Origin of the sequence: Stenotrophomonas sp. JAG2 (genome assembly GCF_041080745.1) — a bacterium.
Taxonomy (GTDB): Bacteria; Pseudomonadota; Gammaproteobacteria; order Xanthomonadales; family Xanthomonadaceae; genus Stenotrophomonas; species Stenotrophomonas maltophilia_AA.
On record NZ_JBEUMH010000020.1, the window covers coordinates 1 to 52188 of the forward strand.

Consider the following 52188-nt stretch of genomic DNA (forward strand, 5'->3'; position numbering starts at 1 on the left):
CCATGGAGGCTCATGTCGCGCCATCCATGGCGCTCATGGTCCCGCCAACCCACCCACACCAGCCCTTCGACAGTGCGTCGGTGTGTCAGTAGCAGCAATGGCAACAGCGACAGCAAGGCCAACAGCCGCTGCCCCGATCACGCATCACCAGCGCCGAGCAGTTGAAGCAGCCATCAACTCTCCCCGTTCTTCCTCGCACTCCGCTGCCGGTCGATGCGGAAGATGTAGCGCTGGATCGCGCTGTCGCCGCCGCGCGGGAGGTCGTCGAAGCGCATGCCGATGCGTTTCATTTCGACCCCGTTGGGCAGCTTGACCGCCAACTGGTTGCAGACGATCAGCGAGACATGCAGCGGGCTGCCATCGGGCAGGTCCAGCTGGGCCGCGTAGCGTTTCTGCAGGGAGAACACGTTGCAGTCCACCGGCACCGTGACGGCCAGGCCGCCGCCGCTGATGTCCACCACGCGCAGCTGCAGGATCTCGCTGCGGTCTTCGTTGACCGGGAACTGCAGGTGCGGTGAATCGGTGATCGGCGTTTCCAGCCGATACAGCTCGCGGCGCTGCAGGTGCACCAGCTCCTCGGGGAAGGGCACGCGGAAGGCGACGTGGCCTTCATTGCGCACGCGCTCCAGGCCGTCCAGGCGGAAGCGCACCATCACCCGGTCCAGCTGCGCGAAGCAGAGCAGATGGCCGGCCTCTTCGGCAGCGCGGTTGGAGGTCTCGGAGGGGCTGCCGTCCAGCAGCAGCGAATCCTCGTCGTCGTCCAGTTCCAGCACCGCGGTGGGGAAGGACTGGTCGCGGCCGCCCAGGTGGGCGTTGATCAACGAACGCTGGTCGATCAGCGCCTGCAGCAACTGCCGGATCTGGCGGGGGTTGCGGACCAGGTACCGGTCATCCGTGCCATCGTCGTGGGTGGCATGGGGTCGGTCGTGTGCGTCGTGGCTGCCTTCGGACATGGAATCTGCTGGGTTGGGCGGGTGCCGGCACGCGTAGATACCGGGGCTCTGTCCGTTTATCGGCAGTAGTTCACATTTATGTAGGGGGAATTGTGTCGCCCCGCGAAGAAGACGGGCCGGTGAAACGACGACACCCCGCCGGGGCGGGGTGTCGTCAGGGTCAGTTGATCATGCGACGCGCGCGATCAGAACTCCTGCCACTCGGCGTCGTTGGCCAGTGCCGGTTCCCGGGTCATTGCCCGGCGCGGAGCGGCGACAACACTGCGCGGCTTGGCCGGGGCGGCGGCTCGCGCTGCGGCAGGCGAACGCACCACGGCGGCCGGTGCGGCCGTCGGGGCAGCGTAGGCCTGCCCGTCCAGCTTGAACAGCGAGACGGCGTCGGTCAGGTGGCCGGCCTGCTCTTCCATGGCGCGGGCGGCGGCAGTGGCTTCTTCCACCAGCGCGGCATTCTGCTGGGTGGTTTCGTCCATCTGCACCACGGTGGTGTTGACCTGCTCGATGCCGGCCGACTGTTCCTGCGATGCGGCGGAAATCTCGGCCATGATGTCGGTCACGCGCTGCACCGAGGCGACGATCTCGCCCATCGTGGCACCGGCCTGGTTGACCAGCTGCGAGCCCTCGGCGACCTTGCCGACGGACTCATCGATGAGCCCCTTGATCTCCTTGGCGGCGCCCGCCGAGCGCTGGGCCAGGGTGCGCACTTCGGAGGCCACGACCGCAAAGCCGCGCCCCTGTTCGCCAGCACGTGCCGCCTCGACCGCGGCGTTCAGTGCCAGGATGTTGGTCTGGAAGGCGATGCCGTCGATGACGGTGATGATGTCGGCGATGCGACGCGAGGAGGCGTCGATTTCGTGCATGGTGCTGACCACGCGGCCGACCACTTCGCCGCCCTGCGAGGCCACCGAGTGCGCGCCGATGGCGAGCTGGTTGGCCTGGCGGGCATGCTCGGCGTTCTGGCGCACGGTGGAGGTCAGTTCCTCCATCGAGGCGGCGGTTTCTTCCAGGTTGGCGGCCTGCTGCTCGGTGCGGCGCGACAGGTCGTTGTTGCCCGAGGCGATCTCGCCCGCCGCGGTGCTGATGCTGGAGGAGGCCTGCTGGATGCGGCCGACGATCTGGGTCAGCTGGGCGACGGTGGTGTTGGCATCGTCGCGCATCGCGGCGAACACGCCGTGGAACTCGCCCTGCATGCGCGCGGTCAGGTCGCCGGCGGCGATCGACTGCAGCAGGTGCGAGAGCTGGGACAGGTTGCCGTCGGCGACCTGCATCATGGTGTTGAGGTTCTCGATCATGACCCGGAAGTCGTGCTCGAACCGCAGCGCATCGCCGCGCTGGGTGAAGTCACCGGCCGCCGCCGCCTGGGCCAGCGACTGGATCTGGGTGTTGATCGCCAGCAGGCTGGCCTTGGCCGCATCCATCGATTCGTGCAGGATCGCGCGGGTGCCGGGCAGGCGGCGGGCGTTCGGCGAGAGGTCGCCGGCGGCGTACTGGTTCAGGACGTTGATCGCGTCCTTGATCGAATCCAGGTGCTCGAAGATCACCGTATTGACGCCGACGGCCAGCTGGCCGTACACGCCCGGGAAATCTTCCGGGATGCGGTGGCTGATGTCCGGACCGGCATGCATCTCGACCATCTGCTGGGTCTGCTCGGAGAAGCGACGCAGCATCACCGTCATGTCGCGGGTGGCGGCCAGCATCTTGCCGGCTTCATCCTTGCTGGTGGCCTGGATGTTGACCGACAGATCGCCACGCGCCACCGACTGGATGGCGTGCACGGCCTGGCCCAGCGGGCGGGTGATGGCGCGCGAGATCACCACGCCCATCACCGCGGCCAGCAGCGAGAGCAGCACGATGCAGCCGATGATCGCGTAGATGCTGTTGCGGTGGGTGGCGTTGGCGCTTTCGATGCGGCTGGCGACGACGCCATTGCTGAACTCGCCCAGCTCCTTGAGTGCGGCGAACAGCGCGCGGCGTGCCGGGCGCGACTGCTCATCGGAGATCTGCTGGGCGGTGACGCCGTCGCCGGCGGCGATCGCGGCCTTGATCAGGCCGTTGGCCTTGAAGTAGTCGGCGGTACGGGCGGCGACCACCTCGTAGAGCTGGCGCTCCTTGTCGCCGGCCGGCAGCGCGGCGTAGGCGGCCAGCTCTGCATTCACGATCTTGCCGGTGTCGGCCATGCGCTTGTCGTAGTCGGCAACCGACTCCGGCGTGTCGAGCACCGTCAGCTGCGCCATCTCGTAGGTACGGAATTCGCCGAGCTGCGCGCGCACCTCGCCCAGGTGCTGGACCGAGGGAATGTCGTTGGTGCTCATCGCACGCAACTGGTCATTGGCTTCGCCAAGACGGACCAGGACGAAGACGCCCAGGGCCAGCGTCATCAACGTGGTGAGGGTGAAGCCTACCGCCAGCTTGCGGGCGATGGGCAGGTCGTGGAACCACTTCATGATTGGAACTCCGGGCAGGGCAGTGGCGCACAGCCGTGGGGTGCTGGGCGGAATCAGCGGGATGGGGAGACGCGGGAGCGGAGGAGCGCGCGACGGTTGCCGTGGTCGCTACTTCGGATAGCGGCGTTGATCGGCCCCAACTTGATAGTGCGGCGTCACATTTTTTTCACGGCCGTGGCCAACGTTCAGCGGGCCGGGATGGTTGATGTTGCAAGGGTTTGCCGGGCGTTGACCGTACGCAGGCGGAGGGTGGGGGCCGATGCTTTGCACGGTGGCCCTCGATGAAGTTCACAGTTCGGCGTGTGTCGCCTGCCGTCGTCCACCCACGAACGAACGCCGCCGCTCCCGGGGGAGCGGCGGCGTCGGGGACAGCGAGAGGGCGGCGGTGTTACGCGGCCTGCGGCACCTTGAGCGAGCGCACCAGACCGCCGATGTCGACGATCAGCGCGACCCGGCCATCGCCGAGGATGGTGGCGCCGGAGACACCGCTGATGCGGCGGTAGTTGTTCTCGATGTTCTTGACCACGACCTGCTGCTGGCCGACCAGTTCGTCCACTTCCAGCGCGATCTTCTGACCATCGCCTTCAACGACCACCACCAGCGGATCATCCAGCGCACGCCCACCGTAGCCGTAGTACTCGCTGAGCGAAAGGATCGGCAGGTACTCGCCACGCACCCGCAGCACGCGGCCTTCGCCGGCCATGGTGCGAACGTCGTCGGCCTGCGGCTGCAGCGCCTCCAACACGTAGGCCAGCGGCAGGATCAGGGTTTCGCCGGCGACCGAGACGGTCATGCCGTCCAGGATCGCCAGGGTCAGCGGCAGGCGGATCAGCACGCGGGTGCCGTTGCCGGCCTGGCTCTCCAGCTGGACTTCGCCACCCAGTGCCTGGATGTTGCGGCGGACCACGTCCATGCCGACGCCACGCCCCGACAGATCCGTGACGGCATCGGCGGTGGAGAAGCCCGGCTGGAAGATCAGGTCCCACACCTGCGAATCGGTGGGGTTGTCCGGCACGCTCAGGCCACGCTCGAGCGCCTTGGACAGGATCTTGTCGCGGTTCAGGCCGCGGCCGTCGTCGCTGACTTCGATCACGATGTGGCCGCCCTGATGCGAGGCGGCGAGCGTGATCGTGCCGGTTTCGTCCTTGCCCGCCTCGCGACGCACGTCCGGCATTTCCAGGCCGTGGTCGATCGAATTGCGGACCAGGTGCACGAGCGGATCGGCGATCTTCTCGATCAGGCCCTTGTCCAGCTCGGTACCTTCGCCGATGGTGCGCAGGCGCACGTGCTTGCCCAGGCGCGAGGACAGATCGCGGACCAGGCGCGGGAAGCGGCGGAACACGGCGTCCACCGGCAGCATGCGCACGCCGATGACCGCTTCCTGCAGATCGCGGGTGTTGCGTTCCAGCAGGTCCAGGCCGGTCAGCAGCTGCTCGGCCTGCGCCGGGTCCAGTGCGTGCGAGACCTGCTTGAGCATGGCCTGGGTGATGACCAGTTCGCCGACCAGGTTGATCAGTGCGTCGACCTTGTCGACGCTGACGCGGATCGAGGTCTCGGCTTCATGTGCAGCGGCGGCCGGTGCGGCAGCGGCCGGTGCAGCGGCGACGGCGGCGGCCGGCTTGGCCTCGACCGGCGTGCTGGTGGCCAGGCTCGGCGGTGCGGCCGGACGGATGTCCAGTTCGCAGTCGTCCACGACCCAGGCGAAGGTGTCTTCGATCTTGCTGCGCGGCACCTTGCCGACCAGGCCAAGATCCCACGCCAGGTGGGCCTCGAGCGGATCGAGCTGATCGAAGCCGGGCAGGCGGTCCAGGCGCGCGGCGACCTGCAGCGAACCCAGGTGCTCGAGCTCGCGGATGATGCGCAGCGGGTCGTTGCCGCTCATGAACAGCGACGGTGCCGGCACGAAGCCGATCTGCCACGCCTCGGGGGTGTCATCGACCTTGGCGGCGACGACCGGCGCCGCGGCGGCGGCCTGGCCGGACAGTACCGCTTCCAGCCGCGCCTTGACCTCGGCGACCGCCTGCGGATCGGCCGCCTGACCGTGTTCGGCTTCACGCAGCAGGGCACGCAGCACGTCCACCGACGCCAGCATCGCGTCGACCGCGGCCGGCTCCAGCGCCCGCTTGCCGGCGCGCAGTTCGTCCAGCAGCGTTTCCAGGACGTGGGTCAGGGCGGCGATCGCGTCGAAGCCGAACGTGCCGGCGCCGCCCTTGATCGAGTGCGCGGCGCGGAACACCGAGTTGATGATTTCCGGGTCCTGCTGGCCCGATTCGAGCGCCAGCAGGCCAGCTTCCATCGCATCCAGCCCCTCGCGGCTTTCTTCGAAGAAGGTGGCGTGGAAACGTTGCAGATCCATGCTCATGGTGCGGGGTGTCCAGTTGCGAGGGGAGGGAAGGGTGAAGCGGGATCAGCCCAGGACTTTCTGGACGGTGGCGACCAGCTGTTCCGGATTGAACGGCTTGACCAGCCAGCCGGTCGCACCGGCGGCCTTGCCTTCGGACTTCTTGTCGGCGGCCGATTCGGTGGTCAGCATCAGCATCGGCGTGAACTTGTAGTCCGGCAGCTGGCGCAGCTCACGGATCAGCGCGATGCCATCCATGTTGGGCATGTTGACGTCGGTGACCACCGCGTTGAAGCGTTGGCCCTTGGCACGACCGAGGGCGACCGCGCCGTCTTCGGCTTCCTCGACGGAAAAGCCGGCCGAGGTGAGGGCGAAAGAGACCATCTGGCGCATCGACGCCGAATCGTCCACCACCAAGATACGTGCGCTCATGCAGCGTTCTCCACAGATTTCAGGTTGTCATGGGGTGCATCCAGGCCGAGGGCCTGGGTGACGCCGAGCAGGCGCGCGGCATCACGGAAGGTTGCGGTGCAACCGTGGAATCCGGTGGGATGCCCGGCCTTGCGGCGGGCCTCGACGAATGCGCACAGCACCTGCACCGAGGCGGTATGGATACGGCCGATCTGGCTGGCATCCAGCGTCAGATCGCCGGCCTGATCCACCAGGGGGGCCAAACGGGTTTTCAGCTCGGTGCTGGTCTCGATTCCGAGATCATCACCCAAGGCCACAGTGCTCATCATTGCTCCGGACAAACGGTTCCGAGGTCTATAACGGCCCAAACCATCAAAGCTTTAGCGGAAGGGGGTGGATCGTCAGCGTTCCATCCAACGATCCGGTAGAGCCACCCCATGGGTGGCTGCGGTGTCCCGCGCCGGTGCAGATCGCGCATCCACGCATGGCGGCAAGGGTCTCCGCCACTACGTCAGTTCAGCAGCTGGGTCGCGTCCAGCAGGATCATCGGTTGCGCGCCGCCACGGGCCACGCCGCGGAACAGATCATTGGAGATCTGGCAGATCCGGGCGGTGTCCGGCGGCTCGATCTGGGAGTCGGTGAGGTTGGCGACATCTTCCACCGCCGACACGCGCAGGCCCATGGTCTCGCCATTCTCTTCCAGCACCACGATGCGGGTATTGGCATCGTTGCCGGCCGCGCTGCTGCCCAGGTGGATGCCGAGGTCCATCACCGGCACTACCTGGCCACGCAGGTTCATGATGCCCAGCATCGCCGGCGAGGTGCCGCGCAGCGGCAGCAGCGGTACCGGCAGGACCACTTCCTGGACCTTGAGCAGCTCCAGCGCGTAGGCCTGGGCGCCACACCGCAGGCGCAGCCAGCGCGAGGTCCGTTCGGCGGCGCGGCGGTTCTCGCGTGGGCTCGAGGCCGGGTCGCGTGCCTGCCGCTGCAGCTCCTCCCAGCTGCCGGGGCGGCTCTGTGCCAGTGAGGGTGCGTTGGCACGGGCACTGGTAGCAGCCAGCATGGGCGCCATGGCCGGCATCGAGCGGGCTGCCGGTGCACGTGCGGCGGGCGCGACGGGGACGGCTGCTGGGGCTGGGGCAGGTGCTGGAGCAGGTGGGGGCGCGACGACCGGTGCGGGGGCCGCAACGGGTGGGGCGATGGCAGCCACGGGGCCGGTTTCGTGGACGACCTCGGGTGGCAGGTCGTCCCAGCTCGGTCGGGCCTCGTCCGCGGGCGCGGGCATGGCGCCGCTGAGGAGCGGGTCGTTGCGGAGTTCGTCGAGCAGGTCGTTGAAGCCAGGGGTCGGGCCCGCCGTCTCCGCGGGCAGCGTCATTGATCCGCTGAGGAGGGGGTCATTGCGCAGTTCGTCGAGCAGATCATCGAAGCCAGGCGCTGCGACGGGTATCGCCGCGATCGCAGCATCCGTTTCAGCCGCCGCCTCGACCACCGCAGGAGCGGCGGGCAGGGTCATCGCACCGCTCAGCAGCGGATCGTTGCGCAGTTCGTCCAGCAGATCATCGAAGCCCGGGGCGATGACCTCTTCAGCCGCGGGGACCGCTGCAGTGACGGTGACTTCGACGGGGTCGGCCGCTGCAACGGGCAGCGGCGCCTGCGCCTCCACCTCCGCCGGCGACGGCATTGCGTCGCCCAGCAGCTGTTCCAGGTAGTCGTCGAGTACGCCGGCGGTGTTCATGCCGCGCGCTCCATCTGCTGCGCGTCGTCGGCCAGGATCCATTCCAGTGCGCGACGATAGGCGGCCAGGCCGCGGCCGGGGTAATCCCCGGACTGCGCCGGCACGGTCAGGCTGGCGGCGTTGCAGATGCGGGTATCGACCGGGATCGCATCTTCCCAGACGCGGTGGCCGTGCTTGTCCTGCATCTGCTTGACGGTTTCGTTGCCGGCGCGCGTGCGGCGGTCGAACAAGGTGGGCAGGATCGACATCGGCAGGGGGCGGCGGCGCGAGCGCTCCACCATCTCGCCGGTACGGACCATGCCGTCCAGTCCGTGCAGTGCCAGCGGCTCGGCCTGGGTCGGGATGATAAGGCGGTCGGCCGCGGCCAGTGCGTTGATCATCAACAGGCCCAGGGTCGGCGCGCAGTCGAGCAGGATGTAGTCATGCTGGCCCTGGTGGCGACCGAGCGCATTCTGCAGGGCCAGGCCGAGGCCCGGCTGGTTGGCGCTGCGGCGTTCCAGGGTGGCCAGGGCCGCCTGTGCGCACACGTAGTCCAGGCCCGGAATGTCGCTGGGGTGGGCGAGGGTGGAGAGCTCGGCCGGCGGCGCGCCGAACAGTTCCAGCACGCCCTGCGGCGGCGGATCCAGCGCGACGCCGAAAGCGCGGGTCAGCGACGAATGCGGATCCAGATCGATCAGCAGCACGCGGTGGCCCTGCGCGGCCAGGCCGCGGCCGAGCGCGAGCGTCGTGGTGGTCTTGCCCACGCCGCCTTTCTGATTGGCAACAGCCCAGATACGCATGCGGTTCACTCCTTCATTGCGGGCGGAACGGCGGCGCCAACGCGGCTGCCGGCCGGCACCGGTGGCAACTGCACCGGTGCGATGGGGGTAACAGGGGCGCCAGCGGCAGGTGCCTTGGCGGCATCGGCGGCGTCGGCATCGGCACTAAGCCGGTCGGTGATCGGGTCGATGCCCTGCGCGGTATCGGCCAGGATGATCACCATCACCCGCCGGTTGCGGTTGCGGCCTTCGGCGCTGGCGTTGTCTTCGCGGGGGCGGAACTGGCCATAGCCGACCATCGCCAGCCGTGCCGGCTGCAGGCCCTGGTCGGCGAACAGATGCACCACGCTGGCCGCGCGCCCGGCCGAGAGTTCCCAGTTGGACGGGAACAGCGAGGTGGCGATCGGGATGTTGTCGGTGTGGCCTTCCACGCGCACGCCATTGGGCGCATCGCGCAGCACGTCGGCCAGTTTGGAGAGGGTGTCGCGTGCATGCACGTCCAGCGTGGCCGAACCGGTCGGGAACAGGATGTCGCTGTTGATCTCGACCTCGATCCACAGCTCGGTGCGGCGCACGGTGATCATCCCGCGTTCGATCAGCGGGGCCAGCGTGGCGGTGAGCTTGTCGGCGATGCCGTTGAGCTGGCGCTCGGCACGCTTCAGCTGCTCCTGGTTGCGGATCGAGACCGGCATGCGCATCTGCGAGGCCATCGCCGGCAACAGGGTCGGGTCGTTGGTCGGCGCCGGTGCGGAGGGGCCGATCTTGGTGCCGGCCCTGATCACCGAGGGGCTGTCCCAGCCGCCGCCCTGGACCTGCTGGTTGCCGACCTGGACCGGATTGATCGTGCGCGGCGCGCCGCCGAACGCGGTGGTCAGCGCATCGGCCATGATCCGGTACTTGCCTTCGTTGAGCGAGGAGATGGCGTACATCACCACGAAGAAGGCGAGCAGCAGCGTCATGAGGTCGGCATAGGGGATCGCCCAGGCCTCATGGTTGGCATGTTCTTCGTGGTGCTTGCGACGGGCCATGTCAGTGCAGGAACCCGGACAGGTTGGTTTCGATGTTGCGCGGGTTTTCACCCTGGGCGATCGAGATCAGGCCTTCGATGATCATTTCGCGGTCGCGGCTGTTGTGGTGGATCACGCTCTTGAGCTTGGCCGACACCGGCAGGAACAGCAGGTTGGCCGAGGCGATGCCGTAGATGGTGGCGGTGAAGGCCGCGGCGATGCCGTGGCCGAGCTTGCTCGGGTCGGCGAGGTTCTTCATCACCGCGATCAGGCCGAGCACGGCGCCGATGATGCCCAGCGTCGGCGCATAGATGCCCATACCCTCGAACACCTTGGAGGCGGCCAGATCCTGGCTCTCCTGGCTGCTCAGCTCGATCTCCATCATGTGCCGGATGGTCTCCGGCTCCACGCCGTCGACCAGCAGCTGCAGGCCTTTGCGCAGGAACGGATCGTCCTGGGCGTCGACCTGGGCTTCCAGGCCGAGCAGGCCCTGGCGGCGGGCGATGTTGCTCCACTCCACGATCTGCTGGATCAGCTCGCGGCGGTCGCTGCTCGGCGGCAGGATCACCCAGCGCACGATCTTGAAGGCGTGCTTGAACACGGCTGGCGAGGTATGCAGCAGGATCGAGGCGATGGTGCCGACGATGACGATCACGAAGGCGGCCGGCGACCACAGCGACGCCAGACCGGCCCCCTTGAGGATGCTGCCGCCGACCAGTGAGGCCAAGGCGAGGAAAAGTCCAATGAGGCTGAGTCTGTCCATGGGTCCGTTATCGGCTTGTGTGAATGGGACTTGAGACGCCGAAGGAATCCAGTGATGCGGCGGTCACACTTTCACAGGGTCAATCGTGGTGGGTGCGCAGCCCGTCCACGTCCAGGATCAGTGCCATCCGGCCGTCGCCGATCAGGGTGGCGCCGGCATAGCCGCGCAGCCCGCGCAGGGCCTTGGGCAGTGGCTTGATCACCACTTCCTCGCGGCCACGCACCTGATCGACCACCAGGCCGAAGCGGGCTTCACCGGCCTGCAGCACCACGATGGTCAGCAGCGAGGACGGCATCGGCTCCACATCGAGCCAATGGCGCAGGTCGACCAGGGCCAGCGTGTGCGACTTGCGGTCCAGCACGGCACGGCCATCGAACCAGCCCAGCGAGGTGTTGGGGGCATGCAGCACCTCCATCACGCGGGCCAAGGGCAGGGCGTAGACGTCCTCGCCGGCCTGCACCAGCAGGGTCGGCAGGATCGCCAGGGTGAGCGGCACGCGGATCATGAAGCGGCTGCCACGGCCGAGCTCGGACTGGATCTGGATCTGGCCGCTCAGCTCGCGGATGCGCGACTGGACCACGTCCATGCCCACGCCGCGGCCGGAGATGTCGGTGACCTGCTGCTTGGTCGAGAAGCCGGGCAGGAACACCAGGTGCAGGCACTCTTCGCTGCTGAGGCGCGCGGCGGCTTCCGGGTCGATCAAGCCCTTCTCGCGCGCCTTCTGGCGCAGGCGTTCGGGGTCGATGCCGGCGCCGTCATCCTGCACTTCGATGCTGACATAGTCGCCTTCCTGCTGGGCCGAGAGCCGCACATGGCCGCTGCGCGGCTTGCCCTGCGCCTCGCGCAGGTCCGGCATTTCCACGCCGTGGTCGATCGCGTTGCGGACCAGGTGCACCAGCGGATCGGCCAGCGCCTCGACCAGGTTGCGGTCGAGTTCGGTTTCCGCGCCGATCAGCTCCAGCTCGACTTCCTTCTTGAGCGAACGCGCGACATCGCGGGCCACCTTGGGGAAGCGCGAGAACACCTTGCCGACCGGCTGCATGCGGGTGCGCATGACCGCCGACTGCAGGCGCGCGGTGGCGATGTCCAGCGTGGACACGGCGCGGTCGAGTTCTTCATCGTGCAGGCGTGCGCGCAGGGTCTTGAGCCGGTTGCGCGACAGCACGAGTTCGCCGATCAGGTTGACGATCGCATCCAGGCGCTTGGTATCCACGCGCACGGTGTGTTCGGCTTCGGCAACCGGTTTGGCCGGCGCCGGCTTGGCCATCGGCGCTGCCGGGGCGGCCACGGCACGCGGAGCCGGTGCGGCGGCGACGGCCTTGGCACCGGGAACGGCGCCACCGTGCAGCTGGTCGAGCAGGGCTTCGAACTCGTCCTCGCCGATCAGGCCGTCATCTTTCTTCGGGGCCGCGATGGCGGTCGGTGCGGCACCGCCATGCAACTGGTCGAGCAACGCTTCGAACTCATCATCGGTGATCATCTCGCCGCCGCTGCTGGCCGTGGTGGCGGCCGCAGGCGCCGGCGTGGCCGGCCCGTTGACGTCGAACTGGGCGATCAGCTCCGGCGGGGCATAGCCCGGCTCGGTGCCGGCCGAGACCGAGTCGAGCATCGACTGCAGGTAGTCCAGCGACTGCTGGGCCGCATCGAAGTGGTGGGCCTGCAGCGTGGCCTGGCCGGAGCGTGCCATGCCGAGGGTTTCCTCGGCAGCGTGGCAGAGCTCGACCATCGCCTGGATGCCGAGGAAGCCGGCACCGCCCTTGAGCGTGTGGAAGCCCCGGAACACGGCGTTGAGCTGGTCTGTGTCCTGGGGCGCCTGCTCCAGCGACACCAGCTGTTCGCCGAGGCGGTCCAGGATTTCCTGGGCCTCGAGGATGAAGTCGGCGGCGATATCGTCTGGAACAGCACTCATGAGCGTTACAGTCCCAGGTCTGAAAGCAGGTCGTCGGCGTCGTTCTGTGACACCGCGTGGCGATCCAGGCCGTTCACGGCCGGGCCGGCCAGGCCGTTGTTGTCGCGCTTCTTTTCGTCGTCCTGCGGCGGCAGGCCGAGCGCACTGAAGCCCTCGTGCACGCGACGCACGATCCCGACCACGCGGCGGATGATCTGCCCGGTGAGGTCCTGGTAGCTCTGCGTCAGCGCGATTTCGGTGAGGTTGTGGCGGATCCGGTCCAGCTGCTGGCCCTGGTCGGCCGTCAACCCGTTGGCGCGCAGCTGCTCGGTGAGCGAGCGGCATTCCTCGGCCAGGTCCAGGGTGCGGTGGGTGGCCTGTTCGGTCATCGCCACCACGTGGTCCAGGCGCGCGCAGGCGTCATCCAGCTCGCCGGCTTCGCTGGGCAGGCTGGGCAGCTCGCCCAGGGCTTGGCCGAGCTCCCGGGCCAGGCGGTTCAGGCCGGCCATCATCGGCTGCGTCCGCAGCGCGGCGAGGGCGTCGATTTCCCGGCGCCAACCGGCTTCGTCACCACTTTCCAGTGCGGCCAGGGCGTCCTGCAGGCGCTGCACCAGCGCGGATTTGTCGCTCAGGGTTTCCATCAGGCGCTCGCCGCCAGGCGTTCGAAGATCTTGCCGAGCTTTTCTTCCAGGGTCTGGGCGGTGAACGGCTTGATGATGTAGCCGTTGACGCCGGCCTGTGCCGCTTCGATGATCTGCTCGCGCTTGGCTTCAGCGGTCACCATCAGCACCGGCAGGGTCTTGAGCTTGGCGTCGGCACGCACGGCCTTGAGCAGGTCGATGCCGGTCATCACCGGCATGTTCCAGTCGGTGACCACGAAATCGAACGGCTGGCTCTGCAACATCGCCAGCGCGGCATGCCCGTCCTCGGCTTCGGCCGTATTGGTGAAGCCCAGATCGCCCAGCAGGTTCTTGACGATACGACGCATGGTCGAGAAGTCGTCGACGATCAGGATACGCATGTTCTTGTTCAAAGCACTTTCCTCGATTTCAATGGTTCTCGAGGCCGGCGTCTGCCGCCTCGAAGATCTTCAGCCGGCCCCGCAGGCGCAGCACGGCCTGGCCATGGATCTGGCACACGCGCGATTCGCTGACACCCAACACGGCGCCGATCTCTTTCAGGTTCAGTTCCTGCTCGTAGTACAGCGAGAGCACCAGCTGTTCGCGCTCGGGCAGCAGGCCGATCGCGTTGCCCAGCTCGCGCCCGAACTCACCGCGCTCCAGTACCTGCTGCGGGGTCGGGCCGCCCTGGGCGACGGTATCCAGCTCGCCCTGGTCTTCGATCCGCGATTCCAGGCTCAGCACCTGGCCGCGCGAGGCGTCCTCCATCAGGCGCAGGTAGTCGGGCAACGGCATGTCCATCGCCGCGGCCACTTCGGTGGCGCTGGCGGCGCGGCCGGTGCTCTGCTCCAGCCGGCGGATCGTCGCGGCGGCATCGCGGGCACGGCGGTGTACCGAGCGCGGCACCCAGTCGCCGCGGCGGATCTCGTCGATCATCGAGCCACGGATGCGGATCGAGGCATAGGTCTCGAACGAGGCGCCCTGGTCGGCGTCATAGCTGCGCGAGGCCTCGATCAGGCCCATCATGCCGGCCTGGATCAGGTCATCGACCTCCACGCTGGCCGGCAGGCGTGCCGCCAGATGGTGGGCGATGCGGCGGACCAGGTCGGAGTGCTGGGCAATGCACTCGTTGGCCGCGGTCCGCTGGACTTCTTTGTATTGTGCTGCGCCCTTCATACCGTCACCCCGCGTTGCTTGAGGATGCGTTCCAGGAAGAACTCGACCCCGCCACGCGGCTCGGTCGGGGCCTGCCAGCGGGCGGTGCGGCGCGCGATCTCGGTCAGCGCCAGGGCCGCCGGGCTGGACGGATAGGCTTTCACCACCGGCTGCTGGCGCTGCACCGACAGGCGCAGCCAGTCATCCTGCGGCACGCAGCCCAGGTAGTTCAGCGAGACATCGGCGAGGAACTTGTCGCAGACGCGGGTCAGCTTTTCGTAGAGCACGCGGCCTTCGTTCGGGTCGCGGACCATGTTGGCCACGACCTGGATGCGATCCACGCCGCGTTCGCGCGAGAGCACCTTGATCAGCGCGTAGGCATCGGTGATCGATGCCGGCTCATCGCAGACCACCACCACGGTGTCCTGCGCGGCCTGGCAGAAGGTCAGCACGCCATCGGTGATGCCGGCGGCGGTGTCCACGATCATGATGTCCAGCTCGCGTTCGAGCTCGGAGAAAACATTGACCAGGCCGACGTGCTCGGCCGGCTGCAGTTCGGCCATGTGGCGGCGGCCGGACGCGGCCGGGACCACCAGCACGCCCCCGGGGCCTTCCATGATCACTTCTTCCAGGGTGCAGCGCCCGGCGACGAGGTCGGCCAGGGTCACCTTCGGCTGCAGGCCCAGGATCACGTCGATGTTGGCCAGGCCGAGGTCGGCGTCCAGCAGCAGCGTGCGTTTGCCCATGTCGGCCAGCGCCACGGCCAGATTGGCCGAAACGTTCGTTTTGCCCACGCCGCCCTTGCCGCCGGTGACGGCGATGGTGCGGACCGGGCCCAGCGGCTGGCTTCGGGTAGCCGACAACGGGAAGGTCTTGGTCAGCTTGGCGTACTCACGCGACGGCATGGTTCAACTCCGGGTTGCAGGGCATATCGGCCGCGCGGCGCAAATCTTCAAGGCGAAGTACAAGATTGGCCGCACTGGCGCGGTGCAGGTCTTCGGGAACGTCCTGGCCATCGGTGACCCAGGTGATCGGCAGGCGGTGATCCACGGCTACCGACAGGGCGGTGCCGAAGCGGCCGGTCTCGTCCAGCTTGCTCAGCACCACGCCCTGCGGGTTGGCGGCGCTGAAGCGACGGACCACCTCGTCCATGTCACCGAAACTGGTGTTGGCCGGCAGCACCAGCAGGGTGCGGATCTGCTCGGCGGCGCGCAGCCACTGCAGCTGGGCGGCCAGGGCGCGGTCGCGCGGGCCCAGCCCGGCGGTGTCGATCAGGACCAGCTTGTAGTCCTTCAGGCGCTCCAGCAGCTGGTTCAGATCGCTGCCGCTGCTGGCCTCATGGACCGCGATGCCGAGCTGGCGGCCGAAGCCGTACAGCTGCTCGCGGGCGCCGATGCGGCCGGTATCGGTGGTGACCAGGGCAACATCCCGGGCGGCATGCGCTTCGGCGAAGCGCGAGGCCAGCTTGGCGATGGTGGTGGTCTTGCCGGCGCCGGTGGGGCCGACCAGGGCGATCACGCCGCCGGCTTCGAGCGGGTCGACCGGGGCGATCGGCAGCTTCTTGGAGAGCAGGCCCAGCATCAGGCCGCGGCCGCGGTGGGCTTCGGTATCCAGCGGAATCTGCATGGCCACGTCGCGGCTGATGCCGGCGTCGAAGCCGTACTCGTCCATCAGGTCCAGCGCGGCGGCACGGACCGGCGAGCCGCGCAGGCGTTCGTCGGTGAAGCGGTGCATCTCGCGCTCGATGACGTGGCGCATGCCGGCCACTTCGTGGCGCAGCTGGCGGATCTCTTCGTCGTCGCGCGGAACCACGATCAGTTCCGGCACGCTGGTCACGACCGGTGCCGCTTCATTGGCGGCGGTGGCGACGGTCGCGGCGATCGGCAGCGCCGGCGGCAGGGCCGCGGCCACGACCGGCAGCGGCGCGAGGGCGGCGGCGGCCGGCACGGCGGTCTCGTCCATCTCCTCGAGCGGCGGATCGATGACGAAGCGGGCGCGGTTGATCGGGGCCGGTGCGGCGACCTCGTGCGGCAGGGCCGGCGAAGCGGCGGCGGCCTGTTCGACATTGAACGGCGCGAAGATCTGCTCCGGCAGCGACGGTTCGTTGACGGCAGGGTTGACGCTGGCGCGGGCCAGGGTGGCGGCGAAGCCATCGCTGCCGCGCTGCGGGACGCTTTCATTGCCGGTATCGAGCGTACGGCCGGTCGCGCCGACGGCGGCGCGCGCCAGCGCGGCGACGGCCGAGGTGGTGGCGGCCACCGGTTCCGGCGTGGTGACCGGGGCCTTGCGGCGGGTCACGGCGGCGATCACGGCATCGGCGGCGCTGCGGGGGCGCGGTGCCGGCGCCGGGGCGACGTCCTTGCGGGCCGCTTCCAGTGCACGCTGCACGGCGCTCTCGTCGTAGTTGGCCGCCGCCACGATCTCGACGCCTTCCTCGATCCGGCGGTTGGACAGGATCACTGCGTCCGGACCGTGTTCCTTGCGCACCAGGTTCATGGCCGAGCGCATATCGGAGGCGACGAAGCGTTTGATTTTCATGCTGTGATACCGGGACTGGGGCGGCGGAGTGGTGGAAGGGAAACGCTGGTTGTCGGTGGTCTGCACGGTCAGGGAGTCCCTTTATTTCCTGCTGCGGTGAAATCGAATGAGGTGTCTGTTTTCTGTCGCGGTGCCGTCGGAGGTCCGGCTCAACTGATCGTGCCGACCAGCTTCAACCGTTTGTCCTCGGGCACCTCGCTGTAGGCGAGTACGGACAGCGAGGGGACGCTGTGGCGTACCAGCCGTGCCAGCGCCGCACGTACCGGGCCGGGCACCAGCACGACCGCGGGCTCGTTCTTCGCTTCCTGCTTGCCGACACATTCGGCCAGGCTTTGATGCAGTCGCTCGGCGAGTCCGGGTTCCAGCGCGGCGCCGTTGCCCTGTGTGGACTCCTGCAAGACGCGTTCCAGTTGCGGGTTGAGGGTGAAGACCGGCAGCTCGGGCGACATCCCGGCGATCTCCTGCACGATGAAACGGCCCAGCGCGTTGCGTACGGCGGCGGTAAGCACGGCCGGGTCCTGGCTGGTCGGCGCGCTTTCCACCAGCGATTCGACGATCTTGCGCAGCTGGCGGATCGGAATGCGCTCGATCAGCAGGTTCTGCAGCACCCGCACCACCGCCGACAGCGGCAGCGACTTCGGCGTCAGATCTTCGACCAGCTTCGGTGCGCTCTTGGCCAGGTTGGCCAGCAGCTGCTGCACTTCCTCATGGCCGAGCAGTTCCGGGGCGTGCTCGCGGATCAGGTGCGACAGATGGGTGGCGACCACGGTGGCCGGGTCGACCACGGTGTAGCCCATCGATTCGGCATTGGCGCGCTGGTGCGGCTGGATCCAGGTGGCATCCAGGCCGAAGGCGGGGTCCTTGCCGGCGATGCCTTCCAGCGTGCCCAGGGCACTGCCCGGGTCCAGCGCGAGTTCGCGGTCCGGATGGATCTCGGCGGTGGCCACCGGCACGCCGTGGATCAGCAGGCGATACGCGCTCGCCGGCAGTTCCAGGTTGTCGCGGATGTGGACGGAGGGAATCAGGAAGCCGATGTCGTGGGTGAGCTTGCGGCGCACGCCCTTGATCCGGGCCATCAGTTCGCCGCCCTGGTTCTTGTCGACCAGCGGGATCAACCGGTAGCCGACTTCCAGGCCCAGCGGATCGACCGGGCGCAGCTCGTCCCAGGTCAGTTCGGCGGTGGGCGAGGGCGCGGCACCGGGCAGGCCGAGGGTGTCGGGGCGGTTGGCGGCCGACGATTCGGCGGCGCGGGCTTCGGCCGTGCTCTTCTTCCAGGCCTTCCAGGCGATGAAGCCGAGGATGGCGGCCAGCGTCAAGAAGGCGACGTTGGGCATCCCCGGCACCAGGCCGACCACCGCCAGAATCGCGGCGGCGATGGTGAGCGCGCGGTACTGGCCGAAGACCTGGCCCATCATGGCCTGGGCCATGTCCTGCGAGCGCGAGGCGCGGGTGACCAGCATGGCCACCGCCGAGGACACCAGCAGCGCCGGCAGCTGGGCGACCAGGCCGTCACCGATGGAGAGCAGGGTGTAGGTCGCCGCGGCATCGCCGAACGGCATGCCGTGCTGGAGCACGCCGACCGCCAGGCCGCCGACCAGGTTGATGAACAGGATCAGGATGCCGGCGATCGCATCGCCACGGATGAACTTGCTGGCGCCGTCCATCGCGCCGTAGAAGTCGGCTTCCTCGCGGACCTCCTCGCGGCGCGCCTTGGCCTCTTCGCGCGTCAGCAAACCGGCGTTGAGATCGGCGTCGATCGCCATCTGCTTGCCGGGCATGGCGTCCAGGATGAAGCGTGCGGTCACTTCGGAGACGCGGCCGGCACCCTTGGTGATCACCACGAAGTTGATGATGGTCAGGATCGCGAAGACCACGATGCCGACCGCGTAGTTGCCGCCGATGACGAACTCGCCGAACGAGGCGATCACCTTGCCGGCCGCCTCGTGGCCGTTCTGGCCGTTGAGCAGGATCACGCGGGTGGAGGCCACGTTCAGCGCCAGCCGCAGCATCGTGGTGATCAGCAGCACGATGGGGAAGATGGTGAAGTCCAGCGGGCGCTTCACGTACACCACCGCCAGCAGCACCATCAGCGAGATGGCGATGTTGAAAGTGAACAGTGCATCGAGCACCGCCGGCGCCAGCGGCACCACCACCATCGCCAGCAGCGCCAGCACGATCAGCGGGGCACCGAGCCCGTGGCGGATCATGTCCAGTGCGCGGCGCACGTTCATTCCGGCAGGCTGGGCGCTCATGGGCGGCCTCCCTTGCCGAACTCATCGATATCGATGCTGGGCGAGGCCGGCATCGGGCCGGTCCGCCAGCTGCGCAGCTGGTAGACGTAGGAGAGCACCTGGGCCACGGCCGAATACAGTCTCACGGGAATTTCCTTTCCAAGTTGACCTTCCCGATACAAGGCGCGTGCCAAAGGCGGGGCGGAGACGATGGCGACCTTGTTGCCGTCGGCCACTTCACGGATGCGCAGGGCGGTTTCATCCACGCCCAGGGCGACCACGGTGGGCGCGCCCATCTTTCCGCCCTCGTACTTCAGGGCGACCGCGTAGTGGGTCGGGTTGACCACCACGACGTCGGCGGTGGGTACCGCTTCCATCATCCGGCGGTTGGACATCTGCTGCTGCAGCTGGCGGATGCGGCCCTTGACCTCGGGGCTGCCCTCGCTTTCCTTCATCTCCCGGCGCAGTTCTTCACGGGTCATCTTCAGCTTGCGCATCCAGTTCCAGCGCTGGTACGGCGCATCGATGGCGGCGAGCAGCATCATCGCGCCGCCGGTGGCCAGCATCAGCTTCAGGGTGAAGCCCAGGCCGTGGACCATGGCGGCCTCCAGCGGCTGGTTGAGCAGGTCGCGCAGCGGGCGGATGCCGTGCCAGACCACCAGCCCGGCCGCGGTGCCGACGAAGGCGATGCGCAGCAGGGATTTGGTGAACTCGGCGATGGCTTCGGGGCCGTACAGCCGCTTCATGCCCGCCATCGGGCTCATGCGCTTGAAGTCCGGCATCATCGCCTTGCCCGACCAGCGCAGCCCGCCCATCACCACCGGCGACAGGAAGCTGGCCAGCAGGCAGATCACGATCAGGGGCCACATGCCCAGCAGCAGGCGCAGCAGCAGCTCGCCGAAGTGGCCGAACAGCGCCTGCGGATGCAGCCGCAGGCCCGGCTCCGGGCTCAGCGCGAACTGCATCCAGGTCTTGGCGTTGCGCGCGATGGTGCCGGAGAACGCCATCAGCGCCAGCACACCGGCACCGAACACGGCCGCCGTCGCCAGCTCCCGCGAGCGCGGGATGTTGCCCTGTTCCCGGGCATCGCGCAGGCGTTTTTCGGTGGGTAATTCGGTTTTTTCGCCGGCTTGTTCGTTCTCGGACATCGGGGCGCGATACGGGAGGAGATACCCGGGTCCGTGCAAGAACCATTCCGAGACGTCAGGCCGGGCCGCTGCGCGCTTGCGACACCTGCACCTGGTCGGACTGCGTCGCGGTGGCGATGGCCTCCTTCAAGGGCGCTTCACCCGCGCCCAGGGCCCGTTCGATCACCAGCTCGGTGCCTTGCCCGTGCAACAGCGCCTGCAGCCGGCCGAACTCACCGCACCACAGGGTTTCGATGTCGCGGTCGCGACGGCGGTCGCGGTCGGTCGCCAGGGCCACGGCCCGGACCTGCAGGCGCCCGCCGTCGGCACGGCCGCCCACTTCAACGCCATAGCCAGGGGTGGCCGCCTTCTTGAGTACCACCGCGCCAGTGTCCTGCCATGCGGTGGCCATGCCTTCGCGCACCTCGTAGCCGAGGCTGGCTAGCCCGTCGAGTACGGCCTGGCGCCGGGAAACTGCCGCCAGCGCCTGCTGGTGGCCGGCAAGGGCGGTGTCGCACTGCAGGGTGAGCTCGGTCAGCAGCGGCAGCGCGGTGTTGGTACTACAGGCGGCCACCCGGGTCAGCAACGGCGCATGCTCGGTAGGGTCCACGGCAGTCAGCCTGCTGGCCACATCCTGCAGCCGTTCCAGCTGCGTGCGGCGCTGGGCGAACGCGGCCGAGGCGGCGGCCAGGTCCAGTACCAAGCTGTCCAGCAGCAGGTTGCGCCGTTGCGGGGCGGTTTCCTGCTCGGCCTTGTGCAGCGCCTCCAGGTAGGGTACAGCGACTGCCGCACCCTGCAGCAACTGCAGTTCGGCGATGTGGCGGTCCACGCGCAGCAGGCGCGCCTCGCGCTCGGGGTCGGCGGGCTGCCGGGCGGCCCAGTCGGCCAGCGTGGGGGTGGGTGTGGTGGTCTGCAATGCGGCGGCCAACGCGCGCTGGTCATCGCTCAGCGTTGCCTGCGCGTCCGGCGGCGACAGGAGCGCGAAGGCACGGGCCAGAACCGCCTCTGCGTCAGTACCGGGGTGGCCGTCGGCCAATGCCCGCAGCGCCTGCAGCAGGCCGGCGTCTGCATCAACGGATCGGTCCTGCAGGGTGTTGAGCACGGCGGCGGCGTTGTCGCGCTGCCGCCGCTGCTGCTGGCGGCCTGCGGCAGCGCGGTCGATGGCGCGCGCCTCGCGGTCGCGGGTGTCGGCCTGCAGGAAGGCGGTTTCGGCCTCGATCAGCAGCGCATACCGCGTGTTGTCGCTGTCCGCCAACAGCGCCTGCAGCGCCTGGCGGCGTGCCATTACCGCGGCCACCACCGATGCGTCGCTCTCGCCCACGCGCTCACACTGGGCCTGCCAGCGCGCCACCGCCTGGTCCAGCCGGTGCAGCATCGCCTCACGCAGGGCCAGCAGTTCTTCGGCGGTCACGATGCGGACGACTTTGGGACCACTCATGGCAGGGCTTCCGGTTGTGCGGGGACAGGCGGGGGCGGCACCGGGGCGGGGGCCATGGCCGCGTCGATGGCCAGGCGCAGCCGTGCCCGTTCGGCCTCGCCGTCGTGGTACCAGGCATGCGAGGACACCCGGTGGATGCCGCCGATGGCCCGGCGCAGGACCGAGGGCCGCCAGATTTCACGGGCGCGGGCATGCGCCAGCAGCGGGTGGCTGGGCGCGTCGCACTCGATGCCGATGGCGAAGTTGCCGGTGTCGGGATGTTCGATGGCGAAGTCCAGCCCGAATGCGTCGCCTTCACTGGCGGCCGCGGCGTCCCATCCCAGCGACTGCAGGTAGGCGCCGACGATCTGCGTGAAGCCGTCGGCGGGCGCCGCGTGGGTGCGGTTGGCCACGCTGCGGTCGGTCTGCAGGCGATCCAGCAGCCGCGCGCTGCCGTCGAATTCGCCGGCACACAGGGCGCGGGCGTACTCCAGGTAACCCTGCAGGTAGTCACGCGGACTGGCCGGGGCGCGCTGGGTGTTGAACAGGTCGGAGATGTCGGCGATCGGCATCGAGGTGATCATCACTACCCGTTGCCGGGCGCGGGTGACGGCAACGTTGAGACGGCGCTCGCCGCCGGTCTGGCCGAGCACGCCGAAGTTGCGCCGGAAGGTGCCCTGCGCGTTGCGGCCGAAGGTGGAGGAGAACACGATGATGTCGCGCTCGTCACCCTGCACGTTCTCCACGTTCTTGACGAAGACCGCCATGTCCTCGCCGTCTTCGCTGCGCTCGCGTTCCTCGGCGAACGCGGCACGGAAAGCGGCATCCTGCCCGGCGCGCTGCTCCAGGTGTTCTTCGATCAGCTCGGCCTGCTTGCGGTTGAAGGTGACCACGCCCACCGAGGGGCGGGCGGCATAGGGGTGTTGCCACAACTGGGCGAGGTACTCCACCACCCGCGCCGCTTCGGCAGGGTTGCTCTGGTGCTGGTACACACCGTCGACCTGGATCAGTTCCAGTGGCTTGATCCGCGCGATGCTGCTGCGCGGATGGCGCACCGGCACGTTGAGCCGGTTGCCGTAGAAGGCTGCGTTGGAGAAGCCGATCAGTTCGCGGTACGCCGAGCGGTAGTGGATCTGCAGCGTGGTGCTGGGCAGGGCATTGCGGGCCAGCTGCAGCAGGTCCGGGCAATCCTTGATCTCGCGGCGGTTCCAGGTTTCCTCGAAGGCGTCGCGCTGCTCGGCATCGACCTCGGCATCGGGCTCGTCGCCATCGAAGACCTCGGCTTCATCGCTTTCCACCCGGCTGGAGAAGAAGGCGGTGGGCGGCATCTGCTTCTCATCCCCGCTGACGACCGTGACCCGGCCACGGAACAGCGTGGGCAGGGCGAACTCGACCGGCATCTGCGAGGCTTCGTCGTAGATCACGGTGTCGAACAGCCCCGCCTGCAGTGGCAGCACGCGGCTGGCCACGTCCGGGTTCATCAGCCAGATCGGGCGCAGGTGCATCAGGCCCAGTTCGCTGCCCAGCTCGATGAACTCGCGCAGGCGGCGCGAACGGCGCCCGGTCAGCCGGGTTACGTCTTCCCACTGCTTGCGGTTGCCCAACTGCTGCAGGTCGATGTGGGTGCCCAGCATCTGACGGTTGAGCCGGCGCATCTGCTGGTCGGCAGCGGCCAGGCTGGCGACCTTGGCCTGGGTTTCATCCTGGCCGAACTGCAGCGCCGGGATCGCCTGCTCCATGCGGTGCTTCCAGCCCAGACGTGCTTCGCGATGCAGCAGGCGGCGCACGGCCGGCTCCAGCGCGTCGCTGGCAAGCGTATCGAGCTGCGGTTGCAGCTGGCGCAGCAATGCCAGCAGGTCCAGGTCTGCGGCCGACAGCTGCCCGGCGCGCCCGCGGAAGGCCTGGTAGGCGGCCAGATGGGGCAGGGCATCCTGCAGGTGTTGCAGCACCTGCGCATTGCTCTGGTTGTTGGCGATGGCCGCGGCCAATGCGTGGGTCAGCGTCTGCTCCAGCCAGTCGGCCAGCAGGGCGAGCTGCTGCGCGCTGGCATGGCGGGCGGCATGCCGCGCCAGCGAGGCATCCAGGTCCTGCAGTAGTGCCTCCAGGTGCGCGCGGTCGCCCGCCAGGGCAGCGTCGTCGGCCTGCTGGGGACGTGGCGACTGCGCCAGCGCCTGGGCGAGTGCCTGTACATCCAGCAGTTGGCGCCCGCTGGCGCGTGCCATCGGGCCCAGCGCCATGCCGGTCTGTTGGCCCACCGGGTCCAGCGCCAGCTGCTGGTGCAGGCCGGCCAGTTCGTTGCGCAGCGGGCGCAAGCGTGCTTCCAGCGTCGCGGCGGCCAGCAGTGCTGCGGCGCCCGCTTCGCCTGTCGCGTGTGCCTGCTCCTGCAGGACACGGTTCACCCGTCGCCGGCGCAGCAGGTGCAGCGGGTTGAGGCGGGCCAGCAGGCCGCGTGCCCCCAGGACGCGCGTGGCGTCGCGCTGCAGCTGCGCCAGCGTGCGCTCGTCGACGCCGGTAAGGGCCGGTGACAGCTTGCTGGAGAAGGCGTGGAGGTCAAGCGCCGCCACGACGTGCTCGATCTGGTGCAGCCGGTCCAGCGCGATGTCGCCCTGGCTTGGCTGGCCCGCGCGTGCGGTGCGGAACAGCGGCAGCCAGCGCGCCAGCTGGATCCGTTGTGCGTCGTCCAGGCCGAGCAGGGTCGCCACGTGCGCCGACTTCCACGCCTGGTGCGGAGCGGGATCGTCCAGCTCGAAGCTGGCCGGGTGTGCCAGCAGGATCGCCTGCCGGTGCTGTTCGGCCGCAGTGAAGGCCTGCAGGGCGGCAACGAATGCGGCGAGGGTGTCCGCGTCGGCCGCGAAGGGACGCAACTGCACCAGCGGGCTGCCTTCGTAACGGGCCGGCAGCCACAACCGGATCAACGGCGCACATGCTTCCTCGCGCTGCACCAGGGTGGGCAAGTCCAGTGCCAGCAGCCGTTGGCGCAGGGCCGGCAGAACCAGCGGGGGCGTGCTGGTGTCCAGCGCGATCAGTTCGCCGAGCAGGCGCCGGTAGCTCAGCCCGGTGGCGTCGTCGATCTGGTGCAGGCTGTGCTGGTGGCGGTCCAGTTCGCCTTCCAGCGCCTCGATCCGCGCGGCCACCTGCTGGCGCTGCTGCTGCCAGGCCGATTGCGTGGCGCCGGCGGTGAACAGGGCGTCGAGCTGCTCGCGGATGCTGCGGATGACCGGTTCGCGGTCGCGGTTGACGTCGTTGAGCATAACCACGCGCTGGCCCAGCCCTTCGGCGACCAGGCGCTTGTGCACCACTTCCAACGCCGCGTGCTTCTGGCAGACGATCAGCAGGCTGCGTTGCCGGCCGATCGCGTCGGCCACCATGTTCACGATGGTCTGGCTCTTGCCAGTGCCGGGTGGGCCTTCGATCAACAGGCCCGGCCCCTGCCGTGCTTGCAGCACCGCCGCTTCCTGCGAGGGATCGCTGGCCACGGTGAAGTAGCGCTGCAGCTCCGGCGTGGCAGGCGGCGGGGGGCTGTCGGCGTCGGTCGGCGGTGCCAGCCGCAACGCGGTTTCAAGACCGGTGCCGGACGGCGACAGAACCTTGAGCTGGCGCAGATCTTCGCCGATGGCCTGGCCCATGAACGTGACATGGAAAAGCACCGCGGCGCAGTCCAGTTCGTCCTGGTAAGGGGCCACCTCCACGCTGCTGGGGGGCAGGCCCACCAGGCTGCGCGAGCGGATCGTGGCCAGCATCCCGAAGGCATCCATCACATCGGCGGCCCGGATCGCTGAGCGCCCCAGCAGTTCGTCGGCGGTGCTGCGCCAGCGCTTGCAGGTTTCGGTGCCCAGCACGCTTTCAAGGGCAGGGTTGAGCCGCACTTCCTCGCGTTCGCCATCGAAGGCCAGCCCGACCTGGCCGCGCGTGCCCGGTTCCAGCAGCAGCGTGACCGGCCAGAGCAGCAGCGGAATGATGCGGGTGCGTGACGTGCCGCGCGGATCGCGGCTGAGCAGGAACGGAAAGCCCAGATACAGCCCGTCGATGCCGGTGTCGCGCTTGTACAGCGCGCTCTGCCGTGCCAGGGCCATCAGGCGGGGTTCCAGTTGCGGGGTGCGCTGGAACGATTCGGGGTCCAACTGGACGGCGCGCGCGTTGCGCTGCAACAGGTGATCGAGCAGTGCGGCGGCGGGGCGCCGAGTGCTGTCCACGTCGTGCATGTCCACGCGTGCGGTGGCCTTGCCGATGCTCATGCGCACCAGCGGCCCGCGCATCACCGCGGTGACGACCTTCTTTTCGAAGAAGTCGAGGATCTGCGAGACGTACTGCTGCTTCTGTGGCTGCAGCCAGCGGCAGGCGGGCACGGCCAGCACCACCAGGGCGCGCGCCAGCGGCATGCGCCTTTCCAGCCGGAACTGTTCGGCCCAGCCATCCACTACGGGCAGGCCGGAACGGGCGAAGCCCAGGATGCGCGCGTCCACGCTGCGATACAGCTCGGTACGCGGGTGCAGCAGCAGGGCCGCGGCTGCGTCGTTGTCGAAGGCCTCGAGACCGGCGCTGGCGGCCAGCGTGGCAGCCTCGGCGAGGATGGCCTCGGCGCTGCGGAACTGGCCGATCTCCGCGCTCAGCAACACGATCAGGTCTTCTTCGGCCACCACCCTGCGCTCGGCCAGCGACAGCAGCCCGGGATGCGCGGTGTCGGGTAGCAGGCGCTGGCGTTCCTGCCATTGCGAGGCCAGCTTGGCTCGCGAGGTGGACAGCAGGTAGACACGCAGGGATTCTTCGACCAGGGCGATGTGCTGGTGCAGCGCGCGCTGGCGCACGCTTTCCTCGCGCCGCTTGAGCCTACACAGCCAGTTGTCGGTCTGCAGGTGTTCCAGCATGTCCGGCACCGACCCGCTGACCAGCCGGTAGCCCTCCAGCGGGTGCTCAAGCAACCAGCCTGGCGTGACGATGTCGCCACGATGGATCAACGGCATTTCCGGGTTGAGCACCTTCAACGCCAGCATCAGCCGGAAATCGTCTTCGATGCCTTCGTGGCGCGCGATCTGGCGCAGCCCGGCGATGCGGGTGGCGGGCAGGCCGACCTGCTCGGCCCAGGTGACGATCCCCCCGCGCAGCAGGTGGTCCAGGGCCTGGTCCCAGCCGTCGGCCTGGGCGGCGGCCAGCGCGAACACCGCGGGGCGATGGTAGCGGCGCGTGCCCAGCGGCAGGCTGGCGCCGTCGCCCTCATCCTGCGCGTGTTGCGCCGCCGGCGGCGCCGGTACGGCAACGCCGGCCAGCCAGTCGGCCACCTGCGGCCATTGCCAGCGCTGGTGGCGGTCGCGGGCCAGCAGCCCACGCAGCAGCAGCGCCAGCTCCGGGTCCAGCGTATCCGGGATCGGAACACCATTGGCCAGCACGTGGATCAGGAACGCATTGGGATGGATGCCGTCGAAGCAGGCGCCGTCGGTGAGCTGTTCGAGCAGGATCATGCCCAGGCTCCACCAGTCCGACGCCGCCGCCACGCCACCGGCGATCGCCTCGGGCGCCATGTAGCGGCTGATCTCCAGGGGCGAGACGATGTCCAGGTCGAACTCGGACAACCGCGCCGAACCGAACCCGCTGATCACGAGATCCAGCGGCGTGCGGGCCCGTACCAGCAGGCTGGCCGGGCGCAGGTCGCGGTGGCGCAGCCCGGCTTCGTTGAACGCATGCAGCGCCTGCCCCAGTTCGCTGACGATATGCCGGACCGCATCGCGGTCGCCGATCACGTTGCCCAGCTCGGCCAGGGTGCCACCGGTGAGCATTTCCACGACTTCAAAGGCGCGGTCATCCCAGCGCCCGGTGGCGATGATCTCCGGCACGTGCGCGCGGGGCAGGCGGCGGATCACATCGTAGATGGCCGGGTCGGGTTCGGCACCGGGGCGGTACAGGGTGAGCACGGCCTGCACCGCCGTGGCGGTGTGTTCGGCCTGGTAGCGGTCACGCACGCCGTCGGTGCTGCTGATCTGGCGCAGCAGGCGCCAGCCATCGATGACCGTTTCGCTGCTGTCGGCGGCCGGGGGCGGTAGCTCCGCCACCGCCGCCGTCGCGTCCGCTGCGCTGGCGCCACAGTGCAGGCACATCAGGTCGCCGGGCGTCATCGGGTGGCCGTTGTCGCAGAGCACGTCAGCTGCGGCGGCGCCGACCGTCGAGGCCTGCACCGCTGCCTGGGTCACCACGCTCTGTGGCCGCCAGCCAGCGGGGTGGATCGGCTCGCCGGCCAGATCCCAGCCGCACGCGTGCGCGTCAACAAGGCCTTCGCAGAACATCTCGGCCAACGCGCGTTCGGTGTGGCAATTGGGGCAAAAACGAATCATGGACTTACTCGGCTGGACGACGCGATGAAGTGTGTGCGCTGGTCTGCACCTGATGGCCCTGCGCGCGCAGCAGCTCGCGCAGGCGCAGCAGGTCGCCGCGGCGGGGGATGCCGGCCATCCAGACGGTGCCGGTGGCATCGAACATCAGGTCAAGTGCCTTGTCGGCCGGCGTGCTGGTGCGCTCCAGGCCGGCCAGGCGCGACCGACCGAGCGCGGTGAGCAGGGTGAGGCGCTGGTTGTCGCTGCCACGCAGCGCCAGCGACTGGGCTGCATGTTCAAGGTAGGGGTCGCTGATCACCGCGTCGATCAGGTCGCGCGCTTGGTCCAGCATGGGCTGCAGCGTTTCCAGCGGGTGCCCGCTGTACACCAGGATGTCCGCGGCGGTGCGTTGGCGCAGCCCCACCAGCATCTGCAGCAGCGCGTCGAACTGGTCGAACGGCTCGCCGCCGGAAATCGTGATGCCGTCGGCTTGTGCCAGCCACGGCGCCACCTGCTCGAGCAGGCTGGCCACGTCGACGACCGTGCGCCCCGGGCCCCAGGTGTCGGCTGAAATGCAGCCGCTGCAGCGGATGCTGCAGCCCTGGAACCAGATGCCCAGGCGCTGCCCCGGCCCCAGCGTGGTCACCGGGAAATGCACGCGTGACAGCTGCAGTGGACGGTTCAACCGCGCGCCAGGTTGAGGACGTTGGCATCCACCGCAACGATGGTGAACTGCTGGCCGGGCTGCGCGTCCTGGTCGAACAGGGCACGCGCCAGCGGGTTGAGCAGGTGCGCCTCGAGTTGGTTGCGGATGCCGCGCCCGCCGTTGGACAGGTCCTTCAGGCAGAGCGACCGCAACGCATCGCGGGCCGGCGCGGCTAGGGTCACGTGCAACTGCTGGGCCTGCAGGTCGGCCAGGGTTGCGTCGACCATCTGGTCGAAGATCTGCACGGCGACCTCCTCGCGGATGAAATCGAACACGATGATGTTCTCGCCGATCCGGTTGAGGATCTCCGGCCGGTTCAGGACCAGCTTGAAGTGCCGGTCGATTTCGTCGTGCACCTTGCTCTGCACCTGCTCGAAGGGCTCGCGGGGCAATACATTCGCCACGCGCTCGCCATGCTCGCCCTGGCGGTAGATGCCCAGGTTGGAGGTGAACACGATCAGCGCTTCGGAGAAATACACGCGGTCGCCACGCCCGGACGTGAGCACGCCGTCGTCGAGGATCTGCAGGAACTTGTCGAGGATGCGCGGATGGGCCTTCTCGATCTCATCGAACAGGACCACGCTGAACGGTTTCTCGCGGATGGCGTTGGTCAGTTCGCCGCCCACGTCGTAGCCCACGTAGCCGGGCGGGGCGCCGATCAGCCGCTGGTCGGCATGCTCGGCGCTGAACTCGGACATGTCGAACCGGATGTAGGCGCTTTCGTCGCCGAACAGCAGGCTGGTGACGGTTTTGGCCAGCTCGGTCTTGCCCACGCCGGTCGGGCCAGCCAGGAATGCCACGCCGCGCGGCCGGTTGCCCTTGCGGCTTGCACCCACGCCGGTCATGGCGCGCTTGACGATGTCCAGCATGTGGGTCACCGCATGGTGCTGGCCCTTGACCCGCTGGTGGACGAACGCATCGCCCAGGCGGATGCGCTGCCGGTCGATACGCAGCCAGGGGTCTTCGGTGACGCCGACCTTGTAGCGGCGCACGGCGTCGCCGATCTGGTCCACCGCCACGCCTTCGACCCGGGCCAGCTGTGCGATGGCACTGAGGTCCAGCAATAGCAGCCCCTCGGTGCTCTGCACGAATGCGTCCACCGCCTGCGCGGTGGCCTCGGCGCTGGCGTCCTGGGCACCGGCCAGTCCCTTGAGCAGGGCCGGGGCCAGCGCGCGCCGGGTGAGCTGGTCCGGCTTGGCCACCGGAACGTGGCGGATGCGCGGGTTGCCGACCAGCAGCCAGTCGGGCAGGTCACCTTCCTTCTCCACCACCCAGAGCACCGTGTTGAAGAACGGCTTGCGCTGCACGCCGCCCGGTCGGCTGCGTGCCTGGTGGGAGAGCACCAGGGCCTGGGTGAACAGCTGGTGTTCGGCCGCGCTGAGGGCATCGCTGCGCACCGCCAGGCGCGAAGCGAAATCGATGATCAATGCCACCGGCTCGCCCTGGCGGACGACCAGCCGTTGGAGCGTGGCGCTGAGCAGGTCGATACCGGCGGGCGCGGCGCCGTCCACCGGGGTCAGTCCGAGCGATTGCAGCAGGGCGATGCCGCTGGCGGGATCGGTGCCGGGGCGTTCCAAGGCGCGGAAACCGGCCAACGGGTCCCAGCCCAGCACCTGCGCGTAGCCTTGATCGAGCAGAATGTTGCACAGGGTCTGGTTGAAGCTCTGCGCGGTTACCGTGCCCGGCGCCACTTCGGCTGCCTGCAGGTCGCGGATGTTCCCGGAGAGCACGAACTGGCTCTTTAAGGGAAGGAAACGAACAAGATCGCGCTGCCAGCGCGGACCTTCAAACACATTCTTCCGTGACATCCTGCTGCCTGCTATTCCCATGGTATGGGCAGGGTATTGCGCGCAGCCGTCAATTTCCAGCGCGTGCCGCTAGCCCGCCGCCGCGCCCGGCCGTGCCTGCGCCTTCCATCCGGCGGCCATCTCCACCCGCGGGCGCGGGTGGTCGTGCAACTGCATGAAGCGTTCCGGGTCCACCGGACACCCCAGCAGATACCCCTGCAGGTAGTCGCAGCCCAGTCGTTCCAGGTAGGCCCGCTGGCCGACCGTCTCCACTCCCTCGGCGACGATGTCCATGTCCAGTGCATGCCCCAGCGCCACGATCGCCGAGACGATCACCACGTCCTCGGAGCTGTTCTCCAGATCGCGCACGAAGGCGTGGTCGATCTTGATCTCGGTGGCCGGCAGGCGCTTGAGGTACAGCAGGCTGGAGTAGCCGGTGCCGAAGTCGTCGATGGAGATGCCCACGCCCAGCGCGGCCATGGCCTGCAGCAGGGTAAGGCTGGCCTCGGTATCACGCATCACCGTGTTTTCGGTGATCTCCAGGATCAGCCGGCGTGGCTCGATGCGGTGGGTCTGCAGCGCCTCGCGGACTTCCTGCAGCAGGTTGGGCGAGGCGAACTGGATCGGCGAGAGATTCACCGAGACCGTCCAGCCGTCATGCCCGGCGTCGTGCCAGACACGCAGTTGGCGGCAGGCCTCATCCAGCGCCCAGCGCCCGATCTCGTTGATCACGCCGCTGCGCTCGGCCAGGCGGATGAAGCGGTCCGGTGGAATCAGCCCCTGCTGCGGATGCCGCCAGCGGATCAGCGCTTCGGCGCCGCTGACCGACTGCCCGGCCACACGGGTCTTGGGCTGGTAGTGCAGGAACAGCTGTTCGGTCCCGATCGCGCGACGCAGGTCGGCCAGCAGCTGGAACTGCTGCTCGGCACTGTCATTCATCCAGTCCGCAAACAGCACGTAGGCGTTGCGGCCGGCTTCCTTGGCCTGGTACATCGCCGCATCGGCGAAGGCCATCAGCTGGCGTTCGCTGGCGGCATGGTCCGGGCAGATCGCGATGCCGATGCTCGCGGTCACCTGCAGATCGTGGCGCGGCAGCAGCGGCTCGCCGCCGACGGTCTGGATGATGCGGCTGGCCAGTGTCGCCACGTCTTCGTCGTTCTCGATCGGGACCACCAGCACGAACTCGTCGCCGCCCAGCCGCGCCATCATGTCCGCCGGCCGCAGCAGTTTGCGGGTGCGGTCGGCGACGGCCACCAGCAGCGCGTCGCCGGTCTGATGGCCGTAGGCGTCGTTGACCTGCTTGAAGCCGTCCAGATCCATGAACATCACCGCGAAGCGGCTGCCACGCTGCTCGGCCTCGGCCAGCGATTGCTCGATGCGCTGCTGCAGCAGCCGGCGATTGGGCAGGCGGGTCAGCGGATCGTGCAGTGCCGCCTGGGTCAGCTCGGCGTGGGCGTCGTCCAGCGAACTGCTCAGGTCGGTGTTGCGCAGCCGCAGCAGCTGCGCCTCCATGCGCTGGTCGAGCCAGGAAACGATCAACACCACCGCCAGGATCGCGATGGTCAGCACCAGTACCACCAGTGCCAACCATTGCGCCTGCAGGCCGTCACCGGCCGCTGCGCCGCAGATGCTGCCGGCCGGGAAGCGCGCCGCGGCCATGCCGGTGTAGTGCATGCCCACGATCGCGGTACCCAGAACCAGCGCCGGTGCGGCGCGGTCGCGCAGCCGACGGTGCGTGCTGCGCAGGCGGAAGGCGATGAACAGCGCAGTCCATGAAGCGACCACCGCGATCACCAGCGACAGCGCCACCCAGCCGGCGTGGTAGTCGATCCCGGGCTGCATGTGCAGCGCGGCCATGCCCAGGTAATGCATCGAGGCGATGCCGCTGCCCATGAGCACGGCGCCGAGCGCGAGGCGGCCGTGCGGCAGGGTGGGTTGCGATACCAGCCACAGGGCGAAGATCGAAGACGCCATGGCGGCCAGCAGCGAGACCGTGGTCAGGCCGAGCGCGTAGCCGAGCGGGATCGGCAGCCGGAAGGCGAGCATCCCGATGAAGTGCATGGACCAGATGCCCAGCCCCATCGCGCAGCCGCCGCCCACCAGCCACAGCCAGGTGGTGCGGGGCGTGGCCGCGGTGGTGACCCGGCTGGCCATGTCCAGCGCAGTGAACGAGGCCAGCACGGCGACCAGGAACGAAACGACCACCAACCACGGGGTGTAACTGCCGATCAGCATGGATGACGCTCTCCCTGGTCAACATCTGAGCGATACGACAGAACGCGGCGCCATCACCGCAGAGTACCGGTGAAGGCCTCGTCTTCAGCCAAGACTAACGCCACGCCCGGGGGGCATCGCAAGGGGCAGGTGCGCGGCGCCGCGGAGCGCTGGCGTGGTTGTCCCGGCGTGTCCCGGGTCAGCGGCTGACGCTGTCGGCGGCATCGAACGCCGCATCGAACAGGCGCTGCACCGGTGGGCCCATTTCGCCGGCCAGCACCGTCAGCAGGAACAGCCCCAGCAGCAACGCCACCGGCAGGCCCAGCTGGATCGGATTCAAGGCCGGCGCCGCGCGGGCCAGCACGCCGAAGGCCAGGTTGATCGCCAGCATCGCCACGGTCAGCGGCAGCGCCAGAGTGAGCGCGCCACGGAAGACCTGCAGCAGGAAGGTCGGGGCAATGCTCAGGAACGCCTGTGGATCGGGCAGCGAGGTGCCGATCGGCAAGGCTTTGTAGCTGTCCATCAGCAGCGAGATCAGCGCCAGGTGCCCGTTGACGGTGAAGAACAGCAGGCCGAACAGCAGGTAGAACCACTGTCCGATCACGCCGGAGCTGCCACCGCGCAGCGGATCGCTCATCTGCGCGAACGCCAGGCCGGTGCCCTGGGCCACCAGCTCGCCGGCCATCGCGCCGGCTTCGAATACCAGCCGCAGTACGAATCCGATCGAGACGCCGATCGCCAGCTCGCGGGCGACGGTCAATACCGTGGCCGCATCGAAGCCGGTCCATTCCGGCACCGGCGGCAGCATCGGCGACAGCGCGATCGCCAGCGCACCGGCCAGCAGCACGCGGATCCGCGACGGCACCGCGCGGGTGCCGATCAGCGGCATGGCCATCAGCATCGCGCCGATGCGCAGCATGGTCCACAGGATCGTGCCGATCATGCCGAAGGCCTGCAGGCCATCGGCTGCCATCTGGGTCGCGGAATCCACGGCGGCGGGCCTCAGCCGATCAGGTGGGGAATGCGCTGGAACAGCAGCGTGGTGTATTCGACCAGGTGGCCGATCAACAGGCTGCCCAGCGCGAACAACACCACGGTCAGGGCAGCCGCCTTGGCCACGAAGGCAATGGTGGGTTCGTTGAGCTGGGTCGCGGCCTGGACCACGCCGACCACCACGCCGACGATCAGCACGGTGAGCAGCAGCGGGCCGGCGACCCACAGCACGGTGATCAGGCCACCACGCAGTTCGGTCAGGGCAAGTTCGGGCGTCATGTCAGTCTCGGGTCCGTATCGATCAACAGGGCGGGGCGGTCAGACCGCATTGAAGCTGGCGGCCAAGGTGCCCACCACCAGGACCCAGCCATCCACCAGCACGAACAGCAGGATCTTGAAGGGTGCGGAGACCAGCATCGGCGAGAGCATCATCATGCCCATCGACATCAGCACGCTGGCCACGACCAGATCGATGATCACGAACGGTATGAAGATCAGGAAGCCGATCTCGAAGGCGGTCTTCAGCTCGCTGGTGACGAACGAGGCGACCAGGATCGGGAACGGGATGGCATCCGGACTGGAGTAGGTGCCATGCCCGGCCATGCCAGCGAAGGTCATCAGGTCCGTCTCGCGGATCTGGGCCAGCATGAAGGCGCGCAGCGGCTGGGTGGTCAGCGTCCAGGCGGTCTGGAAATCGATCTCGCCGTTGAGGTAGGGCGCCATGCCGCTGCCCCACGCCTTCTGCCAGACCGGCAGCATCACCATCGCGGTGAGGAACAGGGCCAGGCCGAGCAGCACCTGGTTGGACGGTGTCTGGCCGGTGCCCAGCGCCTGGCGCAGCAGGCCGAGCACAATGATGATGCGGGTGAAGGCGGTCAGCACCAGCAGCATCGACGGGATCAGGGTGATCGCCGTCATCAGCAGCAGTGTCTGCAGCGGCAGGCTGACCGGCTGGCCGCCGATCTTGCCGACATTCACATCCGGCAGCGCCGGTACGCCCGGCACGCCGGGCGCAGCCCAGGCCAGGGCCGGCAGCGCGCACAGCAGGGCGGGCAGCAACAGCGGCAGGTAACGGGTCCAGGAGGTACGGGGGCCACGCATGATCAGGATTCCTTGCGCAGCCGCTGTTGCAGCAGCTGGGCGAAATTCGGGAGGTGTTTGAAATCGGGAAGGCGCGCCGGCGGCGGGGTCGGCAGCGGTTCGGGCAGCTGATGCAGCGTGTTGATGCCGCCGGCGGTGACACCCAGCAGCAGCTGGGTGCCATTGACCTCGACCACCACCACGCGCTCCTTGGCGCCGACGGTCAGGCTGGCGACCACGCGCAGGCCTTCGGCCGGGCGGAAGCCGCTGCCGGGCATGCGCTTGAGCAGCCAGCCGAGGCCGACGATCAGTGCCAGCACGCCCAGCAGCGCCAGCACCGCACCGAACATGCCCGGTGCGGCGGCGGCATGCTGGCCGACCTTGACCGTCGAGGCGCCGACCGCGATCAGCAGCCCGGCACTCAACGCAGTCTCCGGATCCGTTCGCTCGGGCTGACCACGTCGGTCAGGCGCACGCCGAAGCGGTCGTTGATCACCACCACCTCGCCATGGGCGATCAGGGTGCCGTTGACGAACACGTCCAGCGATTCGCCGGCACCGCGTTCCAGCTCCACCACCGAACCCTGGTTGAGCTGCAGCAGGTTGCGGATCGGCAGGCGGGCGCGGCCGACTTCCAGCGACAGGGTCACCGGTACATCCAGGATCACATCCAGGTTCAGCTCGGGACCGAGGTTCTCATCGGACTGCAGCGTGGTGAACTGCGCTGGCGTCGGTTCCACCGGGGACAGCGGTTCGTTGGATTCGATATCGTTCATTTCGAGACTTCCTGGAGTACGGGAACGCGTGGGCGGGTGCCCGGGGGATGGGTGGCGGTGATCTTGACGGCGTTGCACCCGTTGGCGATGCCGAACTCGCCGGTGAACACCGGGATGTTCTCCACGCACAACGGCACCTGCGCCGGCATGTCGATCGACAGGATGTCGCCGACCTTGAGGCCGGTCAGTTCACGCAGGGTCATGCGCTTGCTGGCCAGTACGCTGGAGAGCGTGACTTCGGCGATGTTGAGCTGTTCGCGCAGCATCACGCCCCAGCTGGCGTCGCGGTCGTTGCGATCGCTCTGGATGCCGGCATCGAGCAGCTCGCGGATCGGCTCGAGCATCGAGTAGGGCAGGGTGACGTGGATGTCGCCGCCACCGCCGTCGAGTTCGACGTGCAGGCGGCAGACCACCACGTACTCGCGCGGCGTCACGATGTTGGCGAAGTGCGGGTTGATCTCGGAGTTGATGTACTCCAGCTCCACGTCCATCACCGGCGCCCAGGCTTCCTGCAGGTCGGCGAAGGTCTGCTTGAGCAGCAGGTGGATGACGCGCATTTCGGTGGCGGTGAACTCGCGGCCTTCGATGCGGGTCGGGTAGCGCCCATCACCGCCGAAGAAGTTGTCCACGATCGCGAACACCAGCGTCGGCTCGAACACGATCAGCCCGGTGCCGCGCAGCGGCTTGAAGCGGATCAGGTTGAGGTTGGTCGGCACGTACAGCGAGTGCATGTAGTCGTTGAACTTGATCAGCTCGATGCCACGCACGGAGAGTTCGGCCGAGCGCCGGATCAGGTTGAACAGGCCGATGCGCCACAGGCGCGCGAAGCGCTCGTTGACCATTTCCAGGGTCGGCATGCGACCGCGGATGATGCGGTCCTGGCTGGCGAAATCGTACGAGCGCGCCTCGCCGGGCGTGGGCGCATCGATGTCGGTCTCGACCGCACCGGAGTCCACGCCATGCAGCAGGGCATCGATCTCGTCCTGGGAAAGCAGGTCATTCATGGTCGCCCTTACTGGGTCACGAAACTGGTGAACAGCAATTCGTCGGCACCGGGCTTGCCGGTCTCGGCCTTGAGCAGCTTCTGCACTTCGGCCAGGGAACTGGCCTGCAGGCGCTCTTTGCCGGCGCGGTCGGCGATGTCGGTCGGTTCGACCTGCGAGAACAGCATCAGCAGCTTGGCGCGGATGGCCGGCGCATGCAGCTTGATCGCTTCCATCGCGGCCGGGTCTCGGCTCATCAGCTGCACTTCGACCTGCAGGTAGCGCGGGCCGTCGAAGCTGCTATTGAGGTTGACCACGAACGGTGGTTCCAGGCCGAAGTACTGCGCCGGGGCAGGCACGGCGGATTTGCTGGTGGCCGGCTTGGCGGCCTTGTCGTCGTGCTTGGACTGGGTGAAGTACCAGACGCCGCCACCGGCGGCGCCGGCGGCGAGCACCGCGACCAGGGCGGTGACCAGGAGCGGACTGCGCGGCTTGGCGGTCTTGTCCTTGTCGGCGGATTTCTTGGTTTTATCGGCGGCTGCGGCCACGGGGGAAGCTCCAGAGGATTGCTTCCTGCCTACATGCAAAACGCGTGCCTGAATGCTGGAGATGGCGTGCGTCGGGTTTCTGGCGGGGGTAGGCACGCAACACAGGGGCGGACGTTTGCCTCGCCGGAACCAAGGGCAGCCACGCATGGCGTGGCTCTACCGGTGGCGCCAGCCGCGCCATGCGTGGCTGCACCGCTACGCGATCACGCGTAGGCGTCGACCAGGCCGCGCTGTCGGATCAGCTGGGACGGGGACAGGGTGGTGTCGGCCAGCGCCGGTTCTCCGTCGTCGCCGGTCAGGCCGCCGCTGCCATCGCCACGTCCGCCGTCGGGTGCGGTCTGCTGCTGGCCCACGTCGGCATTGCCGAGCTGGAAGCCCTGTTCGCCGAGCAGCTCACGCAGGCGCGGCAGGCTGCTTTCCAGCGCGTGACGCACATCGGCGTGGGCGCTGGTGAAGGTGGCATGCACCTTGTCGCCGTCCAGCTGCAGCCGCACTTCGATGGGCCCCAGGTCGTTCGGGGTGATCTTGATATGCGCGTGGCCGATCTTCTGGTCCGCCAGCCAACCGACGCGTGCGCCGACGGCATCGTCAAAGTCTTCGCCGCCCAGATGCGGGGTGGCGGTGGGGGAGCCGGTGAACAGGCTGGCGACCACCGGCTTGGCCTCGGTCATGCCCTGCAGCGCATGAAGCAACGGACTGGCGGGGGCATCGGGGCCGTCGTTGGTGGCCGCGTTCAAGGCGTCCGTGAAGGTCTTCAGCAGCAGGGCATCGTCGGCTGGCGCGGCATCGGCGGCCAACGCGGGCAGTGCGATGCTGCCGTCGGTGGACGGCGCGGCGGCCAGCGCCGGCGGGGTGGCGTTCGCCTCCGGGGCTGCAGTCGCCAAGGCCGGCAGCGCCGCATTGGGGCCCGCGGCGGCACCGGTCGCCACGGGGGGGGCCGGCGTGGGCGCCGGCACCGGCAGCCCGTTCAATGCCAGCCCGGCCAGCCCCAGCGGCGGCCAGGCGGCTTCGGTGTCGTCGGCCGGTTCGGCGGCCGGCTTCTCCGGCGTGGCCGGTGCTTTGCCCGTGGCATCGGTGGCGGCGACCAGGTCGTCCGCCTTCTTGGCGCCGGGCTTGGCGGGGCGCGTCGTTGCGTCCTTGTCCTGACCGGGCGCAGTGGTGGCGGTGGTGCTCTTGGCCGCATCGCGGCTGCTGCCCGACCTGCGTGGCGTGTCGTTGCGCGGTGCCTCATTGCCCGGCTTGAGCAGCGCGTCAAAGTCCCGACGGTCGCTGCCGCTGGCGCTGTCCGCGCGGGGGCTGGCCGAGGTGCCGCCCGCACTCTGTGCGGATGCGGCGCCGCCGAGCAGGGCGGGGGGCATCACGGGGTGCCTCCGTTCTCGCTGTCTTCGCGCTGCGCCTGGCGCGAGCGCCGGGCCCCGAGGTCGTCCATCTCGCGCTGGTCGCGGCGGTCGGTGACCACCTTTTCCTGCGCGCGGTAACTGGCGGCCAGCTGTTCCAGCACCTGCTTGTCGCGGCTGGCCAGCAACAGGCGGGCCCGCTCGGCATCGACCTTCTCGCGGTTGTTGTCCACGGTCTGCCGCTGCTGGGCGACCGCGCTGTCCAGGCGATCCAGGAACGCGCGTCGGTTCATCAGCTGAGCCGGGCTGGTGGCCGACATCTGTGCGCCGGCGTACTCCTCGGCGTAGCGGTGCAGCTCATCCAGGCGCGACACATGCGTGTCGAGCGCGCGCTGGCGCTCGGCCAGGTCGCGGGCGACCTCGTCTTCGTGGTCCTGGGCTCGTTTCAGCAAGGGGTCGAAGCGCTTGGATTGGATCATGGCTTAAGTCTCTGGTTCCACCAGCCGCTTGAGGGCGGCTTGACTGTGCGGCAGGTCGGCGGCTTTGCCGACGTCCTGGCCGAGGAATTCAACAATGTCCGACCAGCGCTCCAGCGCTTCGTCGGTCGCCGGGTCGTTGCCGCGCTGGTAGGCACCGATCGCGATCAGGTCGCGGTTGGACGAGTACGCCGAGACCAGCCGCTTGAGCTTGCGGATGCGCAGGCGCCACGGTTCGTCGGCGATTTCCGTGACCACGCGGCTGACCGAGGATTCCACGTCGATGGCCGGGTACAGGCCGCTGTCGGCGACGCGGCGCGAGAGCAGGATGTGGCCGTCGAGAATGGCGCGTGCGGCATCGGCGATCGGATCCTGCGGATCGTCGCCTTCGGTCAGCACGGTGTAGAAGGCGGTGATCGAGCCGCGGCCCTTCGCGCCATTGCCGGCGCGTTCGACCAGCGCAGGCAGCTTGGCGAACACCGACGGCGGATAGCCGCGGGTGGTCGGCGGCTCGCCGACCGACAGACCGATTTCACGCTGGGCCTGCGCGAAGCGGGTCAACGAGTCCATCAGCAGCAGGACGTTCAGGCCCTGGTCGCGGAACCACTCGGCGATCGCGGTGGCGCGGTAGGCGCCATGCAGGCGGGCCAGCGGCGGGCGGTCGGCCGGGCTGGCCACCACCACCGCGCGGCGCAGGCCTTCTTCACCGAGCGTGCTTTCCACGAAATCACGCACTTCGCGGCCACGTTCACCGATCAGGCCGACCACGATGACGTCGGCGGCGGTGTAGCGGGTCATCATGCCCAGCAGCGTCGATTTACCCACGCCGGAGCCGGCGAACAGGCCGACACGCTGGCCACGACCAATCGGCAGCAGCGCGTTGATCGCGCGCACGCCGACGTCCAGCGGCTGGGTGATCGGCTCGCGCGCCAGCGGGTTGATCGATACGCCGGCCATGCCGACCGTGCCTTCCGCGCGGATCGGGCCCTTGCCATCCAGCGGCACGCCGTCGCTGTCGATCACGCGGCCCAGCAGGCCTTCGCCCACCTCCACGCCACCGCGGCCGAGCGAAGGCACAACCCGCGCATTGGGCAGCAGGCCATGCAGTTCCGCGCTGGGCATCAGGTAAGTACGTTCACCGGCGAAGCCGACCACTTCGGCATCGACCCAGCCCCCATCGGCCACTTCGACCTTGCAGCTGGCGCCCATGGGCGCTTCGCAGCCGACCGCTTCCAGCGTCAGGCCGACCGCGCGGCGCAGCACGCCTTCGCGGATCAGGCCACGGCCATGGGCGGTGTCCGGACGGATGTTGTCCAGCCGCGAGGCCAGCCGCAGGTTGCGTGCGGCGGTCCAGTCGGCGGGCGGGGGCAGGGGCTCGGTATTCATGGGGTGGTTCCGGCTTTGCGGATGACCGCATCCAGGGCGCCGCGCAGGCGTGCATCCAGCGTGCCGTCGATGCGCACGGCTTCGGCGTGCACGCGCAGGTCGCCGCGGCTCAGGCTCAGATCCGGCGTCAGGCGCTGGTTCGGGGCCAGGTTGAGCACCGGGGCCAGTGCGGCGATGTCGTCGGGGTGCAGACGGACTTCCACGTCGCGGCTTGCACCGCCCACGGCGTCCAGGGCCTCGTTGACCAGCTGTGCCAGCAGCTCCGGTTCGGCTTCGTAGGCACGGCCGACCAGGTTGCCGGCCACGCGCACCGCCAGCTCGCCGAGCGCGGCGACCACTTCATTCTCCAGCCGCACCAGCGGCCGGCTGAAGTTGTCGAGGATGCCTTCGATCTGCGCGATCAGGCGGCGCACTTCGGCCTGGCCCTGGGCCAGCCCCTCGGCGTGGCCCTGGTCGAAGCCGTCTTTCTCGGCGTTGTCCTGGATCGCCTGGATTTCCTCCAGGGTCGGCAGCTGCAGCAACGGCTCCGGCTCGAACTCCAGATCCGGTTCGGTGAGTTCGAACTGTTCTTCCGGTGGCGGCTCGGGCACCGCCAGCAGGTCCGGGGCAAGCCAGCGCACGGCGTTGTTCACAGCATCGCCTCCGCGTTGCCACCAATGGTGACGGTGCCTTCATCGGCCATGCGCTTGACGATCGCCAGAATCTCGCGCTGCGCCACTTCCACGTCGGACAGGCGCACCGGGCCACGGGCTTCCATGTCTTCCAGCAGGATTTCAGCTGCACGCTGGGACATGTTGCGGGTGATCTTGTCGCGCACCTTGATGTCGGCACCGCGCAGGGCCAGGCCGAGGCGTTCGCCGCTGACTTCGCGCAGCACCAGCTGCAGTTCGCGATCGTCCAGGTCGACCAGATCGTCGAACACGAACATCAGGTCCTGGATGCGGCCACTGAGCGGGGCGTCGATGCGCGCGATCTCGCCCAGGATCGCCTGGTCCTGGCCGCTGTCCATGAAGTTCAGGATGTTGGCCGCGCACTGCACGCCACCGATATTGGACGACTTCAGGTTCTGGTTGCCGGCGAACTGGCGCTCCATGATCTCGTTGAGTTCATTGAGTGCGTTCGGCGGGATGCCATCCAGGGTCGCGATGCGCAGCAGCACGTCCACCCGGGTGCGCTCGGGCAGCAGCTTGAGCGCATCGGCGGCCTGGTCGGTTTCCAGGTGGGCCATGACGATGGCGATGATCTGCGGGTGCTCGTTGCGGACCAGATCGGCGACGGCGCGCGGATCCATCCACTTCAGGGCATCCAGGCCGGTGGTGTTGCGGCCGAGCAGGATGCGGTCGATCAGGCTGCCGGCTTTTTCGGTACCCAGGGCCTGCACCAGCATGTTGCGGATGTAATCGTCCGAACCGACGCCCAGCGAGGTCTTGGAGCCCAGCTCGCTGCCGAACTGGTCCATGACCCGCTCGACCTGCTCGCGGGTGATGTCGGTCATGGTCGCCATGGCGATGCCGATCTTCTGCACCTCCTTGGGTTCCATGTGGCGCAGCACTTCGGCCGCGTCCAGTTCGCCCAGCGAAAGCAGCAGCACGGCGGCGCGCTGCACGCCGGTCAGCGGGGGAGGTGCATCAATCATTGGCCACCCAGCCCTTGACCACCTGGGCCACGCGCTTGGAATCGGTCTTTACAGCTTCACGCGCCATGCGCAGTCGTTCCTCGTAAGAGTCCACCGGCAACGCCAGGGGTTCATGTCCCGCCGCGTGCAGGCGTTCGCTGCCGATCGCAGGCAGGCCCTCGCCATCGTCGACCAGCTGCACATCGGCACTGTGGGGTTCAAGTTCGTCGTCTTTCGGCTTGGTCTGGCCGGTGATCGAGCGCAGCGCCGGGCGCAGCACGCCGAACACCAGGGCCAGCACCACGATCGCGCCAAGCAGTAGACGCAGTGCGTCCTGTACCTGTGGCAGCTCCCACCACTTCGGCCCTTCGACCGGGGTGACCTCACGCACGAACGGGGCATTCATCACCGAGACCGTATCGCCACGCTCGGCATCGAAACCAACCGCCTGCTTGACCAGCGCTTCGACGCGCGTCAGCTCAGCAGCCGAGAGCGCCTGGTCGGCCATCTTGCCGTTGGCCCCTGCGCGCGGCACGTTGTCCACCAGCACCGCCACGGAGACGCGCTTGATGCGGCCGGCCGGCTGGCGGGTGTGCTGCAGGGTGCGGTCGAGCTCGTAGTTGCGGGTGGCGTTCTTGGAGGTTTCGGTCGGTGCCTGGGCGGTGGCCGGGGCGGCCGCCGGGCCCGGCGGGGTATTGCTGGCCGCACCGGGCACGCCCTGTGGGCCGGGCACGTTGCTGCTGTTCTCGCTCATCTGCTCGCTGCGCAGTTTCTGCGGCTCGCCGTTGTAGAGCTCACGGGCTTCTTCGATCACCGAGAAGTCCATGTCCACGCTGACTTCCGGATTGACGCGGCCAGGGCCGGTCATCGGTTCGAGCAGCTCGCGGATGCGCTGGTTGAACGAGGTTTCCTGGCGGCGGACCTGCTCGAACTGCGCGGCATTCATGGCCGCATCGCTGTTCGGGTCGGAGACGCTGAGCATGCGCCCGCTCTGGTCGACCACGGTCACCCGCTCGGGGGCAAGGTCCGGAATGCTGGCCGCGACCATGTGCACGATCGCATCGATCTGGCCGCGTTCGAGCTGCTGCCCACCGCGCAGTTCCAGCACCACCGAGGCACTGGCCACGTCACGCTGGCGGGTGAAGGCGCTGGGCTTGGGGATGGCCAGGTGCACGCGCGAATCGCGGACCGGACGCAGCGTGTTGATGGTGCGCGACAGCTCGGTTTCCAGCGAGTGCTGGTAGCGGGCGTTCTCCATGAACTGGCTGACGCCGAAGCCCGGGTCGCGCTCCATCAGTTCAAAGCCGAGGCGGCCGCTGTCGGTCAGCCCGGAGCCGGCCAGCTTGAGGCGGGCATCGTGCAGGTTCTTCTCCGGCACGGTGATGCCGCCGGTGGCGGGGTCGAGCTGGAACGGAATCTGCGCCGCGCGCAACAGGTCGGTGGCCTCGGCCGTGGCCTTCTGGTCCAGCCCGGTGTACAGCGGCACCATGCCCGGCTTCTGCGACCAGAAGAACACGAACAGCCCTGCCGCCACGGCCACGGCGATCATCGCCATCAGGCCGAGCCGACGGGTGATCTGCAGGCTTTGCAGCCGGTCGAACCACTGTCCAGCCTTTTCGGTGTTCAGCGATTCTTTGGAGAGCGACAGGGCCATGCGTTTCTATCCTTACAGCGGCATGTTCATCACGTCCTGGTAAGCCTGGACGAGACGGTTACGGACTTCCACGGTGGCGCGGAAGGCGATCTGGGACTGCTGCGAGGCGACCATCACTTTGGCCAGGTCCGCACCGGGTTCACCCAGTTCGAAGGACTTGGCCAGCGCGCCGGATTTCTGTTGCGCATCGTTGACGCCGGCGATGGCGCCACGCAGGGTTTCGGTGAAGCTGGGGCCCTGGATATCCTGGGGGGCCACCAGGCCCTGGATGGCATTGCTGCGCGGCACCTCCGTCAGCGGACTGACGGCGGGTTGCCCCATCTGGGTCTGGAAGGTGCGGATCTGAGAAAGGATCGAGGTGACGGAGTGCGACATCTGGAACGTTCCGAAGCAGGGGTGGGTTACGGGTGAATACGTTGCAAGTGCCGTGCCGAAACCGATGAGCGATTCAGTTTCGTAAGGGGGGCGGGGGTTTGCGTATTCAGCCGTCCCCGTGCACAGGGCGGGCGCGGTGCGACGGCATGCGCCAGCGGCAGTGTGTTGCGCTGGCGTGCCGGAGAGTCGACGCCGGAAAACCGGCGGAGGGTGGGGTCAAAAAAAAAGCCCGGGACGTGCCCGGGCTTCTGCTTTCCAGCTGCCAATCCGCTCAGCCGGCCAGTTCGGTCTGGTCGCGCTCGATGCCGTACTTGCGCAGCTTTTCCACCAGCGTGGTGCGGCGCAGGCCGAGCAGCTGGGCGGCGTGGGCGACGACGCCCTGGGTGCGTTCCAGCGCTTCGTTGATCAGGTTCAATTCGATGCTGGCCATGTGGTTGCGCAGGTCCATGCCGTCGTCCGGCAGGGCCGGCGCGCGGGCAGCCGGGCCGCTGCCGTTGTCCGCTGCCGTGGTGCCCTGGGCACCCGGGGTGTGGAACGAAAAGCTGCGCAGGTCCAGGCGCTCGTCGGCCGCCGCCGCCGGTACGGCCGCCACGACCGGGGCCGGGACGGCGAAATCGCCGCGGTAGCGCGCCGGCAGATCCTGCACCCGCACGTTGCCGCTGGGGTGCAGCACGGCCAGGCGCTCGACCAGATTGGTCAGCTCGCGCACATTGCCCGGCCATTCGTAGGTGGCCAGCGCCTGCAGCGCTTCGCCGGTGAAGCGCACTTCGCCGCGCCCGGTACGGGCCAGCTGGCCGGCAATGGTGGTGACCAGCGCGGGCAGGTCTTCGCTGCGCTCGCGCAGGGCCGGCACGTCGATCGGGAACACGTTGAGCCGGTAGAACAGATCTTCGCGGAACTTGCCGTCGGCGATGCGCGATTCCAGATCGCGATGGGTGGCGGCGATCACGCGTACGTTGCAGCGGATGGTCTGGTTGCCGCCGACCCGCTCGAAGCTGCGCTCCTGGAGCACGCGCAGCAGCTTGACCTGCATCGGCAGGCTCATGTCGCCGATTTCGTCCAGCAGCAGGGTGCCGCCTTCGGCCATTTCGAAACGGCCCTTGCGGGCGCTCAGCGCGCCGGTGAAGGCGCCCTTTTCGTGGCCGAACAGTTCGCTTTCCAGCAGGTCGGCCGGGATCGCGCCGCAGTTGATCGCCACGAACGGACCGTCGCGGCGCGGCGAACGCTGGTGGATCGAGCGCGAGACCACTTCCTTGCCGGTCCCCGATTCGCCCAGCACCAGCACGGTGGTGTCGAACGCGGCGACCTGCTCGATCATGCGGCGCAGCTGGGTGACGGCCGGGCCCTCGCCGGTCGGCCCCTGTTCCTGCACGGCGCCGGCCTGGTGCTCGGCATCCAGGCGCTTGAGGCTGGCGCGGCGCAGCAGGCCTTCCATCTGCGCGTGGCGCAGCGGGGCTTCCAGCGGCCACACATTGGCTTCGTGCAGCCCGTACTGCCGGGCGAAAGCGGTAGTGTCGCCATCGATCAGCATCACCGGCGGCGGCAGCGCGCCCTTGCCCAGCCAGGCGAACAGCGCGTCGCTGCGCTCGGAGCCGTCCAGGCCGCCGATGATCGCGGCCATCCAGTCGTTCGGGCGATGGCGGGTGATGTCGAAATCGTTCGCGTCGGCCACCCAGCGCGGGTTGAAGTCCATGAACTCCAGCAGGGCGACGGTGCGCTCGGCGCGGACCGCGTCGTTGTCCACGACCAGGATGCGTGATTCGCTCATGATCCGTTCCCCTTCAGGCCTTCCAGGATCGGCATCACTTCCTGGATGTAGGACAGCTTGCTGACGAAGTTGTCGGCCCCTGCGCGCAGGGCGTGCTCGCGGTGTTCGGCGTCATCGAAGTGGCTGGCGATGACGATGTAGGGTGCGTCGTCCTGCGATTTGATCAGGCGGGTCGCCTGCAGGCCGCCCATCTCCGGCATGGCCAGGTCCATCAGCACCACCTTCGGGCGCAGCGACTCGGAGCGTTCGATCGCTTCCAGGCCATTGGCGGCGCTGCCGATCACATCGAGCCAGTCGACCTTGCGGAAGTGGCGCATGGCGGCGTTGATGAAACCTTCGTGGTCGTCGACCAGCAGGACGGTGAGCTTGTTCATGTCTTCCATTTCCTTCAGCCCACCCGGGCCAGGAGGTGCGGGGTGCTGGCATGGCTGCGGCGGCGTTCGCGCGCCGGGGCGATGTCCAGTTGTTCGCGGTATTTTGCAACGGTACGGCGGGCGATGTTCACCCCTTGGCGCGAGAGCAGGCCGGCGATGGCTTCATCGGCCAGCGGGCGCGCGGCCGGCTCGGACTCGATCAGGCGACGCACCATGGCCTTGACGGCCTGGCCGGAGACGCTGGCGCCTTCCAGACGGACCGCGAAGAAATGCTTCAGTTCCAGCGTCCCGCGCGGCGTCTGCAGGTACTTACCGGTGGTGATGCGCGAGACGGTGGACTCGTGCATGCCGATTTCGTCGGCCACTTCCTTCAGCGTGAGCGGCGCCATGGCTTCTTCGCCACGGGTCAGGAAGCCGGACTGGCGCTCGATGATCACCCGCGCGGTGCGCAGCAGGGTGTCATAGCGCATCGACAGGCCACGGGTCAGCCAGCGCGCTTCCTGCAGCATGTCGCGCAGCGGCTGGGCCGCTTCGGTGGTCTCGGCCAGGGCCTGTTCGTAGTGCGGGTTGATGCTGAGGCGACGGCTGGTGGCAGGATTGAGCGCCACGCGCCACTGACCATCGGCGTGCCAGGCCACCACGTCCGGGATGACCACGCCGTTGCTGTCCGGCAGCAGGCCTTCGCCCGGGCGCGGCTGCAGCGACAGGATCAGGCGGACCGCTTCATGGATATCGGCGACTTCGGCATCCAGGTCCCGGGCCAGGGCCGGGTAATCGTGTGCGGCCAGTGCGGCCAGGCCGTGATCGAGCACGCGCTGGGCCAGATGGCGGGCGGCAACCCGGCCGGGCAGGGCGCGCAGCTGGACGCTCAGGCATTCATGCAGGTCCTGCGCGGCCAGGCCGACCGGGTCGCCGTGCAGGATCTGCTGGCGGACCGCTTCCACGCCCGCGGCATCGACATCGCAGCGGGCGCTGGCCAGCAGGGTCAGCTGGGCGAGCGGGGCATCCAGATAGCCGGCGTCATCGCAGTGCTCCAGCCAGAAACCGGCCACGGCCAGTTCGCGGGCATCCAGCTCCATCGCCAGGCGCTGCAGGGCGCGCAGCTGCGGGTCGGAGGATTCGCCCGCCGCCACGCGCTGCATGCGGTCATCGTCGCCATCCTGCCAGCCGGCGCCGGCGACATCCCACATGGTGCTCTCGGGCAGTTCGTCGAAGGCGGCCACGTCCTGGCCGGTCGTGGCTTCGGCGGTCTCGGCCGCTACCGGCTCCGGCGCTTCCTCGAGCTCGAGCAGCGGGTTGCTGTCCAGTGCGCGGCGGATTTCCAGTTCCAGCTGCATCCCGTCAAGCTGCAACAGGCGGATGGACTGCAGAAGCTGCGGCGTGAGGTGAAGCTGCTGACCCATCTGGGTCGACATGGAGGCTTTCAAGGTGGTTCCCCGTTCGCACCGACTCCCCGGTGCGTTATGGAACACATCTTGCTTCTGTTCCCGTACGCCGGGAATCAGGGGGTTCCTGAGTCGGGTCGTCAAATGCCTGACAGCGTGTGGGGAAAACCCCTACACCAGCGCGGTATTTTGACGTTGCCGGACGGCCGGGCCTTGCACTGTGGTCGCCGGCACCGCCGGCCGGGCTTCAATAATCCGTCACCGATCGGCCGGCTGCCCGCTGTGTGCCGGAGAACCGGCGCACTTCACTCCAGCTCGTGCTGGTGGCGGGCGGCGAGCAGCACCAGATCATTGGCGCGGCGGCAGCCCAGCGATTCCATCATGCGGGCGCGGTGGGTCTCCACCGTCTTGACGCTGATGCCGAGGTCGGCGGCGATTTCCTTGTTGCTTTCGCCCTTGCCGATCTGCCGCAGGATCTCGCGCTGGCGCGGCGACAGGGCCGCCACGCCGACCGGCTTTTCCCTGCCCAGCATGGGCGCCAGCATCTTGGCCGAGATCTGCGGGCTCAGGAACACCTGGCCGGCATGGGCGGCACGCAGCGCCAGTTCCAGCTCCTGCGGGGCGGCATCCTTGACCACGAAGCCGACCGCACCCCGGTCCAGCGCATCGCGGACGTGCACGGCATCGTCGTGCATGGTCATCATGACCACGCGCGAGCCGGGCGTCCGCAGCAGGATGTCGCTCAGGGCTTCCAGGCCGGTGCGGCCGGGCAGGGACAGGTCCATCAGCACCACGTCCGGGGAATGCTGCACGCTCAGTTGCAGCGCCTGTTCGGCGTTGCTGGCCTCGGCGATGACCTCGACGTCGGCAAAGCCCTGCAGCAGGCGGCTGAGGCCGGCACGGACCAGGGTGTGATCATCGACGATGAGAACGCGCACAGGCTGCTAGGGAAGCGGGGAGGTCGTCACCTTAACGGAGTGAAGGCCTACCGCCAAGCCGATTGGGTCACAGTCGGGAGCGTATGGTCAGCGCAGACGACGTGCTTCGGCGATCTGGCGGCGGTGCAGGCGGAACAGATGACGTTCCAGCGCCATCTCCAGCGCGTCGCTGAGGCCTTCGAACCGCAGCCAGAGATAGTGCGCGCCCGAGCCGTTGGCGGCTTCGGCGACGATGACCACCGGCAGGTCGATATGGTCGGGCAGCCAGTCGCAGGGCTGCAGGCGGATCACGCCCATGCTCCCCGGGGTGGCGCCGCTGCGCGTGCCCTGTTCCAGGCGGATGCCGCGGCGCGACCAGCGCAGCGGACGCAGGGGCAGGTCCTGGGTCGTCTGGCGCACCAGCCGCCCCAGCAGCACCATGACCAGATCCAGCTTGGCCTCCAGGCGCTGTACCTGCAGCGTCGCATCGCTGCGGTCGTCATGGCCGTCGTCGCCGCGCGCGTCCTCGACCAGGGCCACGCTGCGCAGCAGGGTCTCGGCGGTCCCGGGGCGGATCACCGCGCTGCCGATGCGGAACTCGGCCGGCAGCGCCAGTTCGCAGCTCAGCGTCTCATCGAACAGCTCGCTTTCGGCCGGGTGATGGATGGCGCTGGTGCGAAGGTCGGTCATGACAGGGATTCTGCGGTCAGGTACGCCTGCGCGGCGCGAAGGGACTGGTGGCCGTTGTGGATGTGGCGGCTGGCGTCTTCGCGCTGACGCATCATGAACAGCATGATGCGCTGCTGGCGCGCCTGCAGCGAGGACAGGCCCGGCACATCGAACAGGGCCGACGGGCCGGCCAGGTAGTTCTGCTGGGCGGCATCGAGGGCGTCCAGCTGCAGCCCGGCCTCGTCGAAATTCTCGTCGTGAAGCGCGGTTTCCAGTGCATCGAGCCGGGCGTTCAGCGCGCCGAGCGAACTCACGGGGCGGCCTGCGCAGTCTGGCGCTGCTGCTGGGGGATGGCATTCCACGCGGCGTCGATTTCGCCGAGCAGCTCGAGGGCTTCGGTCAACGCGGCCGGATCATTGTGCAGGTTGGCTTCGGTCAGCCGGTGCATCACGTAGTCGTACAGTGAGGACAGATTGCCCGCGATTTCGCCGCCGGCCTCATGGTCCAGCGAGCCGTTGAGATGGCCGACGATCGCACAGACCTCGCCGATCGCCTTGCCTTTGCGCGCCTGGTCGCCCCGTTCCATGCAGGCCAGTGCGAGACGAAGGCGTTCGCAGGCACCGGCCAGCAGCAGCGCCACCAGCTTGTGCGGGTCGGCATCGGTAACCGAACTCTGCACGCCGACCTTGCGGTACTGCTCGGTGAATTGACGGTTGGAACCGTACATCAATCATGTCTCCTTCATGCGGGGCCGCGAGGTTCGCGACATCGTCGGCACCGGGTGGAGCCTGCGGGGTGTCCTGCCAGTGATATCGGCAGCGGGCCGGTTCAACTTGAGTCCGCTGCCGCGATCGATCAGCCGCTGAGCTGCGAGAGCTGCGAGGTGAGGCTGGTCATGGTCTGGCTCATCTTGCTCATCAGCGCGTCGAGCGCGAGGAACTGCTTTTTGTAACGCTCGGACACGCCTTCCATGCGCACATCCAGCGCCTTGCGGCGCTTGTCGATGTCGGTCAGCGTGGTGTTGAGGCTCTTGGTGCGCGAGACGAACGCGCCTTCCTTGCCCACGGTGGTGCTGACATAGCCGTCGACCATGGCAAACAGCTTGGCCGCTGCACCGTCATCGCCGGTGAAGGCTTCGCGTACCGCGCCACCCTGATTGACCAGGGCCGCGTCGAACTTGGCGGTATCCAGCACCAGGCTGCCATCGGCGTTGGGATAGGCGCGGGTCTGCAGGCCGATCTTCTTGGGGTCCAGGCCGGCGGCCGAGAGATCCTTGAGGATGCCGCCCATCATGCTGCGCAGCTGGCTGGAAGCGCCGCGCATCTGGGCATCGCCGGTCAGCGAGGACGGTTCCTTGTTCTCGATGTCGTACTTGGTCGCGGTGTTGATCGCCGCGATGGCGCCGTTGTAGGCGGTGACGAAGTCCTGCATCACCTTGCGCGCAGCGGCGACGTCGGTACTGATGGTGACGGTGCTTTCGCCTTCCTTCTTCAGGTTCAGGGTGAGGCCGGGCACCACGTCAGTGACGGTGTTTTCGCTGCTGGTGATTGCCACGCCATCGATGGTCAGCTTGGCGTCTGCGGCCGGCGTACGCTCCTTCAGACTGGCAGCGAGGTCGGCCAGCTTGCTGTTGCCTGGTGCGGCAGTCAGCGCGATGGCGTTGGCGGCGCCCGACTTCTCCTGCGAGAGGGACAGAATCTGGTTATCGCCAGACGCGATGAGCGTGGCCTGTACACCCGAGGCGCGGCCGGCTTTCTCGATCTTCGTCCGGATCGAGCTGAGCGTGTCGTCGGCTTCGACGTTGATGTTCAGCGTCTTCTGCTTATCGCCGACGCCAACGGTGAGCGTCAGGGTTCCGGCGCCAAACGTGTCTGTTTTCGGTATTTCGGTGTTTGAGATCAGCTTGTGTGCGGTAGCCAGCTTTTCCACGTTGACAAGGTGGGTGCCCGCCGCCGCAGAATTCGTCCCGCTGACCGTCAAGATCTCGTCGGTGCCGGGCTTGCTGGCCGTGAACGTGCGGGCATCGAAGGCCGTATTCGCCTTCAGCGCCTTCAGCGCGGTGTTCAGGGTGTCGAACGCGGATTTGACCGTGCCGATCGCCGAGAGCTGCATCTTGGCCTTGGACTGCTGCAGGTTCAGTGCGTTGTCCGCCGGCTTGCGATCGGCTGCCACCAGGCTGCTGACCATGCCGGAAATATCCAGTCCTGAACCGATGCCGCCGTAACCGAAGTCCGCCACGTTGTATCTCCTGTTTGTTGCCACTGCAGTGAAGTCGCAGGGCGATGCCATCAACGAAAGTAGCGGCCGTAGCCGCCGGGTCTTTAGAACCACGTTGATGCAGGAGTTGTGCCAGCCAGGGCGGGGGCGGGTTTGGCACGCCGGTTGCAGGAGCCCTGGGGCAGGGGCGGCGATGCGCGCCCTTGATAGGTGGTCTGTAAAAAACCCTCCTCCAATGCAGAGGAGGGGTCAGGCTACTGAAAAGCGGGGGGAGACGAAGCCACCCGGGGTGTTCAGTCAAACAAACAGCGCTGATAACAGTTCTGCCGCAGGGGCGGGCCATGGCCACGATGATGTGGCGACCGGGAGAGAGTCCGGTCCCATGGCCATGGCCCGTTCCTGCGCGTGCTTTGCGATGCCTCGGGTTGCCCGCGCCGCCGGCCGAAGCCGGCGGCGGGGACGATGCAGCCGTGGATCAGCGCAGCAGGCTGAGCACGTTCTGCGGCACCTGGTTGGCCTGGGCCAGCATGGCCGTACCGGCCTGCTGCAGGATCTGGGTGCGGGTCAGCTCTGCGGTTTCCTTGGCGAAGTCGGTATCGCGGATGCGGCTGCGCGACGCCGACAGGTTCTCCGTGGAGGTCTGCAGGTTGGCCACAACCGAGGTGAAGCGGTTCTGGACAGCGCCGAGGTCGGCGCGGGTGTTGTTGATCGAGCTCAGGGCGTTGTCGACCAGCGACAGGGCCTTCTGCGCACCCGTCACCGTCGAGACATCCAGATTCGCGACGTTGGCGGTGGTCACAGCAGCGTCGGCCGTGTGATCGAAGCCTGCCGGGCCGGTGATGGTGATGTCGGCATCGGTCATTGCAATGCCATCCTTCACCTGGGTGACCACGATCTCGCCGGCGTCATTCAGCTCCGCAAGCACACCGGTCTCGCCGAGCTTGGAGTTGATGGCAGTCACCGCGGCCTTGTTCTGATCGGCGACGGTCGCACCGCTCTTCAGTTCGATCTTGTCGAGGTTGACGGTGGTCGAACCGACCTTGATGGTGCCGGACAACGTCGCATCGGCGGTCAGGACAGCATCCGCGTCGGCGACCTTGCCGGTAGCGAACGTGGAGGTGCCGAGCTTGGCAGTCGTGGCATCCACGATCTTGTCGATGGCGATCGCCTGACCGGCGTTGGCGCCCACCTGGAACAGCTGGCTGGAGAACGAACCGTCCAGCAGCTTGGTGCCGTTGAAGT

Annotated in this window: 44 protein-coding genes and 1 pseudogene; all 45 read right to left on the reverse strand. The window is 68.2% G+C overall.

Translation table 11 applies throughout. From position 1 onward, the window contains the following. Window positions 1–173 precede the first annotated feature (173 nt). Window positions 174–953 (reverse strand): flagellar brake protein, encoded by a 780-nt coding sequence (locus AB9O74_RS17875; RefSeq protein WP_369350111.1) that lies wholly within the window; start codon window positions 951–953, stop codon window positions 174–176. A 185-nt stretch (window positions 954–1138) separates the two neighbouring features. Then, window positions 1139–3394, reverse strand: coding sequence for a methyl-accepting chemotaxis protein (locus tag AB9O74_RS17880; RefSeq protein ID WP_369350112.1), 2256 nt, complete (start codon window positions 3392–3394; stop codon window positions 1139–1141). 388 nt (window positions 3395–3782) lie between these two features. Beyond that, on the reverse strand, window positions 3783–5756 hold the full coding sequence (locus tag AB9O74_RS17885) for a chemotaxis protein CheA (RefSeq protein ID WP_346479395.1): 1974 nt from the start codon (window positions 5754–5756) through the stop codon (window positions 3783–3785). A 45-nt stretch (window positions 5757–5801) separates the two neighbouring features. Beyond that, window positions 5802–6167, reverse strand: a complete 366-nt coding sequence (locus tag AB9O74_RS17890; RefSeq protein ID WP_088435039.1) for a response regulator — start codon at window positions 6165–6167, stop codon at window positions 5802–5804. Continuing rightward, window positions 6164–6472 (reverse strand): STAS domain-containing protein, encoded by a 309-nt coding sequence (locus AB9O74_RS17895; RefSeq protein ID WP_019182915.1) that lies wholly within the window; start codon window positions 6470–6472, stop codon window positions 6164–6166. Before AB9O74_RS17895 ends, AB9O74_RS17890 begins: the two co-directional genes overlap by 4 nt. 185 nt (window positions 6473–6657) lie before the next feature. Next, window positions 6658–7881, reverse strand: a complete 1224-nt coding sequence (locus tag AB9O74_RS17900) for a chemotaxis protein CheW (protein ID WP_369350113.1) — start codon at window positions 7879–7881, stop codon at window positions 6658–6660. Then, window positions 7878–8660, reverse strand: a complete 783-nt coding sequence (locus AB9O74_RS17905; RefSeq protein ID WP_176989048.1) for a ParA family protein — start codon at window positions 8658–8660, stop codon at window positions 7878–7880. The genes AB9O74_RS17900 and AB9O74_RS17905 overlap by 4 nt, the downstream gene beginning before the upstream one ends. A 176-nt stretch (window positions 8661–8836) precedes the next feature. Further along, a pseudogene (gene motD, locus AB9O74_RS17910) lies at window positions 8837–9667 on the reverse strand (flagellar motor protein MotD); the annotation flags it as partial. A 1-nt stretch (window position 9668) separates the two neighbouring features. Next, entirely contained in the window at window positions 9669–10409 is a 741-nt protein-coding gene (locus AB9O74_RS17915) for a flagellar motor protein (RefSeq protein ID WP_176989046.1), read from the reverse strand. A 79-nt stretch (window positions 10410–10488) separates the two neighbouring features. After that, window positions 10489–12318 carry a chemotaxis protein CheA gene (locus AB9O74_RS17920; RefSeq protein WP_346492153.1) on the reverse strand — a complete coding sequence of 610 codons (1830 nt, stop codon included), beginning with the start codon at window positions 12316–12318 and terminating at the stop codon, window positions 10489–10491. A 5-nt stretch (window positions 12319–12323) separates the two neighbouring features. After that, complete coding sequence (locus AB9O74_RS17925; protein WP_176989044.1) at window positions 12324–12938, reverse strand: protein phosphatase CheZ; 615 nt, start codon at window positions 12936–12938, stop codon at window positions 12324–12326. Continuing rightward, on the reverse strand, window positions 12938–13330 hold the full coding sequence (gene cheY, locus AB9O74_RS17930; protein ID WP_019182908.1) for a chemotaxis response regulator CheY: 393 nt from the start codon (window positions 13328–13330) through the stop codon (window positions 12938–12940). The genes AB9O74_RS17925 and cheY overlap by 1 nt, the downstream gene beginning before the upstream one ends. Before the next feature lie 16 nt (window positions 13331–13346). Continuing rightward, window positions 13347–14093, reverse strand: a complete 747-nt coding sequence (locus AB9O74_RS17935) for an RNA polymerase sigma factor FliA (protein ID WP_019182907.1) — start codon at window positions 14091–14093, stop codon at window positions 13347–13349. After that, window positions 14090–14977 (reverse strand): MinD/ParA family protein, encoded by an 888-nt coding sequence (locus AB9O74_RS17940; protein ID WP_369350114.1) that lies wholly within the window; start codon window positions 14975–14977, stop codon window positions 14090–14092. The genes AB9O74_RS17935 and AB9O74_RS17940 overlap by 4 nt, the downstream gene beginning before the upstream one ends. After that, window positions 14964–16610: a flagellar biosynthesis protein FlhF gene (flhF, locus tag AB9O74_RS17945; RefSeq protein ID WP_369350115.1), complete on the reverse strand. Its 1647-nt coding sequence runs from the start codon at window positions 16608–16610 to the stop codon at window positions 14964–14966. The genes AB9O74_RS17940 and flhF overlap by 14 nt, the downstream gene beginning before the upstream one ends. Window positions 16611–16759: 149 nt before the next feature. Next, window positions 16760–18841, reverse strand: coding sequence for a flagellar biosynthesis protein FlhA (flhA, locus tag AB9O74_RS17950; protein WP_369350129.1), 2082 nt, complete (start codon window positions 18839–18841; stop codon window positions 16760–16762). Window positions 18842–18858: 17 nt separating this feature from the next. Further along, window positions 18859–19989, reverse strand: a complete 1131-nt coding sequence (gene flhB / locus AB9O74_RS17955) for a flagellar biosynthesis protein FlhB (protein ID WP_176989041.1) — start codon at window positions 19987–19989, stop codon at window positions 18859–18861. Between the two features lie 55 nt (window positions 19990–20044). Beyond that, the gene (locus AB9O74_RS17960; protein ID WP_369350116.1) at window positions 20045–21406 is read right to left on the reverse strand and encodes a hypothetical protein; all 1362 of its coding nucleotides are present in this window, start codon (window positions 21404–21406) and stop codon (window positions 20045–20047) included. After that, a complete protein-coding gene (locus AB9O74_RS17965; RefSeq protein WP_369350117.1) occupies window positions 21403–27708 on the reverse strand; it encodes an AAA domain-containing protein in 6306 nt (2101 codons plus the stop codon). Before AB9O74_RS17965 ends, AB9O74_RS17960 begins: the two co-directional genes overlap by 4 nt. Window positions 27709–27712: 4 nt before the next feature. After that, complete coding sequence (locus AB9O74_RS17970; RefSeq protein WP_369350118.1) at window positions 27713–28372, reverse strand: 4Fe-4S cluster-binding domain-containing protein; 660 nt, start codon at window positions 28370–28372, stop codon at window positions 27713–27715. Further along, window positions 28369–30201, reverse strand: a complete 1833-nt coding sequence (locus AB9O74_RS17975; protein ID WP_369350119.1) for an AAA family ATPase — start codon at window positions 30199–30201, stop codon at window positions 28369–28371. Before AB9O74_RS17975 ends, AB9O74_RS17970 begins: the two co-directional genes overlap by 4 nt. Before the next feature lie 69 nt (window positions 30202–30270). Beyond that, window positions 30271–32415 carry a putative bifunctional diguanylate cyclase/phosphodiesterase gene (locus tag AB9O74_RS17980; protein ID WP_369350120.1) on the reverse strand — a complete coding sequence of 715 codons (2145 nt, stop codon included), beginning with the start codon at window positions 32413–32415 and terminating at the stop codon, window positions 30271–30273. 178 nt (window positions 32416–32593) lie between these two features. Next, complete coding sequence (gene fliR / locus AB9O74_RS17985) at window positions 32594–33385, reverse strand: flagellar biosynthetic protein FliR (protein ID WP_176989039.1); 792 nt, start codon at window positions 33383–33385, stop codon at window positions 32594–32596. Between the two features lie 11 nt (window positions 33386–33396). Beyond that, window positions 33397–33666, reverse strand: coding sequence for a flagellar biosynthetic protein FliQ (locus AB9O74_RS17990; protein ID WP_019184809.1), 270 nt, complete (start codon window positions 33664–33666; stop codon window positions 33397–33399). A gap of 39 nt (window positions 33667–33705) precedes the next feature. After that, entirely contained in the window at window positions 33706–34488 is a 783-nt protein-coding gene (gene fliP, locus AB9O74_RS17995; protein WP_369350121.1) for a flagellar type III secretion system pore protein FliP, read from the reverse strand. 2 nt (window positions 34489–34490) lie between these two features. Beyond that, window positions 34491–34892, reverse strand: a complete 402-nt coding sequence (gene fliO / locus AB9O74_RS18000; RefSeq protein ID WP_369350122.1) for a flagellar biosynthetic protein FliO — start codon at window positions 34890–34892, stop codon at window positions 34491–34493. Next, window positions 34889–35242 (reverse strand): flagellar motor switch protein FliN, encoded by a 354-nt coding sequence (gene fliN / locus AB9O74_RS18005; RefSeq protein WP_176989037.1) that lies wholly within the window; start codon window positions 35240–35242, stop codon window positions 34889–34891. Before fliN ends, fliO begins: the two co-directional genes overlap by 4 nt. Then, entirely contained in the window at window positions 35239–36246 is a 1008-nt protein-coding gene (fliM, locus tag AB9O74_RS18010) for a flagellar motor switch protein FliM (protein WP_176989036.1), read from the reverse strand. Before fliM ends, fliN begins: the two co-directional genes overlap by 4 nt. A gap of 8 nt (window positions 36247–36254) precedes the next feature. Beyond that, window positions 36255–36773, reverse strand: a complete 519-nt coding sequence (gene fliL, locus AB9O74_RS18015) for a flagellar basal body-associated FliL family protein (protein WP_176989035.1) — start codon at window positions 36771–36773, stop codon at window positions 36255–36257. Window positions 36774–36976: 203 nt separating this feature from the next. Beyond that, window positions 36977–38131: a flagellar hook-length control protein FliK gene (locus AB9O74_RS18020; RefSeq protein ID WP_369350130.1), complete on the reverse strand. Its 1155-nt coding sequence runs from the start codon at window positions 38129–38131 to the stop codon at window positions 36977–36979. After that, on the reverse strand, window positions 38131–38589 hold the full coding sequence (fliJ, locus tag AB9O74_RS18025) for a flagellar export protein FliJ (protein ID WP_176989034.1): 459 nt from the start codon (window positions 38587–38589) through the stop codon (window positions 38131–38133). The genes AB9O74_RS18020 and fliJ overlap by 1 nt, the downstream gene beginning before the upstream one ends. A gap of 3 nt (window positions 38590–38592) precedes the next feature. Continuing rightward, window positions 38593–39972, reverse strand: a complete 1380-nt coding sequence (locus AB9O74_RS18030; RefSeq protein WP_179458998.1) for a FliI/YscN family ATPase — start codon at window positions 39970–39972, stop codon at window positions 38593–38595. Then, on the reverse strand, window positions 39969–40604 hold the full coding sequence (locus AB9O74_RS18035; protein ID WP_176989032.1) for a FliH/SctL family protein: 636 nt from the start codon (window positions 40602–40604) through the stop codon (window positions 39969–39971). Before AB9O74_RS18035 ends, AB9O74_RS18030 begins: the two co-directional genes overlap by 4 nt. Then, a complete protein-coding gene (gene fliG, locus AB9O74_RS18040; protein ID WP_176989152.1) occupies window positions 40601–41587 on the reverse strand; it encodes a flagellar motor switch protein FliG in 987 nt (328 codons plus the stop codon). Before fliG ends, AB9O74_RS18035 begins: the two co-directional genes overlap by 4 nt. Window positions 41588–41600: 13 nt before the next feature. Then, window positions 41601–43241: a flagellar basal-body MS-ring/collar protein FliF gene (gene fliF, locus AB9O74_RS18045; protein ID WP_176989031.1), complete on the reverse strand. Its 1641-nt coding sequence runs from the start codon at window positions 43239–43241 to the stop codon at window positions 41601–41603. A gap of 12 nt (window positions 43242–43253) precedes the next feature. Beyond that, a complete protein-coding gene (gene fliE, locus AB9O74_RS18050; protein WP_369350123.1) occupies window positions 43254–43616 on the reverse strand; it encodes a flagellar hook-basal body complex protein FliE in 363 nt (120 codons plus the stop codon). 271 nt (window positions 43617–43887) lie between these two features. Next, window positions 43888–45384: a sigma-54 dependent transcriptional regulator gene (locus AB9O74_RS18055; RefSeq protein ID WP_369350124.1), complete on the reverse strand. Its 1497-nt coding sequence runs from the start codon at window positions 45382–45384 to the stop codon at window positions 43888–43890. Further along, a complete protein-coding gene (locus tag AB9O74_RS18060) occupies window positions 45381–45758 on the reverse strand; it encodes a response regulator transcription factor (RefSeq protein WP_026070040.1) in 378 nt (125 codons plus the stop codon). The genes AB9O74_RS18055 and AB9O74_RS18060 overlap by 4 nt, the downstream gene beginning before the upstream one ends. A gap of 14 nt (window positions 45759–45772) precedes the next feature. Further along, window positions 45773–47185, reverse strand: a complete 1413-nt coding sequence (rpoN, locus tag AB9O74_RS18065; RefSeq protein ID WP_369350125.1) for an RNA polymerase factor sigma-54 — start codon at window positions 47183–47185, stop codon at window positions 45773–45775. A gap of 263 nt (window positions 47186–47448) precedes the next feature. Then, window positions 47449–48081, reverse strand: coding sequence for a response regulator transcription factor (locus AB9O74_RS18070; protein ID WP_121036749.1), 633 nt, complete (start codon window positions 48079–48081; stop codon window positions 47449–47451). A gap of 87 nt (window positions 48082–48168) precedes the next feature. Continuing rightward, on the reverse strand, window positions 48169–48750 hold the full coding sequence (locus AB9O74_RS18075; protein ID WP_176989027.1) for a PilZ domain-containing protein: 582 nt from the start codon (window positions 48748–48750) through the stop codon (window positions 48169–48171). After that, complete coding sequence (locus tag AB9O74_RS18080; RefSeq protein ID WP_369350126.1) at window positions 48747–49043, reverse strand: hypothetical protein; 297 nt, start codon at window positions 49041–49043, stop codon at window positions 48747–48749. The genes AB9O74_RS18075 and AB9O74_RS18080 overlap by 4 nt, the downstream gene beginning before the upstream one ends. Beyond that, a complete protein-coding gene (gene fliS, locus AB9O74_RS18085) occupies window positions 49040–49456 on the reverse strand; it encodes a flagellar export chaperone FliS (RefSeq protein WP_176989025.1) in 417 nt (138 codons plus the stop codon). Before fliS ends, AB9O74_RS18080 begins: the two co-directional genes overlap by 4 nt. A gap of 128 nt (window positions 49457–49584) precedes the next feature. Continuing rightward, entirely contained in the window at window positions 49585–50967 is a 1383-nt protein-coding gene (gene fliD, locus AB9O74_RS18090; RefSeq protein ID WP_369350127.1) for a flagellar filament capping protein FliD, read from the reverse strand. A 454-nt stretch (window positions 50968–51421) separates the two neighbouring features. After that, window positions 51422–52188 (reverse strand): flagellin (locus tag AB9O74_RS18095; RefSeq protein WP_369350128.1); only part of this gene is annotated, 767 nt, incomplete at its 5' end.

Excerpts from the sequence above, each read along its gene's own strand:
- AB9O74_RS17875 (WP_369350111.1), bottom strand. The coding sequence starts at position 953 with ATGTCCGAAGGCAGCCACGACGCACACGACCGACCCCATGCCACCCAC.
- AB9O74_RS17880 (WP_369350112.1), bottom strand. The coding sequence starts at position 3,394 with ATGAAGTGGTTCCACGACCTGCCCATCGCCCGCAAGCTGGCGGTAGGC.
- AB9O74_RS17885 (WP_346479395.1), bottom strand. The coding sequence starts at position 5,756 with ATGAGCATGGATCTGCAACGTTTCCACGCCACCTTCTTCGAAGAAAGC.
- AB9O74_RS17890 (WP_088435039.1), bottom strand. The coding sequence starts at position 6,167 with ATGAGCGCACGTATCTTGGTGGTGGACGATTCGGCGTCGATGCGCCAG.
- AB9O74_RS17895 (WP_019182915.1), bottom strand. The coding sequence starts at position 6,472 with ATGAGCACTGTGGCCTTGGGTGATGATCTCGGAATCGAGACCAGCACC.
- AB9O74_RS17900 (WP_369350113.1), bottom strand. The coding sequence starts at position 7,881 with ATGAACACCGCCGGCGTACTCGACGACTACCTGGAACAGCTGCTGGGC.
- AB9O74_RS17905 (WP_176989048.1), bottom strand. The coding sequence starts at position 8,660 with ATGCGTATCTGGGCTGTTGCCAATCAGAAAGGCGGCGTGGGCAAGACC.
- AB9O74_RS17915 (WP_176989046.1), bottom strand. The coding sequence starts at position 10,409 with ATGGACAGACTCAGCCTCATTGGACTTTTCCTCGCCTTGGCCTCACTG.
- AB9O74_RS17920 (WP_346492153.1), bottom strand. The coding sequence starts at position 12,318 with ATGAGTGCTGTTCCAGACGATATCGCCGCCGACTTCATCCTCGAGGCC.
- AB9O74_RS17925 (WP_176989044.1), bottom strand. The coding sequence starts at position 12,938 with ATGGAAACCCTGAGCGACAAATCCGCGCTGGTGCAGCGCCTGCAGGAC.
- AB9O74_RS17935 (WP_019182907.1), bottom strand. The coding sequence starts at position 14,093 with ATGAAGGGCGCAGCACAATACAAAGAAGTCCAGCGGACCGCGGCCAAC.
- AB9O74_RS17940 (WP_369350114.1), bottom strand. The coding sequence starts at position 14,977 with ATGCCGTCGCGTGAGTACGCCAAGCTGACCAAGACCTTCCCGTTGTCG.
- flhF (WP_369350115.1), bottom strand. The coding sequence starts at position 16,610 with ATGAAAATCAAACGCTTCGTCGCCTCCGATATGCGCTCGGCCATGAAC.
- flhA (WP_369350129.1), bottom strand. The coding sequence starts at position 18,841 with ATGAACGTGCGCCGCGCACTGGACATGATCCGCCACGGGCTCGGTGCC.
- flhB (WP_176989041.1), bottom strand. The coding sequence starts at position 19,989 with ATGTCCGAGAACGAACAAGCCGGCGAAAAAACCGAATTACCCACCGAA.
- AB9O74_RS17960 (WP_369350116.1), bottom strand. The coding sequence starts at position 21,406 with ATGAGTGGTCCCAAAGTCGTCCGCATCGTGACCGCCGAAGAACTGCTG.
- AB9O74_RS17965 (WP_369350117.1), bottom strand. The coding sequence starts at position 27,708 with ATGATTCGTTTTTGCCCCAATTGCCACACCGAACGCGCGTTGGCCGAG.
- AB9O74_RS17975 (WP_369350119.1), bottom strand. The coding sequence starts at position 30,201 with ATGTCACGGAAGAATGTGTTTGAAGGTCCGCGCTGGCAGCGCGATCTT.
- AB9O74_RS17980 (WP_369350120.1), bottom strand. The coding sequence starts at position 32,415 with ATGCTGATCGGCAGTTACACCCCGTGGTTGGTGGTCGTTTCGTTCCTG.
- AB9O74_RS17990 (WP_019184809.1), bottom strand. The coding sequence starts at position 33,666 with ATGACGCCCGAACTTGCCCTGACCGAACTGCGTGGTGGCCTGATCACC.
- fliP (WP_369350121.1), bottom strand. The coding sequence starts at position 34,488 with ATGCGTGGCCCCCGTACCTCCTGGACCCGTTACCTGCCGCTGTTGCTG.
- fliN (WP_176989037.1), bottom strand. The coding sequence starts at position 35,242 with ATGAACGATATCGAATCCAACGAACCGCTGTCCCCGGTGGAACCGACG.
- fliM (WP_176989036.1), bottom strand. The coding sequence starts at position 36,246 with ATGAATGACCTGCTTTCCCAGGACGAGATCGATGCCCTGCTGCATGGC.
- AB9O74_RS18020 (WP_369350130.1), bottom strand. The coding sequence starts at position 38,131 with ATGCCCCCCGCCCTGCTCGGCGGCGCCGCATCCGCACAGAGTGCGGGC.
- fliJ (WP_176989034.1), bottom strand. The coding sequence starts at position 38,589 with ATGATCCAATCCAAGCGCTTCGACCCCTTGCTGAAACGAGCCCAGGAC.
- AB9O74_RS18030 (WP_179458998.1), bottom strand. The coding sequence starts at position 39,972 with ATGAATACCGAGCCCCTGCCCCCGCCCGCCGACTGGACCGCCGCACGC.
- fliF (WP_176989031.1), bottom strand. The coding sequence starts at position 43,241 with ATGGCCCTGTCGCTCTCCAAAGAATCGCTGAACACCGAAAAGGCTGGA.
- fliE (WP_369350123.1), bottom strand. The coding sequence starts at position 43,616 with ATGTCGCACTCCGTCACCTCGATCCTTTCTCAGATCCGCACCTTCCAG.
- AB9O74_RS18055 (WP_369350124.1), bottom strand. The coding sequence starts at position 45,384 with ATGAGCGAATCACGCATCCTGGTCGTGGACAACGACGCGGTCCGCGCC.
- AB9O74_RS18060 (WP_026070040.1), bottom strand. The coding sequence starts at position 45,758 with ATGAACAAGCTCACCGTCCTGCTGGTCGACGACCACGAAGGTTTCATC.
- AB9O74_RS18075 (WP_176989027.1), bottom strand. The coding sequence starts at position 48,750 with ATGACCGACCTTCGCACCAGCGCCATCCATCACCCGGCCGAAAGCGAG.
- fliS (WP_176989025.1), bottom strand. The coding sequence starts at position 49,456 with ATGTACGGTTCCAACCGTCAATTCACCGAGCAGTACCGCAAGGTCGGC.